The organism is Nitratireductor sp. OM-1 (assembly GCF_003296175.1).
GTDB lineage: Bacteria > Pseudomonadota > Alphaproteobacteria > Rhizobiales > Rhizobiaceae > Nitratireductor > Nitratireductor aquimarinus.
The window spans coordinates 3,786,935-3,839,761 of sequence record NZ_CP029208.1; the positions used below are offsets into that span (position 1 = coordinate 3,786,935).

The 52,827-nt window shown below is 61.4% G+C and carries 65 protein-coding genes and 1 pseudogene (2 of these 66 only partly in view); 36 read left to right on the forward strand and 30 right to left on the reverse strand.

Annotated features, from left to right (window positions below; translation table 11 throughout):
• The 3 genes from DEJ54_RS18040 to DEJ54_RS18050 form a co-directional block, all read left to right on the forward strand.
• Window positions 1–129: the end of a hypothetical protein gene (locus DEJ54_RS18040; protein ID WP_113155778.1), read on the forward strand. It extends 393 nt beyond the left edge of the window; only the last 129 of its 522 coding nucleotides appear in the window; its start codon lies beyond the left edge, outside the window; it ends in the stop codon at window positions 127–129.
• 8 nt (window positions 130–137) lie between these two features.
• Window positions 138–755 (forward strand): DUF6875 domain-containing protein, encoded by a 618-nt coding sequence (locus DEJ54_RS18045; protein WP_162742340.1) that lies wholly within the window; start codon window positions 138–140, stop codon window positions 753–755.
• 67 nt (window positions 756–822) lie between these two features.
• Window positions 823–1,209 (forward strand): GFA family protein, encoded by a 387-nt coding sequence (locus DEJ54_RS18050; RefSeq protein WP_113155780.1) that lies wholly within the window; start codon window positions 823–825, stop codon window positions 1,207–1,209.
• A 27-nt stretch (window positions 1,210–1,236) separates the two neighbouring features.
• Here the strand turns inward: DEJ54_RS18050 and DEJ54_RS18055 are convergent, their stop codons facing one another.
• The 3 genes from DEJ54_RS18055 to DEJ54_RS18065 form a co-directional block, all read right to left on the reverse strand.
• Window positions 1,237–1,758 carry a hypothetical protein gene (locus DEJ54_RS18055; protein ID WP_113155781.1) on the reverse strand — a complete coding sequence of 174 codons (522 nt, stop codon included), beginning with the start codon at window positions 1,756–1,758 and terminating at the stop codon, window positions 1,237–1,239.
• Between the two features lie 262 nt (window positions 1,759–2,020).
• Entirely contained in the window at window positions 2,021–4,846 is a 2,826-nt protein-coding gene (uvrB, locus tag DEJ54_RS18060) for an excinuclease ABC subunit UvrB (protein WP_113155782.1), read from the reverse strand.
• Between the two features lie 112 nt (window positions 4,847–4,958).
• Complete coding sequence (locus DEJ54_RS18065; protein WP_113155783.1) at window positions 4,959–5,387, reverse strand: GNAT family N-acetyltransferase; 429 nt, start codon at window positions 5,385–5,387, stop codon at window positions 4,959–4,961.
• A 283-nt stretch (window positions 5,388–5,670) separates the two neighbouring features.
• On the opposite strand from DEJ54_RS18065, the gene DEJ54_RS18070 reads away from it, so the two are divergent.
• Window positions 5,671–6,135: a GNAT family N-acetyltransferase gene (locus DEJ54_RS18070; RefSeq protein ID WP_204360830.1), complete on the forward strand. Its 465-nt coding sequence runs from the start codon at window positions 5,671–5,673 to the stop codon at window positions 6,133–6,135.
• Window positions 6,136–6,185: 50 nt separating this feature from the next.
• Here the strand turns inward: DEJ54_RS18070 and DEJ54_RS18075 are convergent, their stop codons facing one another.
• Window positions 6,186–6,749: a histidine phosphatase family protein gene (locus tag DEJ54_RS18075; protein ID WP_113155784.1), complete on the reverse strand. Its 564-nt coding sequence runs from the start codon at window positions 6,747–6,749 to the stop codon at window positions 6,186–6,188.
• Between the two features lie 157 nt (window positions 6,750–6,906).
• On the opposite strand from DEJ54_RS18075, the gene DEJ54_RS18080 reads away from it, so the two are divergent.
• On the forward strand, window positions 6,907–7,476 hold the full coding sequence (locus tag DEJ54_RS18080; protein ID WP_113155785.1) for a DUF2239 family protein: 570 nt from the start codon (window positions 6,907–6,909) through the stop codon (window positions 7,474–7,476).
• 3 nt (window positions 7,477–7,479) lie between these two features.
• Here the strand turns inward: DEJ54_RS18080 and DEJ54_RS18085 are convergent, their stop codons facing one another.
• Entirely contained in the window at window positions 7,480–8,142 is a 663-nt protein-coding gene (locus tag DEJ54_RS18085) for a metalloregulator ArsR/SmtB family transcription factor (protein WP_113155786.1), read from the reverse strand.
• 171 nt (window positions 8,143–8,313) lie between these two features.
• Between DEJ54_RS18085 and DEJ54_RS18090 the strand changes: the two genes are divergently transcribed.
• Window positions 8,314–8,820 (forward strand): DUF2938 domain-containing protein, encoded by a 507-nt coding sequence (locus tag DEJ54_RS18090; protein WP_113155787.1) that lies wholly within the window; start codon window positions 8,314–8,316, stop codon window positions 8,818–8,820.
• Between the two features lie 6 nt (window positions 8,821–8,826).
• Here the strand turns inward: DEJ54_RS18090 and DEJ54_RS18095 are convergent, their stop codons facing one another.
• The 4 genes from DEJ54_RS18095 to DEJ54_RS18110 form a co-directional block, all read right to left on the reverse strand.
• Window positions 8,827–10,413, reverse strand: coding sequence for a glucan biosynthesis protein (locus DEJ54_RS18095; protein ID WP_113155788.1), 1,587 nt, complete (start codon window positions 10,411–10,413; stop codon window positions 8,827–8,829).
• 67 nt (window positions 10,414–10,480) lie between these two features.
• Window positions 10,481–11,713: an OpgC family protein gene (locus tag DEJ54_RS18100; RefSeq protein WP_113155789.1), complete on the reverse strand. Its 1,233-nt coding sequence runs from the start codon at window positions 11,711–11,713 to the stop codon at window positions 10,481–10,483.
• Between the two features lie 146 nt (window positions 11,714–11,859).
• Entirely contained in the window at window positions 11,860–12,402 is a 543-nt protein-coding gene (locus DEJ54_RS18105; RefSeq protein WP_113156384.1) for a GNAT family N-acetyltransferase, read from the reverse strand.
• Window positions 12,403–12,404: 2 nt separating this feature from the next.
• Window positions 12,405–12,977 carry a helix-turn-helix domain-containing protein gene (locus tag DEJ54_RS18110; RefSeq protein ID WP_113155790.1) on the reverse strand — a complete coding sequence of 191 codons (573 nt, stop codon included), beginning with the start codon at window positions 12,975–12,977 and terminating at the stop codon, window positions 12,405–12,407.
• A 126-nt stretch (window positions 12,978–13,103) separates the two neighbouring features.
• Between DEJ54_RS18110 and DEJ54_RS18115 the strand changes: the two genes are divergently transcribed.
• The 7 genes from DEJ54_RS18115 (at window position 13,104) to DEJ54_RS18145 (ending at window position 17,552) form a co-directional block, all read left to right on the forward strand.
• Window positions 13,104–13,769 (forward strand): GntR family transcriptional regulator, encoded by a 666-nt coding sequence (locus DEJ54_RS18115; RefSeq protein ID WP_113155791.1) that lies wholly within the window; start codon window positions 13,104–13,106, stop codon window positions 13,767–13,769.
• A gap of 209 nt (window positions 13,770–13,978) precedes the next feature.
• Window positions 13,979–14,581 (forward strand): biotin transporter BioY, encoded by a 603-nt coding sequence (locus tag DEJ54_RS18120; RefSeq protein ID WP_113155792.1) that lies wholly within the window; start codon window positions 13,979–13,981, stop codon window positions 14,579–14,581.
• Complete coding sequence (locus DEJ54_RS18125) at window positions 14,581–15,018, forward strand: DUF1284 domain-containing protein (RefSeq protein WP_113155793.1); 438 nt, start codon at window positions 14,581–14,583, stop codon at window positions 15,016–15,018. The genes DEJ54_RS18120 and DEJ54_RS18125 overlap by 1 nt, the downstream gene beginning before the upstream one ends.
• Before the next feature lie 108 nt (window positions 15,019–15,126).
• Window positions 15,127–15,597 (forward strand): VOC family protein, encoded by a 471-nt coding sequence (locus tag DEJ54_RS18130; protein ID WP_113155794.1) that lies wholly within the window; start codon window positions 15,127–15,129, stop codon window positions 15,595–15,597.
• A gap of 229 nt (window positions 15,598–15,826) precedes the next feature.
• Window positions 15,827–16,039, forward strand: a complete 213-nt coding sequence (locus DEJ54_RS18135) for a cold-shock protein (protein ID WP_113155795.1) — start codon at window positions 15,827–15,829, stop codon at window positions 16,037–16,039.
• Window positions 16,040–16,456: 417 nt separating this feature from the next.
• Window positions 16,457–16,672, forward strand: coding sequence for a cold-shock protein (locus DEJ54_RS18140; protein WP_113155796.1), 216 nt, complete (start codon window positions 16,457–16,459; stop codon window positions 16,670–16,672).
• 424 nt (window positions 16,673–17,096) lie between these two features.
• Window positions 17,097–17,552 (forward strand): BA14K family protein, encoded by a 456-nt coding sequence (locus tag DEJ54_RS18145; protein ID WP_113155797.1) that lies wholly within the window; start codon window positions 17,097–17,099, stop codon window positions 17,550–17,552.
• Window positions 17,553–17,845: 293 nt separating this feature from the next.
• Here the strand turns inward: DEJ54_RS18145 and DEJ54_RS18150 are convergent, their stop codons facing one another.
• Entirely contained in the window at window positions 17,846–18,457 is a 612-nt protein-coding gene (locus DEJ54_RS18150; protein ID WP_113155798.1) for a TetR/AcrR family transcriptional regulator, read from the reverse strand.
• A gap of 90 nt (window positions 18,458–18,547) precedes the next feature.
• Here DEJ54_RS18150 and DEJ54_RS18155 point away from each other — a divergent pair, with 90 nt between their 5' ends.
• The gene (locus tag DEJ54_RS18155; protein WP_113156385.1) at window positions 18,548–19,051 is read left to right on the forward strand and encodes a DUF1772 domain-containing protein; all 504 of its coding nucleotides are present in this window, start codon (window positions 18,548–18,550) and stop codon (window positions 19,049–19,051) included.
• A 106-nt stretch (window positions 19,052–19,157) separates the two neighbouring features.
• Here the strand turns inward: DEJ54_RS18155 and DEJ54_RS18160 are convergent, their stop codons facing one another.
• The 3 genes from DEJ54_RS18160 to DEJ54_RS18170 form a co-directional block, all read right to left on the reverse strand.
• Entirely contained in the window at window positions 19,158–19,799 is a 642-nt protein-coding gene (locus tag DEJ54_RS18160) for an MBL fold metallo-hydrolase (RefSeq protein ID WP_113155799.1), read from the reverse strand.
• Window positions 19,800–19,887: 88 nt separating this feature from the next.
• Window positions 19,888–20,163 carry a hypothetical protein gene (locus DEJ54_RS18165; RefSeq protein ID WP_113155800.1) on the reverse strand — a complete coding sequence of 92 codons (276 nt, stop codon included), beginning with the start codon at window positions 20,161–20,163 and terminating at the stop codon, window positions 19,888–19,890.
• A 120-nt stretch (window positions 20,164–20,283) separates the two neighbouring features.
• Window positions 20,284–21,177, reverse strand: a complete 894-nt coding sequence (locus tag DEJ54_RS18170; RefSeq protein WP_113155801.1) for a branched-chain amino acid aminotransferase — start codon at window positions 21,175–21,177, stop codon at window positions 20,284–20,286.
• Window positions 21,178–21,431: 254 nt separating this feature from the next.
• Here DEJ54_RS18170 and DEJ54_RS18175 point away from each other — a divergent pair, with 254 nt between their 5' ends.
• Together DEJ54_RS18175 and DEJ54_RS18180 are read left to right on the forward strand one after the other, a co-directional pair.
• Window positions 21,432–21,938 (forward strand): MarR family winged helix-turn-helix transcriptional regulator, encoded by a 507-nt coding sequence (locus tag DEJ54_RS18175; protein ID WP_113155802.1) that lies wholly within the window; start codon window positions 21,432–21,434, stop codon window positions 21,936–21,938.
• A 40-nt stretch (window positions 21,939–21,978) separates the two neighbouring features.
• Complete coding sequence (locus DEJ54_RS18180) at window positions 21,979–22,701, forward strand: response regulator (RefSeq protein ID WP_113155803.1); 723 nt, start codon at window positions 21,979–21,981, stop codon at window positions 22,699–22,701.
• Between the two features lie 2 nt (window positions 22,702–22,703).
• On the opposite strand, the gene DEJ54_RS18185 is transcribed toward DEJ54_RS18180, so the two are convergent.
• A complete protein-coding gene (locus DEJ54_RS18185; protein ID WP_113155804.1) occupies window positions 22,704–23,048 on the reverse strand; it encodes an antibiotic biosynthesis monooxygenase in 345 nt (114 codons plus the stop codon).
• Window positions 23,049–23,330: 282 nt separating this feature from the next.
• On the opposite strand from DEJ54_RS18185, the gene DEJ54_RS18190 reads away from it, so the two are divergent.
• Window positions 23,331–24,671 (forward strand): ATP-binding protein, encoded by a 1,341-nt coding sequence (locus DEJ54_RS18190; protein ID WP_113156386.1) that lies wholly within the window; start codon window positions 23,331–23,333, stop codon window positions 24,669–24,671.
• A gap of 30 nt (window positions 24,672–24,701) precedes the next feature.
• Here the strand turns inward: DEJ54_RS18190 and DEJ54_RS18195 are convergent, their stop codons facing one another.
• Complete coding sequence (locus DEJ54_RS18195; RefSeq protein WP_113155805.1) at window positions 24,702–24,944, reverse strand: hypothetical protein; 243 nt, start codon at window positions 24,942–24,944, stop codon at window positions 24,702–24,704.
• Window positions 24,945–25,106: 162 nt separating this feature from the next.
• On the opposite strand from DEJ54_RS18195, the gene DEJ54_RS18200 reads away from it, so the two are divergent.
• Window positions 25,107–25,601, forward strand: coding sequence for a DUF2165 family protein (locus DEJ54_RS18200; RefSeq protein ID WP_113155806.1), 495 nt, complete (start codon window positions 25,107–25,109; stop codon window positions 25,599–25,601).
• A 284-nt stretch (window positions 25,602–25,885) separates the two neighbouring features.
• Here the strand turns inward: DEJ54_RS18200 and DEJ54_RS18205 are convergent, their stop codons facing one another.
• From DEJ54_RS18205 to DEJ54_RS18225, 5 genes are all read right to left on the reverse strand, one after another.
• Window positions 25,886–26,239, reverse strand: coding sequence for a tRNA-binding protein (locus DEJ54_RS18205; RefSeq protein ID WP_113155807.1), 354 nt, complete (start codon window positions 26,237–26,239; stop codon window positions 25,886–25,888).
• 22 nt (window positions 26,240–26,261) lie between these two features.
• Window positions 26,262–26,762, reverse strand: a complete 501-nt coding sequence (locus DEJ54_RS18210; RefSeq protein ID WP_113155808.1) for a YbjN domain-containing protein — start codon at window positions 26,760–26,762, stop codon at window positions 26,262–26,264.
• Window positions 26,763–27,098: 336 nt separating this feature from the next.
• Window positions 27,099–27,413 (reverse strand): accessory factor UbiK family protein, encoded by a 315-nt coding sequence (locus DEJ54_RS18215; protein ID WP_113155809.1) that lies wholly within the window; start codon window positions 27,411–27,413, stop codon window positions 27,099–27,101.
• Window positions 27,414–27,504: 91 nt separating this feature from the next.
• The gene (locus tag DEJ54_RS18220; protein WP_113155810.1) at window positions 27,505–28,356 is read right to left on the reverse strand and encodes a DUF2182 domain-containing protein; all 852 of its coding nucleotides are present in this window, start codon (window positions 28,354–28,356) and stop codon (window positions 27,505–27,507) included.
• Window positions 28,357–28,382: 26 nt separating this feature from the next.
• Window positions 28,383–29,018, reverse strand: coding sequence for a DUF1326 domain-containing protein (locus DEJ54_RS18225; protein WP_113156387.1), 636 nt, complete (start codon window positions 29,016–29,018; stop codon window positions 28,383–28,385).
• A 235-nt stretch (window positions 29,019–29,253) separates the two neighbouring features.
• On the opposite strand from DEJ54_RS18225, the gene lgt reads away from it, so the two are divergent.
• The 6 genes and pseudogenes from lgt to DEJ54_RS18255 all read left to right on the forward strand — a co-directional run bounded on the left by lgt (window position 29,254) and on the right by DEJ54_RS18255 (window position 34,978).
• Complete coding sequence (lgt, locus tag DEJ54_RS18230; RefSeq protein ID WP_113156388.1) at window positions 29,254–30,093, forward strand: prolipoprotein diacylglyceryl transferase; 840 nt, start codon at window positions 29,254–29,256, stop codon at window positions 30,091–30,093.
• On the forward strand, window positions 30,090–31,178 hold the full coding sequence (locus DEJ54_RS18235; RefSeq protein WP_113155811.1) for a class I SAM-dependent methyltransferase: 1,089 nt from the start codon (window positions 30,090–30,092) through the stop codon (window positions 31,176–31,178). Before lgt ends, DEJ54_RS18235 begins: the two co-directional genes overlap by 4 nt.
• Before the next feature lie 58 nt (window positions 31,179–31,236).
• Window positions 31,237–32,031 (forward strand): peptidoglycan editing factor PgeF, encoded by a 795-nt coding sequence (gene pgeF / locus DEJ54_RS18240; protein ID WP_113155812.1) that lies wholly within the window; start codon window positions 31,237–31,239, stop codon window positions 32,029–32,031.
• Window positions 32,031–33,181 (forward strand): annotated as a pseudogene (locus tag DEJ54_RS18245) (M24 family metallopeptidase). The gene pgeF and the pseudogene DEJ54_RS18245 overlap by 1 nt, the downstream one beginning before the upstream one ends.
• Window positions 33,182–33,188: 7 nt before the next feature.
• Window positions 33,189–33,827 carry a hypothetical protein gene (locus DEJ54_RS18250; RefSeq protein WP_245447624.1) on the forward strand — a complete coding sequence of 213 codons (639 nt, stop codon included), beginning with the start codon at window positions 33,189–33,191 and terminating at the stop codon, window positions 33,825–33,827.
• Between the two features lie 218 nt (window positions 33,828–34,045).
• Window positions 34,046–34,978, forward strand: coding sequence for a ribose-phosphate pyrophosphokinase (locus DEJ54_RS18255; RefSeq protein ID WP_113155814.1), 933 nt, complete (start codon window positions 34,046–34,048; stop codon window positions 34,976–34,978).
• Window positions 34,979–35,047: 69 nt separating this feature from the next.
• Here DEJ54_RS18255 and DEJ54_RS18260 read toward each other — a convergent pair whose 3' ends face one another.
• The gene (locus DEJ54_RS18260; RefSeq protein ID WP_113156389.1) at window positions 35,048–35,608 is read right to left on the reverse strand and encodes an NADPH-dependent FMN reductase; all 561 of its coding nucleotides are present in this window, start codon (window positions 35,606–35,608) and stop codon (window positions 35,048–35,050) included.
• A 100-nt stretch (window positions 35,609–35,708) separates the two neighbouring features.
• Here DEJ54_RS18260 and DEJ54_RS18265 point away from each other — a divergent pair, with 100 nt between their 5' ends.
• The 7 genes from DEJ54_RS18265 to DEJ54_RS18295 all read left to right on the forward strand — a co-directional run bounded on the left by DEJ54_RS18265 (window position 35,709) and on the right by DEJ54_RS18295 (window position 40,944).
• Window positions 35,709–36,131 carry a helix-turn-helix domain-containing protein gene (locus tag DEJ54_RS18265; protein ID WP_113155815.1) on the forward strand — a complete coding sequence of 141 codons (423 nt, stop codon included), beginning with the start codon at window positions 35,709–35,711 and terminating at the stop codon, window positions 36,129–36,131.
• 205 nt (window positions 36,132–36,336) lie between these two features.
• On the forward strand, window positions 36,337–36,975 hold the full coding sequence (locus DEJ54_RS18270) for a 50S ribosomal protein L25/general stress protein Ctc (protein ID WP_113156390.1): 639 nt from the start codon (window positions 36,337–36,339) through the stop codon (window positions 36,973–36,975).
• A 24-nt stretch (window positions 36,976–36,999) separates the two neighbouring features.
• Window positions 37,000–37,719: an aminoacyl-tRNA hydrolase gene (gene pth, locus DEJ54_RS18275; protein WP_113155816.1), complete on the forward strand. Its 720-nt coding sequence runs from the start codon at window positions 37,000–37,002 to the stop codon at window positions 37,717–37,719.
• 3 nt (window positions 37,720–37,722) lie between these two features.
• The gene (gene ychF, locus DEJ54_RS18280) at window positions 37,723–38,826 is read left to right on the forward strand and encodes a redox-regulated ATPase YchF (protein WP_113155817.1); all 1,104 of its coding nucleotides are present in this window, start codon (window positions 37,723–37,725) and stop codon (window positions 38,824–38,826) included.
• 138 nt (window positions 38,827–38,964) lie between these two features.
• Window positions 38,965–39,936, forward strand: a complete 972-nt coding sequence (gene corA, locus DEJ54_RS18285) for a magnesium/cobalt transporter CorA (protein WP_113155818.1) — start codon at window positions 38,965–38,967, stop codon at window positions 39,934–39,936.
• Between the two features lie 64 nt (window positions 39,937–40,000).
• Window positions 40,001–40,468, forward strand: a complete 468-nt coding sequence (locus DEJ54_RS18290) for a MaoC family dehydratase (RefSeq protein WP_113156391.1) — start codon at window positions 40,001–40,003, stop codon at window positions 40,466–40,468.
• Window positions 40,465–40,944, forward strand: coding sequence for a MaoC family dehydratase (locus DEJ54_RS18295; RefSeq protein ID WP_113155819.1), 480 nt, complete (start codon window positions 40,465–40,467; stop codon window positions 40,942–40,944). The genes DEJ54_RS18290 and DEJ54_RS18295 overlap by 4 nt, the downstream gene beginning before the upstream one ends.
• Here the strand turns inward: DEJ54_RS18295 and DEJ54_RS18300 are convergent.
• The 7 genes from DEJ54_RS18300 to DEJ54_RS18330 all read right to left on the reverse strand — a co-directional run bounded on the left by DEJ54_RS18300 (window position 40,934) and on the right by DEJ54_RS18330 (window position 47,929).
• Complete coding sequence (locus DEJ54_RS18300; RefSeq protein ID WP_113155820.1) at window positions 40,934–42,922, reverse strand: S8 family serine peptidase; 1,989 nt, start codon at window positions 42,920–42,922, stop codon at window positions 40,934–40,936. The two genes, DEJ54_RS18295 and DEJ54_RS18300, sit on opposite strands and share 11 nt — an antisense overlap.
• Window positions 42,923–43,006: 84 nt before the next feature.
• The gene (locus DEJ54_RS18305) at window positions 43,007–43,558 is read right to left on the reverse strand and encodes an adenine phosphoribosyltransferase (protein WP_113155821.1); all 552 of its coding nucleotides are present in this window, start codon (window positions 43,556–43,558) and stop codon (window positions 43,007–43,009) included.
• 185 nt (window positions 43,559–43,743) lie between these two features.
• Entirely contained in the window at window positions 43,744–44,568 is an 825-nt protein-coding gene (locus tag DEJ54_RS18310) for a cytochrome c1 (RefSeq protein WP_113156392.1), read from the reverse strand.
• A 29-nt stretch (window positions 44,569–44,597) separates the two neighbouring features.
• Window positions 44,598–45,884, reverse strand: a complete 1,287-nt coding sequence (locus DEJ54_RS18315) for a cytochrome b/b6 (protein ID WP_113155822.1) — start codon at window positions 45,882–45,884, stop codon at window positions 44,598–44,600.
• 23 nt (window positions 45,885–45,907) lie between these two features.
• Window positions 45,908–46,471, reverse strand: coding sequence for a ubiquinol-cytochrome c reductase iron-sulfur subunit (petA, locus tag DEJ54_RS18320; protein ID WP_113155823.1), 564 nt, complete (start codon window positions 46,469–46,471; stop codon window positions 45,908–45,910).
• 267 nt (window positions 46,472–46,738) lie between these two features.
• Window positions 46,739–47,494: a bifunctional 2-polyprenyl-6-hydroxyphenol methylase/3-demethylubiquinol 3-O-methyltransferase UbiG gene (locus DEJ54_RS18325; protein ID WP_113155824.1), complete on the reverse strand. Its 756-nt coding sequence runs from the start codon at window positions 47,492–47,494 to the stop codon at window positions 46,739–46,741.
• A 117-nt stretch (window positions 47,495–47,611) separates the two neighbouring features.
• Window positions 47,612–47,929: a DUF6665 family protein gene (locus DEJ54_RS18330; protein ID WP_113155825.1), complete on the reverse strand. Its 318-nt coding sequence runs from the start codon at window positions 47,927–47,929 to the stop codon at window positions 47,612–47,614.
• Window positions 47,930–48,024: 95 nt separating this feature from the next.
• On the opposite strand from DEJ54_RS18330, the gene DEJ54_RS18335 reads away from it, so the two are divergent.
• Window positions 48,025–48,657 carry a LysE family translocator gene (locus tag DEJ54_RS18335; protein ID WP_113155826.1) on the forward strand — a complete coding sequence of 211 codons (633 nt, stop codon included), beginning with the start codon at window positions 48,025–48,027 and terminating at the stop codon, window positions 48,655–48,657.
• 102 nt (window positions 48,658–48,759) lie between these two features.
• Here DEJ54_RS18335 and hemF read toward each other — a convergent pair whose 3' ends face one another.
• A complete protein-coding gene (gene hemF / locus DEJ54_RS18340) occupies window positions 48,760–49,674 on the reverse strand; it encodes an oxygen-dependent coproporphyrinogen oxidase (protein ID WP_113156393.1) in 915 nt (304 codons plus the stop codon).
• 119 nt (window positions 49,675–49,793) lie between these two features.
• On the opposite strand from hemF, the gene DEJ54_RS18345 reads away from it, so the two are divergent.
• A complete protein-coding gene (locus DEJ54_RS18345) occupies window positions 49,794–50,051 on the forward strand; it encodes a hypothetical protein (RefSeq protein WP_113155827.1) in 258 nt (85 codons plus the stop codon).
• A gap of 180 nt (window positions 50,052–50,231) precedes the next feature.
• On the opposite strand, the gene DEJ54_RS18350 is transcribed toward DEJ54_RS18345, so the two are convergent.
• Window positions 50,232–50,678 carry a tRNA (cytidine(34)-2'-O)-methyltransferase gene (locus DEJ54_RS18350; RefSeq protein WP_113155828.1) on the reverse strand — a complete coding sequence of 149 codons (447 nt, stop codon included), beginning with the start codon at window positions 50,676–50,678 and terminating at the stop codon, window positions 50,232–50,234.
• A gap of 297 nt (window positions 50,679–50,975) precedes the next feature.
• Between DEJ54_RS18350 and DEJ54_RS18355 the strand changes: the two genes are divergently transcribed.
• From DEJ54_RS18355 to DEJ54_RS18360, 3 genes are all read left to right on the forward strand, one after another.
• Window positions 50,976–51,233, forward strand: coding sequence for a hypothetical protein (locus tag DEJ54_RS18355; RefSeq protein WP_113155829.1), 258 nt, complete (start codon window positions 50,976–50,978; stop codon window positions 51,231–51,233).
• Between the two features lie 89 nt (window positions 51,234–51,322).
• The gene (locus tag DEJ54_RS23270; RefSeq protein WP_162742341.1) at window positions 51,323–51,868 is read left to right on the forward strand and encodes a hypothetical protein; all 546 of its coding nucleotides are present in this window, start codon (window positions 51,323–51,325) and stop codon (window positions 51,866–51,868) included.
• 125 nt (window positions 51,869–51,993) lie between these two features.
• Window positions 51,994–52,827 carry the start of an ABC transporter ATP-binding protein gene (locus tag DEJ54_RS18360; RefSeq protein ID WP_113155830.1) on the forward strand. Its footprint extends 1,014 nt past the window's final position, so only the first 834 of its 1,848 coding nucleotides appear in the window; its start codon is at window positions 51,994–51,996; its stop codon lies beyond the right edge, outside the window.

Here is a 52,827-nt window from a genome sequence, read left to right on the forward strand (position 1 = left end):
AGCCCGCTTCAGCCCGATCCGATGGAACGCAGGCCAAAGGACGACGGCAAGGACAGCGGGAAGACAGCACCTCCCAAGCCGATACGCGACAGCGACAAGGACAAGAAAACCTCCTCGCGCGGCGGGTAGGCCTGGCAATGCGCAAAGTCCGGGCACGGATGCGTCTTGCGGAGACGGGAGGAGCCGAGATTGACGGCTTCCTCACCGCCTCCGCCCGCTATTGCCCCTTCATCCAGCAGGCACGGGCTGCGGGCACGATCAGAACGTTCAAGCTGGCGCAGCGCGACGCCGCATGCGCCCCCACATACGACCCCACATGCGCCGCCGGCACGGCGCATCTGGAGCTCTTTCGTGATGCTCTCCACGGTCTGACCCACGCTTTCCTTGCCGAGCGCAGAAGGCTTGACCGCGTTCCGGGACGCCTGCTCTGCTACAATGTTCTGCTTGCCGGCCTGCCGGAAAACACCGATCACGCATCCTTTCTCGGCGCGCTGCACTGGCCACTGAAGCGGGACTACACGAAAGCCGGCCTCATGTTCGGCAAGTTCTGGCCCGGCGAAGACAGTCATTCCCCAAAACACCGGCAGGTAATGCCAAATGCCCCTTTCCCGCTGATCTCGATACGCAGCGCGCAAAGGCGCGGTGACGGGCGGTTTTTCAGCCGTTCAGCCGATCTGCTTCAGGATTACATAAGCTGGCGGGCAAGCGCTGAGACAGACCAGCCCCTCTCCCCCCCTGCCTCACAGCCCCCGTGAACGCTTGCAGCCTTTCTGATCAGGCGTCAGAGTTCGCGCAACGTATCGACAGCGAAGGAAAGGCGGCATGGATCATTTTGCAGGAGGGTGCCTGTGTGGCGCCGTGCGCGTCGAAGCGAAGGGCCAGCCCGACAGGGTCGGGATCTGCCACTGCCTTGACTGCCGCAAGCACCATGGCGCGCTGTTCTATGCTGCGGCGGTCTTCCCGCAGGACAGGGTGACCATCACCGGCGAGACACGCGAGTATGAGGGGCGGCATTTTTGCCCGCGCTGCGGTTCATCCGTTTTCGCCAAGACCGGCGACGAAACCGAAGTGCATCTCGGCACGCTGGACGAACCCAGCCAGTTGAGCCCCTCCTATGAGTTGTGGAGCATCAGGCGCGAGGCCTGGCTCCCGCCCTTTCCGGTTGAAGAACGATACGAGCGGAACCGGGAAGACGACCAGCCACACTGAACCGGCCCCGCATCCGGCGCCCGTCCCTCATCGGACAGGCAGACCAGCTTCCCTGCGCCTCTTGCGGATAAGATCGCGGTTTTCGTCCACCTGCACGATCAGGTCGCGCAGTCCCAAGCGGATCGCGGCGAGATCGGAGGCATGGGTCGTTTTCGAGGTCAGGGCATTACCATGGGCGGCGTCCCAGTCCAGCGCCCACTTCATCGCCTCGATCCACTCATCAGGATCGGCGGCGATATATTCGTTCACCGGACGCCCGACGGATTCCGTCAGTGCGGAAAGCAGGATGTTTTCATCCTGCCCGGCATCGCCGAGCGCCGTTACAAGAAACCGGTAGCGCAACTGGCCGGCATACATCCACTTTGCCGCATCCAGTCCGCGCCCCTGCGCCATGAGGCGCGAAGAAAGAACGTAGAGTGCAGCCGGATGTGCCTCCGGCGCGACGTCAATCAGCTCCGGCGTGGACAGTGAATCAAAATCATCAATCGGCTGCGCCACCACCGCGCCCGACAGAAGAAGCGCGAAGGCGCAGGCAAGAATAGGTTTCATGATGCACTCGATTTCAGTCGCTTTAGGATGCCCGTCCGTACTGGATAGAGCCAGGCACCCTCGCCCTTCGACAGGCTCAGGATGAGGGTTACTTCTACGCTGGCGGAGGCCCCGAAGAGGGACGCTTCACATCTCAAGACCCCTCATCCTGAGCCTCATCTCAACAGCCCTCATCCTGAGCCTGTCGAAGGGCGGGGGCGCTTGGCACCGACCACAGATGAAACGTCCGTCCCCTGACGCACCACCGTGAAAACCCAGCTCCCTACCGTCCCGGCCGCCCAGTCTTGCCTGGCCGGCGCTTGCGGGCGCGGTCGTCGGCCGGGTCCTCATAAGAGCCAAGGCCGATCTTGTGGCGTCGAACGGGCTTGGCGTCATCCTCCGGCTTCTGCGGAACCGGCTTGCGGACCGGCTTTTCCGTGCGCCCGACCGTCATCTCATCCAGATCGTTCTTGCGGAAGAGCCCCTTGCCAGCCGGCACGGCATGCGCGCCGGACGTGCCCATCTCATCAAGATCCGGCTTGTGGAAGAGAGAGGAAGCGGAGGCCGCTCCCCCCTCACCCTGCGCCTGCTTCTGCGGTGCCTTCCTGCTGCGCGCCTTGTCGCGGCGGGACTTCTGCGTGTTCTCCACACCGGCGTCGCGGGCCAGCGGGTCGTCCATGATGGCGAGCTCAGTCTCCTTGAGGCGCTTGATCTCGTCGCGAAGGCGCGCGGCCTCCTCGAAGTCGAGATCGGCAGCCGCATCGCGCATCGCCTTCTCCAGATGCTCCAGATGTGCGGCAAGATTGTTGCCCACGAGGTTGTTGAGGTCCTCGCCCTTGCCGCGACCGCCGATATCGGCGCGGACATGGTCGCGCTCATAGACGGAGTCGAGAATGTCGGCGATGTTCTTCTTGACGGAAGCCGGCGTGATGCCGTGCTCCTCATTATAGGCGAGCTGCTTGTCGCGGCGGCGGTTGGTCTCCTCCATCGCGCGCTCCATGGAACCGGTGATGCGGTCGGCATAGAGCATGACCCGGCCATCAACATTACGCGCCGCACGGCCGATGGTCTGGATGAGCGATGTTTCGGAGCGGAGAAAGCCCTCCTTGTCGGCATCAAGGATGGCGACAAGTCCGCATTCGGGAATGTCGAGGCCCTCGCGCAGAAGGTTGATGCCGACCAGAACGTCGAACGCGCCAAGACGCAGATCGCGAATGATCTCGATGCGCTCCAGCGTGTCGATGTCGGAGTGCATGTAGCGCACGCGCACGCCCTGCTCGTGAAGATATTCCGTGAGATCCTCCGCCATGCGCTTGGTCAGCACGGTCACCAGCGTGCGATAGCCCTTGGCTGCGGTCTCGCGGATTTCGCCCAGAACATCGTCCACCTGGGTCTTGGCGGGACGCACCTCGACGGGCGGATCGATGAGACCAGTGGGGCGAATGACCTGCTCGGCGAACACGCCGCCAGACTGCTCCATCTCCCAGTTTCCAGGCGTGGCCGAAACGGCGACGCTGGCGGGGCGCATCGCGTCCCATTCCTCGAAGCGCAGCGGACGGTTGTCCATGCAGGAGGGCAGACGAAAACCGTATTCGGCAAGCGTCGCCTTGCGGCGGAAGTCGCCGCGATACATGCCACCGATCTGCGGAATGGTGACGTGGCTCTCGTCGATGAAGACCAGCGCATTGTCGGGAATGTACTCGAACAGGGTCGGCGGCGGCTCGCCCGGCGCACGGCCGGTCAGATAGCGCGAATAGTTCTCGATGCCGGCACAGGAGCCGGTGGCCTCCAGCATTTCCAGATCAAAGCGGGTGCGCTGTTCGAGGCGCTGCGCCTCCAGCAGACGGCCGGCGCGCTCAAGCTCCGCCAGACGCTGTTTCAGCTCGGCATTGATGCCCTTCACGGCCTGATTCAGCGTGGGGCGCGGCGTGACATAGTGCGAGTTGGCGTAGATCTTGACCGACTCCAGGTCGCCGGTCTTCTTGCCGGTAAGCGGATCGAACTCGGTGATGGTCTCGATTTCATCGCCAAAGAGGGAAATGCGCCAGGCGCGATCCTCAAGGTGGGCAGGAAAGATTTCAATCGTGTCGCCGCGCACCCGGAAGGAGCCGCGCACGAAATTGATGTCCTGACGCTTGTATTGCTGGGCAACCAGATCGGCCAGAAGCTGTCGCTGGTCCAGCCGGTCGCCAATCTGCATCTGGAAGGTCATGGCCGTGTAGGTTTCGACAGAGCCGATACCGTAGATACAGGACACGGAAGCGACGATGATCACGTCATCGCGCTCGAGCAGCGCGCGCGTGGCCGAGTGGCGCATGCGGTCGATCTGCTCGTTGATCGAGGATTCCTTCTCAATGAATGTGTCGGAACGCGGAACGTAGGCCTCCGGCTGATAGTAATCGTAGTAGGAAACGAAATACTCGACCGCATTGTCGGGGAAGAAGGACCTGAACTCGCCATAGAGCTGGGCGGCCAGCGTTTTGTTCGGCGCGAGGATGATGGCCGGGCGCTGCGTCTCCTCGATCACCTTGGCCATGGTGAAAGTCTTGCCCGAGCCGGTAACACCGAGCAGCACCTGGGTGCGCTCGTTCTCGTTCGCGCCCGCGACCAGATCGGCAATGGCCGTCGGCTGGTCGCCGGAGGGCGTAAACTCCGTGACCATCTTGATCGGCACGCCGCCTTCCGACTTTGCTGGCCGGGAGGGGCGGTGCGGGGTCCAGTTGGACTGAAGGTTGGGATCGCCCCCCTCGATCAGCCGCGAAAGAGCGGCGACCGTAGCGGTAACGCCCGAGGAAGACAGCCCCTCGGCCTCCTCCAGCGTGACGTCGAGACCGGCGACGGGCATCATGCCGGCAGCCGCGCGCTCTCGCGCAGAGGCCGCGCCGCCCATGGAGGTGCCGCGCGCGGTCTTCGAGCCGCCGGCGGAACGCTCAGCCGTTTTCTTCGGTTTCTTCGCCTTGTCCCTGGCCTTCGCCGGCGCGGGCTTCTCTGCTTCCTGCGCAATCTCGCTTGCCCAGTCCGCGATGGAACCGGTCAGCGGCGTGCCCGAAAGCTCGGGCTGCGGGGCTTCGGCGAAGCCGCCATTCTTCTTCTCGGATGATTTGGCCATGCCCTGAATATGGAATCGCTGCCCCCAAATGGAAAGGGGTGACGCATGGGGAAAGCATCACCCCGCACAGCTCCTGACACAAGGGTGTCAGGAGCCCCCGCCTGTCCGGATATCAGGCCGGGTAGCGCAGATGCAGAACCGGCTCGCCCGTGGGTTCGTCGATGCGCTGCTCCACTTCGGCAAAGCCGTAGCGTTCATAGAAGCGCCTGCCGATGTCATTCTTCACGAAGACATCGAGTTCCAGCGCGCCCATGCGCGCAACCGCATCGTCCACCATCGCCCGGCCCAGCCCCCGACCGTGACAATCCGGGTCGAGAAAGAGGCCACCCACCTGGTTGCCCAGAAGCGAGATGAAGCCGACAAGCCGGTCATCCGCCCAAACGGTGCGGGTGTCAGCCATGGGCAGATAGACATTGCGGATGTTGTCGGCTTCGCGCGTCAGGAAATCATCATCCAGAAACGCGTGGGCGAGCCGGCTCGCCTTGAGCCAGATGTCGACAATGGCGTCGTCATCGACGCCGGGTTGATAGGTCTTGATCATTTTCGTTTATGTCCAGCTATGCAGCATCAAGCGCGTCGACAACGACACGCGCACTGCAGAATAATTTGGTTTGAAAGCGAAACGGATGCGCGGGACGGAACTGCGCCATCCATCATCCATTTCCGGGGCGAGACCCGCCCCCGCTTCACCGGGACATAAAACCTCCACACATTTTGGCGCGATCTAGCGCGATCATGTAGGAAAGGCAAGCTTGCAGAAGCCACGCGCGGACACGTGAGGGTGATATGCTGTGCGCCACAAAAACAGTCGAGCGCCACTTCTCATGCAACTGATCCTCGCAAAAAACACCGACAGGCCGATGATCGACCGGATGCTGCGGGAATACCTTGAAGAACTCTCGCCCCATGGCGGCGTCGATGACGATTATCCCTATCTGGACCTCTACTGGCAGGAGACCGACAGGCGCTGGCCCTATCTCTTCCGCGACGGCAAGACCGTTACCGGTTTCGCATTCGTGCGGGCGCTGGAGGAAGATGGCGTCACCTTCTCCATGGCGGAGTTCGCGGTTCTGTCGAACGCACGCCGCAGAGGACTTGGCCGGTCGATGGCCGTGAGCACCATGCACCGGCACCCCGGCGCGTGGGAGGTCAGCATGATGGCCGGCAATCAGGCAGCACACATCTTCTGGCCAAAAGCGATCATTGCCGCCGGTGCGGAGAACATCGAGAAAAGCAGCGACACGGACGAAACGATCTATCGTTTTTCGATTGCGCCGGCTGTCAGCTAGAGCGCCGTGCGTCCATTCGGACGCACAAAGGACGCTCTAACCTGTTGAACCTACGCACCGTGCTTTCCGAAAATCGATTCCGATTTTCGGGCCGATGCGCTGAAATCTTTCGGCTTCATGAAATGGAGCAGTCGCGCACCGCCAAAGGCCAGAGCGTCCCACCGTCCATCAAAGGCGAACCGGGCAAGCGCAGCGGTGGGGAATTTCTCGCGCATGCGCTCCAGCGCGTCTTCCCCGGAGCCGTTTCCGGCCAAAAGGCTGGCGAAGTCCTCCATGCCCGGATTGTGCCCGACGACGAGCACACGCCCCGCCTCTTCCGGCACTTTGTGGAGAGCAGCCAGCAATTGCCCGGGCGTTGCCATGTAAAGCCCGCTTCCATCGCCAATCGCCGGAGCAGGCCCCTTCAGCGCCGACGAGACCAGTCGCCATGTCTGCTGCGCCCTGCGCGCCGGCGACACCAGCACCAGATCCGGGAACCAGCCACGCTGCGCGAGTTCTCGCCCCATGCGTGGCGCGGCGCGTCGTCCACGCGGCGCAAGCGGACGCTCGGCATCGCTCAGGCCGGGCTCTTCCCAGCTCGATTTCGCATGCCGCAAAAGCAGAAGCTCTTTCATTCGCCCTCCAAGAAACGCACTGAATTAACTTTCAAGCGCGCCAGAACGCTAGGCACAGATGCTCAGCCAGCGTCAAGGTTGCATTTTATCCGGGTATATTGATAGAAATATTATACCCGGGTAAAAGCCATCCCACATTCAACGGAGCCCCACCCCGATGTCCAGCTTCACAGGTTTTCATGGCGAGAAGTTTCTCGCCAGCGGCACCGCAACGGAGGTTGCCCTGGCAGCCAAAGCATTGCTCAGCGACTATCCCGGCGCGGATGTGTTTATCTTCAATGATGCGACTGGCCGGCAGACCGACTTCAACCTGACGGGCAGCGAGGCCGAGGTTCTGGAGCGGCTGGCCCCGAAACCGCAGGAGGCAGCGCCCGAGAAACGCGCGCCGGGGCGCCCGAGGCTCGGCGTGGTGGCCCGTGAGATCACCTTGCTGCCGCGCCAGTGGGAATGGCTCAGTGAACAGCCCGGCGGCGCGTCGGCAACCCTGCGCAAACTGGTGGACGCGGCCCGCACAGCCGATATGCCGCGCGAGCAGATCCGCAGGGCGAAGACCGCGGCTGACAGGTTCATGATGGCGATGCTCGGCGACAAACCCGGCTACGAGGAAGCGGCGCGCGCGCTCTATGCAGGCGATGCAAAAACCTTCAAGAGCCGGATCAGCGGCTGGCCGAAAGATCTCAGAACACATCTGGAGCGCCTGGCGGCGCCAGCCTTCGACACGAACTGAAACTCAGTTCAGTCGTTCAACAGGCAGGCCAGCCGCTTTCCAGTCCGGGAAACCATCGGAAAGACGGCTGGCCGCCACCCCTTCACGCTGGAGCAGAAGGGCGGCGTCCAGCGACAGCATGCAATAAGGACCGCGACAATAGGCGATGACCTCGCGGTCGCGCGGCAATTCGGCAAGGCGCTTCTCCAGCGCATCGAGCGGCACATTCACCGCACCGGGCAGATGCCCCTGCGCAAACTCCTCCTCCGGGCGGACATCGAGCAAAAGAACCGTCTCGTCGCGCAGGCGCGAAAGAAGCTCGTCACGCGAGACGGTTTCCACCGCCCCCTTGCCGTTTTCGCCCCCGGTGACCAGCGCCATAACCTCGGCATGGGTGTGCGCCACCTGCGCACGCAGGGCTGCCAGAAGCGGCACCACCGGCCCCTCCCCCAGACGATAAAGCACATTCTTGCCCTCGCGCCGGGCCCGAACGAGGCCGGCACGCCGAAGATGCTGCAAATGCTGCGAGGCATTGGCCATGGAAAGCCCTGTCAGCGCGGCGAGCCGCTCCACCGGGCGCTCACCCTGAGCAACATGCTCCAAGAGCGCAATGCGGTGCGGGCTTGCGAGCGCGCGGGCAAGCTCCGCCGCCTGGGCATAAAGCTGCTGCCCGGTTCGATCCGCCATTGACAAGTCCTCCTTCATTACGCAATCAATCAATAAAACAATTGAATGTTTATGTGAAGTGCTTTCACCAAGTGAAATGTGCTGCTGCGTGCGCCCTCCCAAACGCGGGACACGGCCATGTGCGGCAAAAAAAGCAACGCCCGGTCAGGGCAACGAGAAAACGGAACAAGCATGACGGCCGAAGCAATCGAGTTCAGCGTACGCGCATTTCTGATCGGCGTGGGCGCTACCGCCTTCATGGATCTATGGGCGCTGTTTCAGAAACGGGCCTTCGGCATTCCCGCCCTCAACTACGCAATGGTGGGACGCTGGATCGGACATCTCGGCTCAGGAACCTTTTGCCATCAGGCTATCGGCGCTGCCCGACCCATCCCCGGCGAGCGCACCATCGGCTGGGCCGCACACTATGCCATCGGCGTGATCTTCGCCGGTATTCTGATCGCAATGGCGGGGCTGGGCTGGGCGCGCCAGCCGAGCTTTCTGCCCGCACTCGCCATGGGCATCATAACCGTGCTTGCGCCCTTTCTCATCCTGCAGCCCGGCATGGGCGCGGGCATCGCCGCAGCGAAGACACCAGCGCCCAACACGGCAAGACTGCGCAGCCTCATCGCCCACACCTCCTTCGGTGTCGGGCTTTATCTGGCCGCACTTGGCGCGAACTGGCTCACCGGAGGATGAGCCGGATCAGGCCCCGCCTCTGACATCATCCCGGTTCGGGAAATACTGATAGAGCCATGTCTCGGTCAGCGCGCGGTCATCCCCGCCCTTCACATACATGCGCATATCGACGGGGTCCGTACCCTCAATCCGCGCATCGAAGAAAGCGCGGTAGAGGCCCGGCTGACCGACAACGGGATGGGCGTCCGCCAGCGTCACCTTGCCGCGTGAGAGATCGACCACCGGCTCGGCATCGCCGCGCTCCAGCGCGCCCACCTCTCCACCGCGATAGTCAACCACGAAGCGGGTCGTGTTTTCCGGACGCGGCTGGCCGGGAATGCCGCCAGTGCCGGTATAGGTCGCCATGACGCGCCCGAGCTCTGCCGGGAAAGGCTCGTCGGCCGTCCAGTAAAGACGATAATCGAACTGGAGCGGCTTGCCCGGCTCGACCGGGGCATCCGGCACCCAATACATGACAATGTTGTCGTGGATCTCGTCATCGGTGGGAATTTCGACAAGCTGCACCTGACCGGAAGCCCACTCATTGACCGGCTCGATCCAGGCAGAGGGACGTCGCTCGTAGAAGACGCCGTCATCCTGATAGTGGTCGAAATCACGATCGCGCTGCAGCAGGCCGAAACCGCGCGGGCGCTCATCCATGAACGCATTGGTGACGGTTTCGGGCGGATTGTTGAGCGGCCGCCAGAGGCGCTCGCCATTGCCCATCCAGATGGCAAGCCCGTCGGAATCGTGAATTTCCGGACGCCAGTCGACGGCCTGTTTTCGGTTCGTTTCGGAATACCAGTACATGGAGGTGAGCGGCGCAACGCCCAGCCGCTCGACGGTTTTGCGCGGATAGAGCCAGGACGAGACATCCATCACCGGGCCGTCGCCCCGCGCACAGTCAAAACGATATGCGCCGGTGATGCCGGGACTGTCGAGCAGCGCGTAGACCAGAACACGGTCCGGCTCTCCCTCCACGCGCTCAAGCCAGATGCGGCTGAACCGGGGAAACTCCTCCGGCTTCGGCAGGGCCGTGTCGATGGCAAGACCACGCGCGGAGAGGCCATACTGGTTCAGCGCGCCTGAAGACCGGAAATAGGATGCGCCGAGGAATGCCAGCCAGTCGGTCTTCTGCGACGGCTCATGCAGGCGGAAGCCGGAGAAACCGATATTGTCGGGCAGTCCGCGGGCGGGATGATCTTCGGGCAGATCGAAATAATCCGGCCGGTAAAGCACTTCCCGCGCCTCGCCATTCTCCACGACATGCATGAGAACCGGTTCCTGAAAGTAGCGCCCCAGATGGAAGAACTGCACCGGCGCACCGCCTTTCCCATCCGCCCAGAGCGCATGATCCTTGCGAAAACGGATCTTCTGAAAGGCGTCGTAATCGATCTGCTCAAGGATCTCGCCATGGGGCGAGCGGCCATCCTGCCACGGGGCCGCAGCCAGCGCCCCGGCCTCTTCTTTCAGTGCATCGAAGCTGAAGGTCTTTGCGGGACCGAAGGTCAGCCCCGGCGCTTCGGCTGCGGCAAACGCGCTGCCCGACAGTCCTGCGACCACAGAAGACGACAGCGCGAACGAAAGAAAATCCCGTCGGTTAAGATCGGTCATGGATGTACAGTCCCTTGCTCATTCATGAAATGCTGGAGTGAAATTGCGTGAACCGCCGGACGGCGGATCACCTGGCGGGTGCGGCCCGGGCTTTCACGTCATCAGACGAGGCCCGGTCACGCAGAAAAGGAACCCTGCTGAAATAGGTTGCGCGCTCGCGATAAAGCGCCGGCACGGCAAGCGAGGCGATGGCCGAGAGCGCAATCGCCGTCTTGGTCCACTCCGAGAACGGACCATAGTGATGCTCGAACCCTTTCAGGAGGTAGATCACGATCACGTGCCAGGCATAGACCTGTAGTGAATGGCGACCGATCAGCCGCAGGAAGGAAAGGCTGAAGATCCAGCGCAGACCATTGCCGAGCGCCCGCACGATCCGGTTGTCCGCGAGTGACCCCGCCATGACCATCCAGGCCACGAGGTAACCGGTGGCCATGAAGTTCACCAGATAGACGAAGCTGAACTCGGTTCGATTGTCGAGGCTCCTGAAGCGCTCCATCATCGGCTCGGGCAGAAGCTTGAAGGTGAAACCGAAGCGGAAACCCATGAAGACCAGCACCAGAGCGAAGGCCAGCCAGACGAGCGCCGTGCGTTTCGGGTTCATCACCTTTTCCCAGTCGACCCTGCCGGTGGCGGTGAGCGCACCGAGAACGAGGCCCGACATGAAGACCGCCTGCCAGGCAAGCACATTAAAGGCCGTGCGAAACATCTCGCCCTCATGCACCTCATCAAGCAGCGCGCGAATGCCGCCTGCAACCGGGAAATGAAGGCCCAGCTGAACGGCCGCCCAGAGAAACGCGGACAGTGCCGCAACCCACATCCAGCGCCCTGTGACGCAAAGCCAGATCAGCGGCGGCGACACCAGCATGTAGACGATGTATTGCGGCAGGATATCCATATAGGTGGGCTGGTAGAGCAGAAGCAGCGAGGCTAGCGCATAGAACGGATTGTGGTCGGCGAGATCCCAGAGCCACGGCTCCCAATAGGTGGAAGAGGCGCTGAGCACGAAGCCGAGCAGAAAGACGATGGCGAGGCAGGCCACCGCATAGCGATAGATCTCGAAAGCGCGCTTTCTTACCTTCGCCGCACCCGCAGCATAACCATCGCGGAGCATGCGGCGCGCATAGACCATGCCGACAAGTAGGCCGGACAGGAACACGAAGCCCTGCGCATCCTGCACATATCCCAGTTCGCCGTGATTGAATTTGACCAGCAGATATCCGCCGGCAAAGGTCAGGTGGTTCAACACCATGAAGACGAGGAAATATCCTCGCATGCCGTCCAGTATTTCCAGGCGTCGCATATTCTCTTCCGCAGACTTGGAACCACCCCCGTGGACAAGCGCGGGTACCATGTGCGGGTTCCATCAACGCCATCACGATCTGTTCGCAACGGTATCAGGCGCGTGAGGTGGAGCACCGTCCGCCTACGGAAAACAGGGCCCTGACCCTAGACCTCCAACCGCTTGTACATCACCGTCGTTGGATCGAGACGATCATCAAAGGGATCGCGGCAAAAATCCGGAATGACGCCCGAAACCGCGTAACCAAGTGCTGCGTAAAGCGGCTCGGCGCTGTCGCCCGTGCGGGTGTCGAGCGTGATGAGGCTGCGGCCACGCATGCGGGCTTCGGCCTCGAGCGCGAGCATCAAAGACCGGGCGAGCCCGCGACGACGGAACGCCGGACCGACCAGAAGCTTGGAGACTTCTGCCCGATGCGGCTGATTGGGCGGCATGTCCACCACAAGCTGAACCGTTCCCGCGAGCACCGCCCCCTGTCGCGCCACGAACAGCACGCGATCACCGGATCTGACCGCAGGCAGGATCTTTTCACGCCAGAAGCCCTCCGCCTCGTGCACAGCAAAGGGCAGGACAAAGCCGACGCTTGCCCCGCCATGCACGCATGCATGAAGAAGGGACGCCAGTTCGGGCAGCATGCCTTCAGCCTGCGAAGCGTCGAGGCGATCAATCGAAAAGGCGGCGGCATCCTGCATGGTCACACCGTAAAGAGGAGATAGCGCGCGCCGCCCTCTCTCCCGGCCTCGAAACGGCTGGGACCGCGCAGCTGATAGCGAAGGCAATCGCCCGGATGAACCATATGAACAGCACCATCGACCGTGATGCGGAGCGCACCTTCAAGCATGACGAGATGATGCTCCAGGCCCGGGCGCGGCGGACCATCATATGAGACGGAAGCGCCCGGACGCAGGCACCCCTCCATCACCTCTCCGGCAAGCGCACGGGCCGGTGGCGAGACGACGCGGCGAACGAACCCGGACTGCGCATCTTCCCAAAGCGCCTGCGCCGCGCGTGGCGCCAGCGGCGGGAAATCATCTTCCACGAGATGCATCAGCCGCGAGAGCGTCATGCCATAGGCAGCGCAGAGCCTGCCCAGCACATTGGCCGTGGCGCTCACCTCCGCATTTTCAAGCCGCGAAAGCGTGGCGCGACTGACACCACTGCGACCGGCAAGATCGTCAAGCGACCAGCCACGCTCCTGACGCAGCGCCCGCAGGCGCTCGGCAATGCGCTGATCAATCGTGGGATCGGGTATCGAGACAGAATCCATATTTGAGAAATTATCCCATATATGAAATCCGTCAAGCGTCGGGCGAGCCGCCCATCCATCCGAATCCGAACGGGGAAGCGAGAAAGATGGCTCGACAAATCAGCGCGAAGCAAATTATCTATAATCATGAGTGATCGCAAAGAGACCAAAGCCGCACAGATCGCGCGCACGCTTGCCGACCGCATCGTCTCCGGCGCGCTGGAGCCGGGTGCACGCCTGCGGCAGGACCACATCGCCGAAGAATTTGGCGCAAGCCATGTGCCCGTGCGCGAGGCCTTTCGGCTGCTCGAAGCGCAGGGGCTGGCCAAGAGCGAACCGCGCCGCGGCGTGAGGGTGGCGGCGTTCGATCTGAACCAGGTGCGCGAAGTGGCCGAGATGCGCGCCGCGCTCGAAGTTCTCGCCCTGCGCAACGCAGCACAGCACCTGACACCGGCAATCCTCAAGGCTGCGGAAGAGGCAATCCTTGAAGGCGATCAGGCGCGCGACGTGATCGCGTGGGAGACCGCAAACCGGCGCTTTCACAGGCTTCTGCTCACGCCGTGCAGCATGCCCCGCCTGCTGGCGGCGATCGACGATCTGCATGCGGCAAGCGCGCGCTTTCTTTTTTCGGCCTGGCGCTCTAACTGGGAAACCCGCACGGACCGCGACCATCGCGCGATCCTTGAGCACCTGCGGCGCGGCGAAGTGGATGCGGCCTCGGCCGTGCTCGCGCGGCATGTGCAATGGATCGGACGCAGGCCAGTTGAAACCGCATCCGGCAAGCGACGCGAAGCCTTCGTGATCGAAGGCTAATTAGGGCTAACTCCGGTCCAACGGCCACCACAAAATCGCGTCCAACCTGCTCCCCGAGCGTCACACTGCCCTGCGGTGACACAATCGCGCCTGGACGTAGCGCAAAAGACGCAATGCGTGAGATTTTGCACACCCCCTTGCCAAGCCGACGCGAATATGGACTCAATAATAGATGAAGACTCATAATTATCTATAATTTGAGAGAGACCATGCCTCACAGCTTAGCTTCACAGCAGACCACCGGCCTCATCGGCCATGCCGGCGCACTCCGGCTCAACGAGAAGTCGCTCGCCTTCAAGGCCGGGGCAGTCGTGCTTGGCACGCTCTTCCTGGCAGTGGCGTCACGCATCGAAGTTCCAATGGTGCCCGTCCCCGTGACCATGCAGACATTCGCCGTCGCCATGATCGGCGCACTCTACGGCGCAAGGCTCGGCACCCTGACGGTGCTCGCATGGCTCGGCGAAGCCATGATCGGCATGCCGGTTCTGGCCGGCGGCGCAGGCGGCCTTGCGCATTTCGCAGGCCCGACGGGCGGCTATCTCGCCTCATTCCCGCTCATGGCGCTGCTCGTCGGCGCACTCACGGAACGCGGCTGGAATGCGCAGCGCCCGCTCCTTGCCTTCACCTCCATGCTGGCCGCGAACGCCCTCTGCCTCGCCATGGGCGGTCTGTGGCTTGCCGGCATGATCGGCCTCGAAAAGGCAATCATGCTTGGCGTCACCCCCTTTATTGTCGGCGCAATCCTGAAATCGGCACTGGGCGCAGCGTCGCTGGTGGCGCTCTCGCGCACCGCAAAACGGGGCGATGCGTAATGACGGTACGGCTGCGTGCACATCATCTCCTGTGCATTCTGACCTATGTCGGGCGGGGCTACAGCCCCGCCTTCACCGCCAATTACGACCGGATCATCGAACACCTCAACGCAGGTGAGCAGATCCTGATCGTCGACGGTCCGGACGACATCTGCCAACCCCTCATCGCCGAAGAGGCAACGCCGCATTGCCTGAATGGCAGCGTCCGCGAACGCGACCGGCGCGCCGCAGGGGCGCTGACACGCTGGCTGGGACAACCAGTCGAAATCGGCCATTTGCTGACGCCCGACCGAAAGCTTCTCGCCCGGATGCGGACCAGCTTCGCCAGAGGCGCGACACGCCAGGCGTGCCTTGGCTGCGAATGGACTTCGCTCTGCTCATCGGTTGCCGGCAACGGTTATGCCGAAAGCCTGCTGACACTCACTGCCAGCGACTGAAACGATATCCGCTACAACCGGCAGCGCATCCTTCTGTCGGAAAACCGCCCTCTCCTTCGTCCTTGGGACTCACACCCCCAAGGCAAACCAGAAGGAAAGGACGTGGCCATGAACATCACACAACACTTCTGGTTCGAGAAGGACATGGAGGCCGCAATCGGCCTCTACAGGTCACTGATACCCAATTCCCGGATCGACAGCGTCACCACGCCGCCGACAGAGACGCCAGCCGGACCTCCAGGCAGCGTGAAAATCGCAGAACTCACACTTGCGGGCCAGCGCTATCGGGCGCTGGAAGCCGGGCCACTCGACAGTTTTAACCACAGTTTCTCCATCGTTGCCGAGTGCGAAACGCAAGCCGAGATTGACAGGCGTTGGGAGGCGCTGAGCGAAGGCGGCGCGACAGAGCAATGCGGCTGGCTGAGGGATCGCTGGGGACTGAGCTGGCAGATCGTTCCCGCAATGCTCAACGCCCTCATCAGTGATCCCGACCGCGCCAAAGCGAGACGGGCGACGGAGGCAATGCTGGAAATGGTGAAGCTCGACATCGCGCTGCTGGAGGCCGCAGCCCGCGATTGAAGCCGGTTCAGCATGCGTAAATCATAGACAATTAGCTAGTACACGCAGTCTTGTAGCCATTTCCCTTTCGTGTCATAGATTCCCCGCGCTCGGGTGATTGCAGACCCGGAGACTGGAAGCTTTATGATTTGGACGGCCCCTTTCCCCGATTTTCTTCAAACTCTCGAACCACCGCTAATCTGTGCACGTTGCGCAGGCGCGAACTCTCAAAGGGAAAAGGAGTTTCCCAATGGCCCAGACAGGCACCGTTAAATTTTTCAATGCGAGCAAAGGCTTCGGCTTCATCACCCCGGACGATGGCGCGAAAGACGTTTTCGTACACATCTCCGCAGTTGAGCGCTCCGGCATGACCACGCTCACCGACGGCCAGAAGGTTTCCTTCGAGGTCGAGCCCGATCGCATGGGCAAAGGCCCGAAGGCAGTCAACCTTTCGGCTGCCTAATACCGGGTTATCTCGGTTGTAGAGTTTGAGCGCGGCGTGCAAACGCCGCGCTTTTTCTTTGCTCGCTGGAATTGCAGACGCAGACACCTTCGCAATTCGTATTATTCATAAAACTTTCTCTTGATACCCTTGAAAAAATCGGGGAAGCTCCCTGCCATTCGGGCATTTGCGGGCCCGGAGACTGGAATGGCATGCCCCAGTAGCGGGTCCATTTAGGCCCGTCTGGGAAGTCGCACCGATAGTAAGAGGACAATATGCTTGTGCGGGCGAAGAGCCCACAATCACGGGTCCCCACTGCGAGGCGCGAAGCTGACTGTTTCTTCTCCCCCAGTAAACGACCGATGACGCCATGGGCCTAAAACCCTTCAAGAGGTTGGCCCGCCGAAACCAGCATAAAGGGAGAAAGGACTCCTTCCTATGTCGCAGAGTGGTACAGTAAAGTTCTTCAACCAAGCCAAGGGATACGGGTTCATTACCCCGGATGATGGCGAGAAGGACGTTTTCGTTCACATTTCAGCAGTTCAGGCTTCCGGTCTGGCGGGACTGGAAGACGGGCAGAAGGTCACATTCGAGACCGAGCCCGACAAGCGTGGCAAAGGCCCCAAGGCCGTCAACCTGATGGTTGCCTCCTGACCAGGGCCTGCGGCGCCTGAGGCGCCGTATCGCCTGCCCTCCGCGGCAGGCCCACCTGCACCCGGACAGGATGAAGACGCACGACCGCCAAATGGTCGCGCGATATGTCTGTTCGGCCTGAATTAAGCCTCTTCTCCAAAACACCGAACCCGCGCGCAACCGGATTGCTCATCACTGCGATGAACACTCCCTTCTGCCTGTACAATTTTGCGCGCCCTCCAGGCAAAGGCAGACAGCCGGACCGCACCGACCGCCCCCGTAAAGCCACCCTCGCGGCAACACGGAATATGTGGCCCCTTCATAACGGTTGAACACAAGATGGCAGCCTTATTCAGGCAGCATTCAGGTGCCAGTGAATAAACCCTCTGTGACAGCTGCCCCCCCTCCCCCTGAACACGGCAGCGACACTTGAAGAGGTAAGGTCATGAAACGCATCCTGAAGACGGGCATTCTTTCGCTTGCCGTGGCTGCAACAACGCTTGGGGCGATCTCGACGGCCGACGCCGGCCACCGCAATCGCCACCGGCACAACAACAACAATGACGCCATCGCTGCTGGCGTGCTCGGCCTGGCTGCGGGCGCCATTGTCGGCGGCCTGCTCTCGGACTCGCGTCGCGGCGACGAGCGCGTCTATATCGATCCGCCGCGTCGCCCGCGCTACCCGGATTACCAGCCGGTCTACCGCGATTACTATCCGAGCGCGCCCGCCTACCGCGAACGCCCGGCCTATCGCGAACGTCCCGTTCAGTACCGGGCGAGCATGGAGCCCTGGTCGCGTGAATGGTTCCGCTACTGCTCAAACCGCTACCGCAGCTTCGATGGCCGGACCGGCACCTTCATGGGGTATGATGGAAACCGGCATTTCTGCCAGCCGCGCTAGACACCCGGAGTTTCCCTGCTCCAGAAAAAGAGGCCGGGCTTTGCCCGGCCTTTCTTCATGAAAAAGCTGGTCAGGGCGTCAAGACACAGCCCGGATAACACGCATGAGTAAAACGAGATCAGAACACGAGAGACTGACGCGGGACAGATTACGCGTCGCCATCCGGAAATCGCCAACACGGACAAATGCGATTTTCGGGACAAATGCAACCCTCGAGACAAATGCGATCCTCGGAACAAATTCTGCATTCTCAGGATGCAGAATTTACCTATAGATGATTCTTAATAAAAAATTCAACCCTGAGACGCATTGACGCATAGCACCCTGAAAGCAGCCAAAGCGCCAGCCACCCTGTCCGCAACAAAGTCCGCACCGGGTTCTGGCAGCACCCCGATGACCCGCCTGATCTGCAGATCACCGATGAGAAGCCCGAGAAACCACTCGGCCGCCGTCGCAGCGGAAGGGGCCCGGATCGCACCGCTTTCCATAGATTGGCGAAGCAGCGCCTCGATCAGCGGCGCAACCGCATTGCGCCCTCCCTCTGCCAGCGCCGCTCCAAGCTCGCCGGTTTCATCGGCAGCGGCCGCGCGGTTGAGCAAAACCGCCTTCTCTCCAAGAAGCATGGTGAGGAGAACCGGCGCGACTTCCTCAAGACTGGCCAGAGGATCAGCCCCGCTGTCGATTGCATCGCGGAGCGCGGCCCGGATATCACGCGCATTGGTCTCGACCATCGATTTGAAGAGCCCGCGCTTGTCGCCATACCAGCGATAGAGCGTTTCATTCGAGGCCCGCGCCACTCTGGCGACACTGAGCATCGATGTTGCGCCATACCCCTTCTCGCCAAGCAGCGCATAGGCAGCCTCTTCTATCTGGAGCTGTCTCTGCGCCCGCGTTTCGTCCCGCATCCGAATCTCCGGTCTCGTTGACTCAAATCGTACATCAATGTACGGAATTACAAAACCGTACATATGTGTACGAAAACAGAGGAGATGATGATGCGCGCATTGACCACTGCCGTTTCGATAACCGCGATCCTGTTTGCGGGGGCGATTTTCGGCTTCTTCTATGCCTGGGTCTGCTCGACCATGTGGGGGCTCGATCAGGCAGATCCCCGCGTGGCAATCCAGGCCATGCAGGCGATGAACGCCTCCGTGCGCAACGCGGTTTTCTTCCCGGCATTCTTTCTGACGCCGGTGGTGATGGGGCTTGCCGCGTTCCTGATCCTGCGCAGCGGGCAGAAGACGTCCGCAGCCTTTTTCGGCTTCGGAGCGCTTGTCTATCTCGCACTGGGGCTGTTGCTGACAGCGGCAATCAACGTGCCGATGAACGAAGCGCTGGCTCTTGTCGTCGTGCCCAAGGAGCTGGATGCGGCGCAGGAAATCTGGACCGACTATTCTTCGCGCTGGCAGTTCTGGAACCAGACGAGAACGATTGCATCAGGCATCGCCCTTGCCCTGGCGGGATATGGCCTCGCACGACTGAACCCGAACCGGGCCTGACGTACGAAGCAACCCGCAAGTCAGCCAGATAACCGGCCCTCGCGGGAATGCGCGAGCAGTAAGGAGAGATGGCGTAAGCAGCGTTTCCACGAAACGCTGCCTGGAACTAGACGAGGAAGGGATTGCTGCGGCGCTCGTCGCCAAACCTTCCGCCGGGACCATGCCCGCACAGAAAGCCGATATCATCGCCCAGCGGCAGGAGCTTGTCCTTGATCGACCGGATCAGAGCGTCGTGATCGCCGCCCGGAAGGTCGGTGCGGCCGATGGAGCCATTGAAGAGCACATCGCCGACATGGGCAAAGCGCGCATCGCGATTGAAGAACACCACATGGCCCGGCGCATGCCCCGGGCAGTGAAACACTTCGAAGACATGATCGCCGAAGGAAACCGTCTCGCCTTCGTTCAGGTAGCGATCCGGCGTGACGTTGCGCGCACTTTGATCCAGCCCGAACATGCGCGCCTGATTTTCCAGATTGGAGAGGAGTTCGCGGTCATCCTCATGCGGCCCGATCAGCGGCACGCCAAGCGCCTCTTTCAGGTCCATCGCGCCGCCCGCATGATCGATATGACCATGGGTAAGCCAGATGGCCTCGACGGCAATGCCGTTTTCCTCAATCGCGGCACGGATGCGATCCACCTCGCCACCGGGATCGACAACGACACCAGCCTTCGTCTCTTCATCGAAGAGGATCGTGCAGTTTTGCTGAAATGGCGTCACGGGAATGACACCGGCGCGAAGATTTCCCATGAAGCCCTCCAGGTTACAGATGCCGCAATGCGGCAAAAATGCAAAACGGGCAACCGCAAGGCTGCCCGCTTCGAGAATTCGACAGAACTCAGCTCTTGTTCATGGCGCCCATAACGACACCGACAAGGCCCGTCAACACACCGCCACCGACAGCGCCGCCAACGGCATCGCCGAGCAGACCGCTCAGCGCGCCGGCGTCACCGCCCATGCCCGACAGCAGAGCACCGCCGCCAACACCGCCAATGATGCCGCTCAAAATCTTGGCGCCATGGCCCATCGCGGCTTTCTTCACAACTGTTCCGATGGCTTCGCCACCGAGCACACCCGTTACCGCCTGAATGATAATCGGAAGTAGAGCTTCCATATTCGGTCCCTCATGTAGAGCCGACCGTTCGTGGCCGGCGCGCCCATGAAAACGCGAATCCGGCCCATGTCAAATAAAGGGTGTATAGAATCAGAGGATAAACCCCTGATTGCATCCCTTCTACTCCGCAGCGACGCGCAGGCTCGGACGAACCTCGCTGGCGTAGTCGTTCATCAGAAGACGCGTGATTTCACCGACTTCGAAACGGTACGGCCCGATCTCTGCAACCGGCGTAACTTCGGCGGCCGTGCCACATAAGAAGCACTGCTCGAAGCCTTCCAGCTCTTCGGGCATGATCGCACGCTCGACAACCTCGATGCCGCGACGGCGCGCGAGCTCGATCACCGTGCGCCGGGTGATGCCATCCAGGAAACAGTCCGGGGTCGGCGTGTGGAGAACGCCGTCCTTGACGAAGAAGATGTTCGCACCGGTCGCCTCGGCAACCTGACCGCGCCAGTCGAGCATCATCGCGTCGGCATAACCCTTGGCCTCTGCGGCGTGCTTGGACAGGGTGCAGATCATGTAGAGACCGGCAGCCTTGGACCGGGACGGCGCAGTGCGCGGATCCGGACGGCAATATTCTGCGATATCGAGACGGATGCCCTTCAGGCGCTGCTCCGGATCGAAATAGCTCGGCCACTGCCAGATGGCGATGGCGAGGTTGATGCGGTTCTGCTGGGCCGAAACGCCCATCAGCTCACTGCCGCGCCAGGCAATCGGGCGCACATAGGCATCGGAGAAGCCCTGACGCGCCAGAAGCTCGCGGCACGCATCGTCGATTTCTTCCACCGACCAGGGAATGGTGAAGCCGAGAATCCGCGCCGATTCATGCAGACGCTCTGTGTGCTCGGTGAGCTTGAAGATCTCGCCATCATAGGCGCGCTCGCCCTCGAACACCGCGCTTGCATAATGCAAGCCATGGGTCAGTACGTGAATCTTGGCGTCTGCCCATTTGACGAATTCACCATTGAGCCAGATAAAGCCCTCGAGCTGATCAAAAGGAACCGCTGCCATGTAACCTCTCCTGCCGGTCCGTATTCCAACGACCGGACAAACCGAAATGCCGCCCCTCGGGCGGCGCCTTCAATCGTCTTAGCCTACCTGTGGCGGACAGGAATTTGAAGGAAGTTCCGTAAAAGCTTCTTCCAGATACCAATTTGTGCGCTACAGACCTAAAACGTTGTCAAAAATTATCAACGCGCCGAAATTATGTCAATAAGGCTGACATAATTTCTTCGCCAACAAATGAAATCGACTGCAAGCAGCCCATGAGCACAATCGACGATGAGCCGATCAAAACCCCGCTGACGCTGGACGATGGCGTGGATTTTGCCGTTATCGAGCATCTCTTCTTCGCCTATCGCGACTTCACCGCCGATCCGGACGCCATCCTTGCCGAGTATGGTTTCGGGCGCGCGCACCACCGGGTGCTGCACTTTGTGAACCGGTTGCCCGGCCTGACCGTGGCGGAATTGCTGGATGTTCTGAGGATCACCAAGCAGAGCCTGGCGCGCGTTCTGAAACAGCTGATCGATGATGGCTACATCGTGCAGGTTCCCGGCCCGCGCGACCGCCGCCAACGCGAGCTCTATCCCACGCAGAAGGGGCGTGACCTGGCGATGGAACTCGCCCTGCCACAGTCCCGCCGCATCCGTGCGGCACTTGAAGAGGCGGAGCCGGGCGACGTCGCCGCAGTGGAGCGCTTCCTGCGCGCCATGGTGAACCCGGAACTGCGCCCCCAGATGGACAAACTGCCAAACGGGCGTTCTAAGTAAGGCACCGATTCAGGCGCCACGAGTTCAGGAGGTCATCACGATGAGCGAAACCGGCAATCTCGAAAAGGACAAGACGGTCCTGAGCGATGATGCGCCGCATTTGCTGGTCGTGGACGATGACACACGCATTCGCAGCCTTCTCAACCGCTTCCTGCGCGAAAACGGTTTCCGCGTCACCATCGCCAGCAATGCCGCCGAAGCGCGACGCAAGCTCGTCGGGCTCGACTTCGATCTGGTGGTTCTCGATGTGATGATGCCGGGCGAAGACGGCGTCTCGCTGACCAAATCTCTCCGCGAGGAAAAGGAAACCCCTATCCTGATGCTGACGGCGCTCTCGGAGACCGACAGCCGCGTATCGGGGCTGGAAGCCGGCGCGGACGACTATCTGCCAAAGCCTTTCGACCCGCGCGAACTGGTTTTGCGCATCAACAACATCCTGCGCCGCAGCAGCCCGCAAACCACGCCAAAGGTGGAACAGGTCGTTTTCGGCCCCTACTCGTTCCAGATTGCCAAGCGCGAACTGAAGCACACGGGCAAGCTCGTGAAGCTGACAGATCGCGAACGCGACATCATGGTCATCTTTGCCGAACGCGCCGGAGAGACCGTGCCCCGGCACGAGCTTGTGGGCGAGGATTCGGAAGTGGGCGAGCGCACCATCGACGTGCAGATCAATCGCCTGCGCCGCAAGATCGAGCGCGACCCCTCCAACCCCGTCTATCTCCAGACCGTGCGCGGCATCGGCTACCGGCTGAGCGTGGAATAGTCTTAGACCGGCAACGCCCGATAATTGGCGATGTCCGCCCGGATACCCAGACGCTCCATCATTTCATGACGGTCGAACCCGGTTTCCCGGTGCATGCTGGTGACAGCCTGTGAGGCTCCGGCAAAGGCTGCTTCATCGCGCCATTCCACCAGCGTGACAAAGTTGAAGTCGCCCGGCCCCGAGGCCTGTTCCAGCACAACATCGCGCACAAAACCGTCCTGCCTGCGCAGGGTGTCGTGGGTCACTGACACACGTTCCAGAAACTCCTCGCGACCGGAAGCGGGAACAGCGAACTTGTCGACCCGGTAGACCGGTGCGAATGCGGCGTCTGTCGAAATCGTCGACATGCATCTTTCCTTCTGAAATGCCGGCAGCCCATCCACCGACAGGCCGAGTGTCGGAGTTCAAGTCGACTTGAAGTCAAGCGCAGAAATTACCCTCTGCCAGAGAGACACTGTTTCGGGCACCTGATGTGGCAAGACCGGATTCCACTTTTCGGCCTGATGCTCTACGATCAAACCGAAATCGCATCTCGGGAATGGGCACCCACAGGGCGGAAGGCGAACTTGCAGGTTAACTCGAACGAAAAGATCACGCCGCTGGCGCGCCTGAAGCAGGCACTGGGGGCGATGCGCAGACCATGGCGGCGCTTCTGGCGCGTCATCTCGCGCTATATGCCAAAACAGCTTTATGCGCGCTCGCTGATCATCGTGATTGCGCCGATGCTGCTTTTGCAGTCGGTCATCGCCTTCGTGTTCATGGAACGTCACTGGCAGACCGTCACGCAGCGCCTCAGCCAGGCGGTGACACGCGACATCTCCGCGATCATCGACATGATAGAGACCTATCCCGACGATGACGGCTACGCCCAGGTGATCCGCATTGCGCAGGAGCGGCTGGCCCTGAAGATCGACCTCCTGCCGCCCGACCCCCTGCCCGCCCCCGGGCCCAAGCCCTTTTTCTCCATCCTGGATCAGACGCTGGGCGAAGAGATCACACGGCAGATCAACCGCCCCTTCTGGTTGGACACAGTGGGCAATTCGAACATTGTCGAGATCCGCATCCAGCTCGACAACAGGGTTCTGCGCGTCTTTGCGCGGCGCAGCCAGGCCTATGCCTCGAACACGCACATCTTCCTGTTGTGGATGGTGGGCACATCGCTTGTCCTGATCGCCATCGCCGTCGCCTTTCTGCGCAACCAGATCCGTCCGATCCTGCAACTGGCAGAGGCTGCCGACAGTTTCGGCAAGGGAAGGCCGACGCCAAGCGGCTTCCACCCGCGCGGCGCGGAGGAAGTGCGCCGCGCCGGCAGCGCCTTCCTGCTGATGCGCGAACGCATCGAAAGACAGATCGAACAGCGCACGGCCATGCTGACCGGCGTGAGCCACGATCTGCGCACCATCCTGACCCGCTTCAAGCTGCAACTGGCCGTGGCCAGCAGCAAGGAAGACATTGAGGCGATGAATCAGGACATCGAGGACATGCGCTCAATGCTGGAGGGCTATCTTGCCTTCGCCCGTGGCGAGGCTGCGGAAGATCCGGGCGAATTCAATCTCGCCGCCTTCTTCGAGCGCGCGCAGGAAGAAGCAGGCCTGCGCGACTGCGAGCTGAAGATCGTGACAACGGGCGACACGCTTTTGCATGTGCGGCCCAATGCCTTCAGCCGCCTGCTCAACAATGTCATCGGCAATGCGTTCCGCTATGCCGACAAGGTGGAGATCACGGCGCGCAATGCAAACGGCATTCTGACCATCACCGTGGACGATGACGGGCCGGGCATTCCGCAGGACATGCGTGAAAGCGTGTTCAAGCCGTTCGTGCGGCTGGACGAGGCGCGCAATCAGGATGAGAGCGGCACCGGGCTTGGCCTGTCCATCGCGCGCGACATTGCGCGCAGCCATGGCGGCGACGTGTCGCTGGATGACAGTCCGCTTGGCGGTCTGCGGGCGGTGATCCGGGTCCCGGCCTGAGGCCGGGCCGCAGAACCCGCCCCGTCCGGTTCAGCGCGTGACCGGCCGCGCCGGATGATCCAGCTTGAAGACAAGCGTCTGACGGCCATCAGCCTCAATGCGGATGCGGCGCGCGTGGATGATGAAGATCAGAGCCTCGCCATCGCCTGCGAGTTCCACGAAGTCTCCCGTCTGCGCCCATTCGCCAAGCACCAGCCCGGCGACACGGTCACCGAGGCCTTCAGCGTCCACCTTCCGGCGCGCGGTTTGGGTCAGTTCAATAGCCGTTTTCAAGAATTCCGCTCCAGACTGTCGAAACTTTTGTCGAAAAATACGCGCGCGCTTGACGTTTTGCTTACAAAAGATTGCACCTACGCCTTTCGTCTAACACACTGAGTCGCGCCCGGGCCACAGACGAATGGTTTTGCCCGGTCGCTTATCGGAGGGAAGGGGCAAATGACCTCACGTTACGCAAAAATCGCCATGACGCTGGCCCTCGCGGCTTTCGCGTTCATGGTTACGTTCAACAACATCACCGACTACGGCTCGAACTTCGCGTTCGTGCAGCACGTGTTCAGCATGGACACGACGTTCGAAGGCAACTCGGCCATGTACCGCGCGATCACGACGCCCGCGTTCTGGCATGCCGGCTACTGGCTCATCATCGCAGGTGAAGGCCTGACCTTCGTCCTGTTCCTGCTCGGCGGCCTGAAGATGCTCGGCGCCCGCAACGGCTCCGCTGCAGAATTCAACGCTTCGAAGAAGCTGATGATCGCGGGTGCAACCATCGGCTTCCTCGTATGGTTCTTCGGCTTCATGGTCGTTGGCGGCGAGTGGTTCCTGATGTGGCAGTCCAAGATCTGGAACGGCCAGGACGCTGCCTTCAAGTTCTACGTCGCGATCCTCGGCGTTCTGATTTTCGTCAACCAGCGCGACGAAGAACTCGCCTGACGCAAATCACTGCATTCGGCCCATAAGGTCGTCTGGGGCCGTGCGGAATGGGACCTCCGCACGGCCTTTTTCATGCGCGAAGAACAATCGGTCAGCAAGGAGTTGGCGGATCAGAAAACCGGCTTCGCCAGCATCAGCCAGACACCGGTGATCGGCTGAGCGCTCAGGGCGCCGCAATGAAGAGAAAATCGGCGACTACGACCGTTGACGCCAGATGCGCAGGCAGCAGTCTGGATCGTCCTTCATGCACCCGGATGGACGCAGGGCGATCCAGGGTCCTGACCCTAGTGCAGGCGGCTGCCGTTCGGCACCTTCTTGTCGGAGCCTGCCAGAACGATCGCGCCGTCTTCATCCGAAAAACCCATGACTAGGATTTCGGACATGAACTTGCCGATCTGGCGCGGAGGGAAGTTGACCACGGCCACAACCTGGCGACCGACGAGCGCCTCCGGCGTGTAGTGAGCAGTGATCTGCGCCGACGATTTCTTGATGCCGATCTCGGGACCGAAATCGACCTTCAGCTTGATCGCCGGCTTGCGGGCTTCGGGATAGGGCTCTGCCTCGACGACCGTGCCGATGCGAATATCGACCTTCAGGAAATCGTCAAAGGTGATTTCCGGTGTCTTGTCGGAGGACATGCCCGCTCCCCTGCCCTGCAGCTTATGCGTTGCCGTGCGTTTCGAACAGGACGCTGTTGAGCGCTTCCTGTGCGGTGCTGCCGGACCAGATGACATACTGGAATGCCTGATAATAGCATTCGCATGCCTCAAGGGCGCTGTTCAGCATGGTCTCGACCTGCTGGCCCGTGGGCTCGACGCCACCGGACAGAACGAGCGCCTGGCGGAACATGACGACGTTCTCGCGCTCCCAGAGATCGAAATGACCGAACAGCATCTGTTCATTGATGAGCGAAAGGAGCCGCATGACCTCGAGCGTGCGCTTCGCGGGCACCTTCAGATCGAATGCGCATGCCACATGCAGCGCCTCGAACTCCTCCATCCAGGAGAAGGACACGTTGTAGTCGGTCCAGGTGCCGGCCACGGCGATGGCGATCTCGTCGTCGCCATTGCGCTCGAAGCTCCAGTCATTGGTGTTCGCGACATGTTCGATGACATCCACGGGATGCGCATCACGGGTCATGTCGAGTTCAAGAAGGCTCATTAATCTGCTTTCCCGTATCTGGAGGCACCGAAGCACCCCGCAAGAATCCACGGCGGGAGGGTTCCCCCGCAAGACGTTTCAAACTTGAAACACATTGTGGAGCGACAACGACAACGCATGGAACTACTACGGGCCCGCCCCTGCCCAACTGCATGACCAGTTACGAATCACGCTGTAAATTCAGTCTATTGATGCAGAGTCGCGTGACCAGACCTTTTTTGCCGAAAGGACCGGGGGCGTGTGGATAGAAACGCCGCGCTGCCAAGGGCAACGCGGCGTAAGCGACTCTCGAACAAGGATTTTTCGACGCCATACACAGGCGACGGTAATAAAAAATTATTTTTTCGTCCGGGTGGATGACGCCGGCTTAGAATCAGTTTTCGCAGCCTTGGACGCTCCGGCGTCAGCAAGCTGAGCCTCAAGTGCTTCGATACGCGCTGTCAGGGCAGCGTTTTCTTCGCGCGCCTTGAGCGCCATTTCGCGCACCATCTCGAATTCTTCACGCTGGACGACGTCCATCGCGTTCAGGGCCCGCTCGGCCTGCGCCTGAAATGCGGTCTCCACCTCGCGGCGCACGCCCTGGGCCGCGCCTGCGGCATCGGTCATCAGCTTGGCGAATTCGTCGAGGATCCGGTTGCTTCCGTTGGTCATGGCGCGCCTTTCAGGTTGATCCATTTGAGGTAGTGGCCCAGCGCGCCGAATGCAAGGTCATTTGCTGTCGCAGCGCCATCAAGAACGCAGCCTAAAGCGTGCCGCCGGCAAGCACCCAGATGCCGAGCGCAATCAGAACGCCACCGGCCACGCGCGACACCGGCCAGCGCGGCGGCAACAGTTTTTCGGCGAGCACAAAGATCGCAATGGCGGCAATCCAGAGAACGTTCATCACGCCGCCGACAAACAGAAGCGCCATCAGCGCCCAGCAACAGCCGATGCAGTAAAGCCCGTGGTGGAAGCCAAGCGCCAGCGCACCCAGAGGCTCGCGCCGGAAACCGCCATGGGCATGAACAAAGGCAAGCGGCGCCTGGCAATGGCTCAGACAGGCATCCTTCTGCGGGGTCCACTGGAACAGACCGGCGGCAATGAGCACAAGTCCACTGAAGAGCGCGCTCGCGCTCGCCATCATGGGTGTCAAAAGAAGCGCCTGCTCCAGCGCCCATTGGCCGAGGGTCGCGATAAGGGAGAATGCGGTCCAGGCAAGAAGATAGCCACTGGCAAAGAAACCGGTCGCCGCAAGCGGCCTGCCCTTTTCTTCAGCGGCGCGACCGACACGGGCATAGATGAGGATCATGGGCGCGGCGGATGGCGTCATCATCCCGACCATCATCACCGCCCACATGACGAACATGAAGACGAAATAGGTGAAGCTCCACGGATGCAGGCCCGCCATCACCGTCTCGCCCATCGCCATGTCGCTCATCGGCGCAGCGTCCTGCATGGACGAGGTCATGTCGCCTGCAGGCATGGTCATGCCCATATCCATGGTCGCAACCAGCCACAGTATGTAGAGCCAGGAAACGACCGTCAGCGCGGCAAGGGCCGCGCCAACAATCAGGCGATCACGCCGCAGAGTGATTTCCAGTGCGGTGGAAGCCATGCCTTTGTCCTCCTCGAAGGATCAGGTCAGTGAACAACGCCCTCGCCGGTCATGTGGACCCTGGAAAAGTGGGCGTGCGAGTCGGGTATCGACATTGCAATCGGCCCCTGCGTGTCCGCCCAGCCGCGTCCGACCTCGCAGACATCATATTCAAAGCCGTTCGGCAGGTTGATGCGTGCGTTGTGTGGCTGGCCGCTAACCGGATTGATGATCGGCTCACCGCGCGCCTCGATCAAGCCGGGCACGTTCAGCGTCGCCGAGCGGCCAGTGACGTCCACATCGGAATCGATCTTTGCGAAAACCGGATCATGCACTTTCTCATAGGTGGTTGAGAAAACCTGGAAGAACGTTGCGCCGGGCTCCGTGTCCTCACCGCTCATGATCCGCAGCATTGCCTCGCGCTGCTTTTCATCCGCGCGCTCATCTATGATGGGCACGACACTCCCATGGCCTTCGTGAATGGCGCCCGGCCATGACACGATCATGGCCATGCTCAGACCGTCGAGTTTGACGTCGCCATGCCGGCCTTCATCGATATGCACCACCCCGACAGCGTGACAGCCTCCATGTGTGGGCCGGGCATTGAACTGGCATGGACATCCATAAGCGCAGTTGCAGTGAATAAATTCACGTCCCCTGATCATCCACTTGGTATCGGTCATCATTACCTCCCGGGGTTGATACTGCTCCTTATCGAGAAATCGTGTTGCCGAGACTGGGGAGCCGGAATTCTACGCCTCGGGACTTGAGGTAGCGACTAGGCTGAAAGCCTTAGCGCCTTCTCCAGATTGAAGATGAGAAGCCGCGGCACTGCGCGCCTTGACCTCGCCCCGATGCTCCGCAATACCTGCCGCGTCTGAATTCACGCGCCGGGAGGCCCGATTGACCGACTATCTGATGACGCCGCTGGCCGCCCTGCCCTTCCCCAACATAGACCCGGTGGCGCTACAGGTGGGACCGCTTGCCATTCACTGGTACGGGCTTGGCTATGTGGTCGGCATTCTGCTCGGCTGGTGGTATGCGCGCCGGCTGGTTTCGAACGAGCGTCTCTGGGCCGGCGGCAAGCCGGCGATGACGGTCACGGATCTCGACGATTTCGTTCTGTGGGCCGCCATCGGCATCGTGGCCGGCGGACGCATTGGCTACATTCTCTTCTACGATCTCCCCCGCTACATCGCGAACCCGCTCGACATACTCGCCGTGTGGGAAGGCGGCATGTCGTTTCACGGCGGGCTGCTCGGCGTCACGCTCGCCATGCTTCTCTTTGCGAAAAAGCGCGGCATCAATGCATGGAGCCTGTTCGACACGATTTCCGCCGTTGTGCCCATCGGGCTCGGCCTCGTGCGGGTCGCCAACTTCATCAATTCGGAACTGTGGGGCCGGGTGACGGACGCGCCCTGGGCCTTCGTCTTCCCCAATGGCGGACCGGAGCCGCGCCACCCAAGCCAGCTTTACGAGGCAGCACTCGAAGGGCTGGTGCTGTTCGTGGTTCTGCGCCTTCTCACCCATAAGGGGCTGAAGCTCAAGATGCCGGGCTTCGTCGCCGGCGCGTTTGTGTGCGGCTACGGCCTGTCGCGCATCATTGTCGAATTCTTCCGCGAGCCGGACGCGCATATCGGTTATCTGGCGGGCGACTGGCTCACCATGGGCATGGTGCTCTCGACACCGATGGTGCTGGTGGGCGTCTGGGCAATGTTGCGGGCACGGGCCAAGGCCGCTCCGGCGACAGCCCTATGAAAACACTGGAAGAGCGCATCAGGGCGCAGATCGCGACGACGGGGCCGATGAGCGTCGCGGATTACATGGCGCTTTGCCTGTTCGACCCCGAACAGGGCTACTACACGACGCGCGAGCCTTTTGGCGCGGCAGGCGACTTCACCACCGCGCCCGAGATCAGCCAGATGTTCGGCGAACTGTGCGCCGTCTGGCTCTACACCGCCTGGAAGGCCAGCGGCGCGCCGGGCAATCCCATCCTTGCAGAGATCGGCCCCGGCCGGGGCACGCTCATGAAGGACATGCTGCGAACCTGGGCAAAGATCGACCCGGCGTTCAGCCGGCAGATGCGCCTCTACATGATCGAAGCGAGCCCAAGGCTGAGCGAGGTGCAGCGCAAGACGCTCGCGGCATCCGGCGCTTCTCCCCGGTGGATCACCGATATCGACGCGCTGCCGGACGGCCCGCTCTTCATCATCGGCAATGAGCTCTTCGACGCCATTCCGGTGCGCCAGTACGTAAAGACCGATTCGGGCTGGCGCGAACGCACGGTCGGCCTCGACGCCAATGACCGGCTTTCATTCATGGCCGGCGCAGGCGCAGCCGATGAGACGCTTCTGCCGCCCGGTGCAAAAGAAGCGCCCCCTGGAGCCATTGTCGAGCTCGCACCGGCACGCAACGCGCTGATGACACGCATGGCGGAACGCATTCGCACTGAGGGCGGCGCGGCCCTCTTCATCGATTACGGCTATGCGACGCCCGCCCCCGGCGACACGCTTCAGGCCATGCGCAGCCATGCCTACACGAATATCCTGAAGGACCAGGGCAAGGCGGACCTGACGGCGCATGTGGACTTTTCCGCCCTTGCACGCGCCGCAAGGGATGAAGGGCTCGCCGCAGCGCTGATGGATCAGGGCGACTTCCTCATCGGGCTCGGCATTCTGGAGCGCGCCGGGCGACTGGGCGCCAACAAGAACGGCACGGAACAGCAGGCAATCCGCAACGCCGTGGAGCGGCTGGCCGGGCCTGAGCAAATGGGCACGCTGTTCAAGGTTCTGGCCGTAACGTCATCCACAGTGACGGTTCCACCATTCGTTTCGCCGCATTGACTTGGTTTCGCCCCTGCCTCACGATCCGCCCGCTTGAGACTATCTGAGAAGGCGGCGCATGCACGAGAATACGAGACCGGAGCCCCTGCGGTCGCCGCTTTTGGACCGCGCCGGGGAAAATGGCGTGGCGCACGGGTTCTTCACCCGTGCAGGCGGCGTCTCGACCGGACTTTATGACGGGCTGAATGTCGGCTACGGGTCCAGCGACGAGCGCGAAACGGTGACGGAAAACCGCCGCCGCGTGGCCGAATGGCTGGGCGTTGCGCCCGACAATCTCCTCACAGTCCATCAGGTTCACTCGCCGCATGCGATCATCGTCGACGAAGCTTTCGGTTCCGAACGCCCGCAGGCCGATGCGCTGGTGACAAACCGGCCGGGCCTTGCGCTTGGCGCGCTGGCCGCCGATTGCGGGCCGATCCTGTTTGCTGACGACACGGCGCGGGTCATCGCCGCCGCCCATGCCGGCTGGAAAGGCGCGCTGACCGGCATTCTGGAAAACACGATTGCGGCGATGGAGCTGCTTGGCGCGGAGCGGGAGAATATCACCGCCGTGCTCGGCCCCTCCATCAGCCAGGCAAATTATGAAGTGGGGCCGGAGTTCGTCGAGCGGTTCGTGAACCACAATCCGGCCAATCAGATCTGGTTTCGCGCGTCGGACAAGCCGGGCCACGCGCTGTTCGACCTCAACGGCTACACGGTGGCGCGGCTGACGGCGGCGGGCGTGAACGCCGCACAGCTTGGCCGCTGCACCTATGAAGAAGAAGAGCATTTCTATTCCTATCGCCGCGCCACGCATCGCGGTGAAGCCGATTACGGACGCCAGATTTCAGCGATCGTCTTGGAGGACATTTGATGGCGCTTCATTTTGAACAGGCAGAATTCGATTCCCGACGCGATCGCCTCGTCATCGAAATGGCCGAGCGCAAGCTCGATGCGATGCTGCTTTTCGCTCAGGAGAGCATGTACTGGCTGACCGGATACGACACGTTCGGCTTCTGCTTCTTCCAGTGCCTTGTGGCGAAGGCCGATGGCTCGATGGTGCTTCTCACGCGTTCGGCCGATCTGCGGCAGGCGCGGCACACCTCCACCATCGAGAACATCGTTCTGTGGACCGACCGGCACGACGCCAACCCGGCCGCCGACCTGCGCAATCTCCTCAATGATCTCGATCTTCTGGGCGCGCGCATCGGCGTGGAATATGACACGCATGGCCTGACCGGCCGCAACACGCGCCTGCTGGACGAGCAACTCCAGACCTTCGGCAAGATCGAAGACGCTTCCGACCTCGTGAGCCGCCTCAGGCTCTTCAAGAGCGAGGCCGAGATCAAAAAGGTGAAGCGGGCCGCCAAACTCGGTGACGAGGCGCTGGACGCCGCCCTCCCCCTGATCAAGCAGGGAGGCGACGAGGCCGCCATTCTCGCCGCCATGCAGGGCGCGGTTCTGGCCGGTGGCGGCGATTACCCGGCCAATGAGTTCATCATCGGTTCGGGCGAAGATGCGCTTCTGTGCCGCTACAAGGCCGGCCGCCGCAAGCTCAACAAGAACGACCAGCTCACGCTCGAATGGGCCGGCGTCTATCACCATTACCACGCGGCAATGATGCAGACCGTGCTGACCGGCAAGGTCTCCAAGCGCCATCAGGAACTGTTCGACGCCGCGCGCGATGCGCTGACCGCCGTGCAGAAGGCGATGATGCCGGGCAACACATTCGGTGACGTGTTTGACGCGCACGCCCGCGTGATGGAGGCTCACGGCCTGACCAAGCACCGCCTGAACGCCTGCGGCTATTCCCTTGGTGCCCGCTTTGCGCCCTCATGGATGGACCCGCAGATGTTCTATGCCGGCAACAGCGAACCCATCGCGCCGGGCATGACGCTGTTCGCGCACATGATCATCATGGATTCGGAAACCGGCAACGCCATGTGCCTTGGCCGCACCTACCTGACAACGGATGAAGCCCCGAGCCGCTTTCGCGCTACGGGCTGGACCTGATCACCCGGTAGAGGCAATATGACGATGTACAACCAAGAGTATTCGGGGGACCGTCGCATTCACGCAAAGCGCATCATAACGGGCCTTGCCCTTTTGGGTGCTGCAAGCCTTGCCGGCTGCAACACGGGCTCCGTGCTCGACATGAATTCGGGGCCGACGCCGGAAGCCTCCGTTCCCGGCGCGGCTACACAGCAGGCGGCGACACCACAGGAAGCGCCATTGGCGACTGCACTTGCGGCCACGACCGATCCCGCCACACAGGCTGCGGCAGCGCCCATTCAGGCCGTCACGGGCAACCAGCGGATCCAGTTCGCCCCGGTTGTCGGCGCGACCGCGCAGGCCGTACCGGCGCTCTCGCGCCGTCTGGAAGCGCGTGCGCGCCAGAGCGGCATAGCAATCGTGCCGCAGGGCGCCAGTGCACCGATGGTAATGAAGGGCTATTTCTCGGCGATCGCCGATGGCGGCAAGACCACGGTGATCTATGTCTGGGATGTGCTCGATCCGTCCGGCAACCGGCTCCATCGCATTCAGGGCCAGCAGGCAGCTCCCGGCGGCAGCGGCGATGGCTGGTCTTCCGTTACCAGCACGACGATGGAAGCTGTGGCCGACTCCACGATGAGCCAGCTCTCCGCCTGGCTCGCGCAGCGGCAGGGCTAGCCGCAGGCCCCCGAGGGGCCTAAACTGCCTTTGCAACTCGATAGCCGACAAAAACTGGTTCGGGAAGAAAACCGGATAACAGACGCGAAGAACAGCAGGTGGGACATTTCCACACAGTTCTGGCTTAAAATGCGTTTTTTTCCGTCACTCCCTTTGCAATACAGTCTCACCCCGTTAAAAGCGCGGGCAAGCGTCAAGGCGTTCTCCGAGGACATTCCATGAAGCTCTTTGCGGGCAATTCCAACCGGGTTTTGGCAGAGGCCGTCTCCCGCTATCTCAACATTTCTCTTGGCAAAGCGACGGTCAAACGTTTCGCGGACCAGGAAATTTTCGTCGAAATCCAGGAAAATGTGCGCGGCGAGGACGTCTTCGTCCTGCAGTCGACCGCATATCCGGCCAACGATCACCTGATGGAACTTCTCATCATGATCGATGCCTTCCGCCGTTCTTCGGCCCGCCGCATCACTGCGGTGCTGCCCTATTTCGGCTATGCAAGGCAGGACCGGCGCACATCGGGCCGTACGCCGATCTCGGCAAAGCTGGTCTCGAACCTGATCACCCAGGCAGGCGCTGACCGCGTTCTGACGCTGGACCTGCATGCAGGCCAGATCCAGGGCTTCTTCGACATCCCCACCGACAACCTTTTCGCCGTGCCCGTGATGGCGCGCGACGTGAAGGCCAACTACACGCCCTCCAACGTCATGGTGGTTTCGCCGGACGTGGGCGGTGTGGTGCGGGCGCGCTCGCTGGCAAAGCGCATCGATGCGCCGCTTGCCATCGTGGACAAGCGCCGCGATCGGCCGGGCGAGTCTGAAGTCATGAACGTGATCGGTGATGTCAGTGGCAAGGACTGTCTGCTGATCGACGATATCGTCGACTCGGGCGGCACGCTGTGCAACGCGGCTGACGCACTGCTCAACAATGGCGCAACCAGCGTCACCGCCTACATCACCCATGGTGTGCTTTCGGGCGGCGCAGCAGCGCGCATCAGTGGCTCGCGGCTCAAGGAGCTGGTCATCACGGACTCCATTCAGCCGAGCTCTGCGGTGGAAGCAGCACCAAACATTCGCACGATCACCATTGCCGACCTGATCGGTGAGGCGATCTCGCGCACGGCATCGGAAGAATCGGTTTCGAGCCTGTTCGACTGAACCGCTACCATCGACACAAAAAAGCCGGCCCCTGTGGCCGGCTTTTTTTATGGCTCTTGTCTGATGAAGTCAGGCGGCGGCGCGCTCCGCATCAGCGCCGACCCACGCAGAGAACCTGTCGACGAACCCGGCCAGGAAGGCCCTGGTGTCCTCATTGGTGATGTCGTTGTTCCCGTCGATGAGGTCGGGCTTCATCTGCAGATAGACCTCGGGGCTGGTCATCAGCGTTGCGCCAAGGCTTACCAGAATGGAGCGCAGGTGGATCTGCGCGGCGATGGCGCCCATTGCGCCCGGGCTGGCGCCCACAACGGCCGTCGGCCGACCGGTCCAGCTGTTCATGCCCCAGGGACGCGAACCCCAGTCGATGGCATTCTTCAGAATGGCGGGAATGGAACGGTTGTGCTCCGGCGTGACGATCAGAAGACCATCATTTGCGCCGATTCGATCCTTGAGGTGCTGAGCAGCCGCAGGATAATCCGCAGCGTCGTCATCATTGTACATCGGCAGCGTGGACAGGTCGAAATACTCGAATTCGAGCTGCCCCTCCGCAAGCTTCTCAAGCGCCTGCGCGAATTTGAGATTGATCGACTCCCTGCGATTGGAGCCGACGAGAACCAAAACTTTCTTCATTTTCATTCCTCTGTCCGGCCGGGGTCAAAATCCCGGTGGTATCCTTTGGTAACCAAGCCTATATCTGACAGCAGGAAACCCGTTGCAAGAAGGCACCTTTATGAAACCGCGTCATGGGCACATATCCGAGAGCTGCCGCCCGATCAGCGAAATCCTGTCCCTCATCGGCGACAAGTGGACATCGCTCATCATCGGACGCCTGCGCGGGGAACCGCTACGCTTCAACGAGCTAAAACGGCGCGTGGACGGCATCTCCCAGAAGGTTCTGACCGCATCGCTGCGCGCGCTGGTGCGTGACGGGTTCGTGGAGCGCATCGAATATCCGACGGTGCCGCCCAGCGTGGAATACCGACTCACCCCGTTCGGTCACGAGCTCGCCGAACCGCTTTCCGTGCTGCAACAGTTCGCACTCGACAATGCGGGCCGGATGGAGGCCGCACGCGCTGCATATGATGCACGTACGGGCGGTGAGAAGCCGGGCCGGCAGAAAACACAGCCGATACAGCCCGCCGCCGTGCCGTAAAAGGCGTTGCGCCCTTGCGCACGCCCCCTCCATCGGCTATAGACCCGCCGTCCGCGTAGACACCCTTGGAGGCACCGCGGATGGAAGTTCGCCCGATACAATTCGGTCTTCAGGCAGCGCTTGTAGCGCCGTCCGGTTCCGTTTCGGACAGCTTTCACGTTTTCAGGTTCGCCTGAAAGCGCTCCACAACATGAAAGGACAGGCCATGAGCCAGAGCTATGAGCTGAAGGCCGAGGCGCGCGAACGGGTCGGTAAGGGGTCCGCCCGGGCTATTCGGCGCAACGGAAAGATTCCCGCCGTGATCTACGGCGACAAGGATGCCCCCATCTCCATCACGCTTCCCTACAAGGAAGTGTTCATGAAGATCCACGCCGGTGGCTTCCTCACCACGATCGCGACGATCGACGTCGACGGCAAGAAGATCAAGGTCCTCCCGAAGGATTACCAGCTTGATCCCGTCCGCGACTTCCTGATGCATGTGGACTTCCTGCGCATCGGCAAGGGCACCGTCGTGACCGTCAACGTGCCGGTTCACTTCATCAACGAAGAAACCGCACCCGGCATCAAGCGCGGCGGCGTTCTCAACGTCGTTCGTCACGAAGTCGAGTTCACCTGCCCGGCTACGGCGATCCCCGAGTACATCGAGGTTGATCTGGCTGGCATGGATATCGGCGATTCCGCACATATCTCCGCAGTCAAGCTGCCGGCAGGTGTGGAACCCACCATCACCGACCGCGACTTCACCATCGCAACCGTCGCAGCACCGGCCGGCCTCAAGTCGGAAGAAGCTGCCGAGGGCGAAGAAGCCGGTTCGGAAGAGAAGGAGGGCGAGGGCGAGGAGTAATCCTCCCCTTTCCTGCAAGATCTCATGCTGCTTATTGCAGGGCTCGGCAATCCCGGCCAGCAATACGAACGGCACCGGCACAATGTCGGTTTTATGGCGGCGGACGCGATTGCGCGCCGCCATAATTTTTCGTCATGGTCAAAGAAATTCAACGCGCTGGTGGCCGAAGGGCGCATCGGCGGCGAGAAGGTGCTGCTGATCAAACCGCAGACCTTCATGAACCTTTCCGGCCAGGCGATCGGCGAAGCCATGCGGTTCTACAAGGTCGGTCTTGAAGACCTGATCGTCTTTTATGACGAGCTGGACCTTGCCCCCGGCAAGCTGCGCCTGAAGACCGGTGGCGGTTCGGGCGGACACAACGGCATCAAGTCCATCGACGCCCATTGCGGCAAGGACTATCGCCGCGTGCGCATCGGCATTGGCCATCCCGGCGACAAGGCGCGCGTGAATGCGCATGTGCTGGGCGATTTCGCCAAGGCGGACCAGGCCTGGCTCGAACCGCTTCTCGACACGGTGGCAGACAACATCGCCATGCTGGCCGAGGGTGACGAGTCGGGTTTCATGAACCGCGTCAGCCTCGCGGTGAAAGGGTCCGGCGCTGAGCCGGCCGCCAAACAGGAAAAGAAGCCCGCCCGGAAGCAGAGCCACATCCGCCAGGCGCGGCAACAGGGGCCATCGGCCTCAATACCGGAAAATGGCCCCATGGCGGCCATGCTGAAGAAACTCCTCGGCCAGAAGGAATAGGAAATGGGTTTCAAATGCGGCATCGTCGGTCTGCCCAATGTCGGCAAATCGACGCTCTTCAACGCGCTCACCAAGACGGCAGCCGCACAGGCCGCCAACTACCCCTTCTGCACCATCGAGCCCAATACGGGCGAGGTGGCGGTGCCCGACCCGCGCCTGAAGAAGATCTCCGCCGTGACCGGCTCCAAGGAGGTCATCCCGACCCGCATTTCCTTTGTCGACATCGCCGGCCTGGTGCGTGGCGCGTCCAAGGGTGAAGGGCTCGGCAACCAGTTCCTCGCCAACATTCGCGAAGTGGACGCCATCGTTCATGTGCTGCGCTGCTTCGAGGATGACGACATCACCCATGTGGAAGGCCGGATCGACCCGGTCGCCGATGCGGAGACGGTCGAGACCGAGCTGATGCTTGCCGACCTGGAGAGCCTTGAGCGCCGCACGCAGCAGATGCAGAAGCGCGCAACCGGCAAGGACAAGGAAGCCCAGACGCTTCTGCCGATGATGGAGCAGTCGCTTGCACTGCTGCAGGACGGCAAGCCGGTGCGCGTGCTGCTCGACGGCATTGCAGCCGAAGATCTGAAGATCCTGCGCAGCCTGAACCTTCTCACCTCCAAGCCCGTTCTCTATGTGTGCAACGTGGCGGAAGGCGATGCAGCCGAGGGCAATGCCCAGACCAAGCGCGTGGAAGAAATGGCTGCTGCGCAGGGCGCCGGCACCGTCGTCATCTCCGCCGCCATCGAGGCCGAAGTCGCCCAGCTTTCCGATGAAGAAGCCGTCGAGTATCTGGACGCCATGGGACTGGAAGAGCCGGGCCTCGACCGCCTGATCCGGGCCGGCTACGAACTTCTCGACCTGATCACCTTCTTCACGTCCGGCCCGAAGGAAACCCGCGCCTGGACCGTGCACAAGGGTGCCAAGGCCCCGCAGGCTGCCGGTGTGATCCACACGGATTTCGAGCGTGGTTTCATCCGCGCCCAGACCATCGGCTATGATGATTTCGTGACCCTTGGCGGTGAAGTCGCCGCCCGCGACGCCGGCAAGGCGCGCGACGAGGGCAAGGAATATGTCGTGGTTGACGGCGACGTGATGCTGTTCAAGTTCAACACCTGAAGCACCACGGACCACAATGAATAACGGGGGTGTCGCCGACAGGCTGCACCCCCTGTCTTCTGCACATCCCGGCATCATGTCTTGACGGCGTCACAATAGCCGGAAATGGTCGCCCCGGGATTTTGCAGGAGAGTAGATGTGATTAAGACTTTTATTTTTGAGAACCAACGCCTTAAGCCTGTCGAATTTGCAGACGCCGAGCGTGAAAAGATCGTCTGGTTAGACCTGCTCGCCCCGACCGACGAAGAAGAAAAAACCGTCGAGGACTGGCTCGGAATCGACGTGCCAAACCGCAAGGACATGGAGGAGATCGAGGTCTCCAGCCGCCTCTACAGCGAAGACGGCGCGCACTTCATGACCACCACCCTGCCCGCACAGAGCGAGAAGGATCAGCCCGAGATGGGGCCGGTGACGTTCATCCTGTCGCCGGGCAAGCCGCTGGTCACCGTACGCTTTCACGAGCCCCGTGCGTTCCAGACATTTCCGCAGCGGGCGGAAAAGAGCGCCCTTGGCTGCGCCACCGGCGAGGCGGTTCTGATCAACCTGCTCGACGCCGTGGTGGAACGGCTCGCTGATATTCTCGAACGCGCCGGCCGCGAAGTTCAGGAACTCTCCAAGGGCATTTTCCATCCGTCGGAAAAGAAAGCCTCCAGCCGCGACCGCAGCTTTCAGATCATTCTGCGCAGGATCGGCGGCAAGGAAGACCTGCTCGCCAACCTGCAGGAAAGCCTGCTCACGATGCAGCGTCTTGCCACCTTCTTCAGCGCCGTATCGGCAAAGAACAGCAAGGAGCTGCGCGCCCATATCAAAACGCTGTCGCGCGATGTTGAAGCGCTTTCCGTTCACGCTTCCAGCCTCTCCCACAAGATCAACTTCCTGCTCGACGCCACGCTTGGCATGATCAGCATCGAACAGAGCGCCATCATCAAGATCTTCTCGGTGGTGGCGGTGGTGTTCCTGCCGCCCACCCTCGTCGCGTCGATCTACGGCATGAACTTCGAGTTCATGCCCGAGCTGCAATGGACCTATGGCTACCCTCTGGCCCTTGTCGTGATGGTCCTCTCGGCAGTGCTTCCCTTCTGGTATTTCAAGGGGCGCGGCTGGCTCTAGGGCCAGGACCTTGAAGAAGGCCGCGCTTGCGGCCATAAGGTTCAAGCCTGAACAGGAAGCAATAATGACAGACAAGAAGTGGGCGTTCGAGGATCTTGAGCCGGGACTGACAATCCCGTTCGGCGAGAAGACCGTGAGCGCAGAAGAGATCATCGCGTTTGCAAGACAGTTCGACGCGCAACCCATGCATCTGGACGAAGAAGCTGGCAAGGCCAGCATACTGGGCGGTCTGGCGGCCTCCGGCTGGCACAGCTGCGCCATGTTCATGCGGATGCTCTATGACGCGTTTCTGGTCGATTCCACGTCTCAGGGCTCGCCCGGCATCACCGATGCGCGCTGGAAGCGCCCCGTCATCGCCGGAGATACGCTCAGCGGCCAGACAACGGTGCTGGAGCGCCGTCCGCTCAAATCGCGCCCGGGCATCGGCCTGGTGACGTTTCGCCATCTGGTGACCAACCAGCGCGGTGAGACGGTGATGGAGATGGAGAACCCGATCATGTTCAGGATGCGTGCGACGGGAGCGGCAGCATGAGTATCGACCGCTTCCTGAGGCTTGGCGAAACCGTGACGCTGGGCACGCACACATTCAGCGCCGAAGAGATCATCGCCTTCGCCCGCGCCTATGATCCGCAGCCTTTCCACACGGACCCGGAAGCCGCACGCGACAGCGTGTTCGGACGCCTGTGCGCCTCTGGCTGGCACACCTGCTCCATGTGGATGCGCTACAATCTGGAAGCCATTGAGCGCGACGCCCATGGCGCATGGGACGGCCCCGGCGAGAAACCCGAATTCGGCCCCTCCCCCGGCTTCTCCAACCTGAAATGGCTAAAGCCCGTCTTTGAAGGCGACACGATCACCTTCACCCGGACGGCAACGGCGCATCGTCCGCTCGCCTCACGCCCCGGCTGGCATCTGGTGACGCTGATGGCCGCCGCCTGCAATGGCGACGGCGAAACGGTGATGCAGTTCGACAACGGCGTTCTGATGAAGGCCGCAGTCAATAGCTGACCGACAGGCCGAGCGAAACCTGGTGCTGATTGCCGGTCCCGTAAAACGCGCCGGCATAGCCAATTCTGGCGGACGCACCGGTTTCCGGCAAATTCAGATCCAGCTTCGCCGCGATATCAAGCCTGTCACGCCCCACCCCTTCGGCCCGCGCTTCCAGCACACGGCCCAGAAGCGTGGTATCGACGGCGAAAGCGCCCGGCTTGAGAACACGCGTGTAAGCAAGTTCCAGTCCCGGCTCGACCTCCCAGCCCGCCAGACCGAACCTGCCGGACAGGCGGATGCCCGGGCCGGTTTCAACCGTGGTGGTGCGGCCGGCGCTCACATTCTGACCGAGCAGTTCCAGCCCCGTTTCATGTGCCGGCCCAAAGCGCTGGGTGATCCCCGACAAATGAGCAAAGAGCGTTGCGTCTCCCCAACCGGAAGTCTGACGATACCCGGCCTCGATCGTTCCGAAACCACCATGGGCGACATTGTGTGACTGCGCCACCGGTTGGCGCAGCGCGGTCACCGTGCCGGCAAGGCCCGGGATGGTGCGCCGCGTGTGGGTCTGGCGGAAACGACTGACGCCCGCGCTGGCCCGCAGGCGCCAGTCGCCAATATCCCAGGTCCCATAGGCGAAACCATGCACGCCTTTCGCATGCGCGGTGTTGGCAGTGGCACGCTCACTGGTGCCCACCTCAGCGTAGCCAACGCCAATGCCGGCGGTAACATTGACCTGATCGATCAGATCGACCCCCGTGTAGAGCGTCCTGATGCTCGCTCGCGCCTCTGGAAAACCGGGTGAGACGGAAGTTCTGGAATGCAGGAAACTGCCACTCACCCAGAGCCGGTCGTTCAACGGTGCGCGCCGCCGCATGGTGTCAAAAGGCGCGCGTGCCGCCTGCGCCATCGCCATGTGCCTGCTTCGGGAAGCAGCGGCAAAGATACTGCGCCCGGCCGGGGAAATGGTTTCCGTCAGATTGCCCAGGTCAAGCAGGCCCCAGCCGAAAACCGGATCGACGCCCGGATCACCGATATCTAGCGCGGTGCGAAGGATCAGCTTGCGTATGTCGCGCGTATCAGCCTGCGGAAACATCTGACGCGCGATTGCGAGCCCGCCGGTGACATGCGGTGCAGCCAGCGAAGTGCCCATGCCGGAGAGATAACCTCCCCCTGTCCGGGCCGCATAGATGCCATTTGATGCACCGGCCTCTCCGCCAGGCGCGGCCAGACACCAACGGGCGGCGAAGCCGCATTTGTTGGCATAGTAAGCGAGCCGCCCATCCGCATTGACTGCGGTGACAGCAAGCGTGGTGCTTTCCAGTTCAGGAAAGACAAGCGGGAGGCTCGGAAGAAGCGCAACAGATTCGCGGCCATGATTGCCCGCCGCCCAGACTGTCAGGATCCCCGCACGGGCGGCTTCATGCACCGCGAACAGAGTGTAAGGCAGAGGGCTGAGAACCCGGGGATCATCGCCGGGGTACAGAGGCACATAAGTCTCCAGCCCGAACGAAGCATTGATGAGGTCGACATTCATCTCCAGCGCATACATGAAGGAGAAAGCGAATGTGAGGTCGAGAGGGTCGGACTGCGACAACTGAACGGATACGAGAGTGGCGTGATAAGCCACACCATGCATACCGTTTCCGTCCCTGTTACCGGCCAGAACACTCCCCACCATCGTGCCATGTCCAACAGGGTCACCGCTGACATACATGGGGCCACGAAGATCAAACGACCCCCATGAAACCCGCCCGAAAAGCTCTTGGTGAAGAGCGTCGGCTCCGGTGTCGAGCAAGCCGACCAGGATGCCCCTGCCCGTGAACCCGGCCCTGTGAGCCGTGTGGGCATTGATCCGGGCAAGCCCCCACTGAGCATCGGTTTCCGCGTCACCCGTCGAGCCGACCGGGAAATGAATGACAGCCCCCTCCTGCGCCAAACACGCAGTGGAGAGCTCTCCGCCAATAGCGAAGAGCACCAACAAAAAAGACAATCTCATCTATATATATCTAAATTATAATATAATTAAATAAAAACAACTCCTTATGACGATATACTGAAAAACTTCAAGGAACAACAGTATTCAATCGCCTTCGAAGGCGATCAGGGTATGGACGTCGACCCCAAGCGCTTCGAGCTTGGCGCGGCCGCCCAGGTCCGGCAGATCGATCACGAAGCAGGCTGCGACGATTTCCGCACCCATCTGGGTCAGAAGCTTCACCGCGCCTTCGGCGGTGCCACCGGTGGCGATCAAGTCATCGACCAGAAGAACCTTCTCGCCCGGCTTCACCGCGTCCTTGTGCATCTCCATCTCATCGATGCCGTATTCGAGGCTGTAGGCCACGCGCACGGTGTCGTGCGGCAGCTTTCCCTTCTTGCGGATCGGAACAAAGCCCGACGACAGCTGGTGCGCCATGGCGCCGCCCAGAATGAAGCCACGCGCCTCAATGCCGGCGATCTTGTCGATCTTGGTGCCGGCATAGGGGTGCACCAGCTCATCTACCGCACGGCGGAAGGCGCGCGCATTGCCCAGAAGCGTGGTGATGTCGCGGAACATCACGCCGGGTTTCGGATAGTCCGGGATCGTGCGGATTGCGGAAAGAAGGGTTTCCTGAAGTGTCTGCGAAGCTGCCATGTGCCCTGCCCTGTTTCGCCTGATTGTCCGCTTCACCTTCAGACAGAACGGTGAAACGATAGGTGGTCTGCTGTTGCCCTGTCTGCGCGAGATCAGGCCTTTTCACCTGACTGTAAACTGCATCATCGCGCAAAAGAAAAGGGCGCCGGCGGCGCCCTTTCAAATCTCTTTATGTGGCCGGCGCGTCAGTGTGCGTCAGACCAGATCTTGCGCTTGGTCAGGTAGACCAGACCGCCGAAGAGCAGCAGGAAGATCATGACCACGAAGCCCGTGGACTTGCGTGCTTCCATGTGCGGCTCGGCTGCCCACATCAGGAATGCGGAGATGTCGCGCGCATACTGATCGACCGTCTCGGGCGCACCGTCATCATAGGTCACCATGCCCTCGGAGAGCGGCGGCGCCATGGCCAGCGAAGCCGAGGAGAGGAAGTACGGGTTGTAGTAGGTGCCAGCCGGAACTTCGTGCCCTTCGGTATCGTCACTGTAACCGGTCAGCAGGGCGTGGATGTAATCCGGGCCTGCCTCGGCATACTGGGTGAAGATGTCGAAGACGAAGGTCGGGAAACCACGCTCGACAGCGCGCGCCTTGGCAATCAGCGAGAAGTCCGGGGGGACTGCACCGCTGTTGGAGGCGGCCGCCTGCTGCGGGTTGGCGAACGGAGCCGGGAAGCGGTCCGACGGCTTTGCCGGGCGCATGAACATGTCGCCGGCATCGTCCGGGCCGTCCTCGACCTCATACTCGGCTGCAATCGCACGCACCTGGGCGTCGGAGTAGCCGAGATCGGTGAGGTTGCGGAACGCCACAAGATTCATCGAGTGACACGCCGCGCAGACCTCGCGGTAGACCTTGAAGCCGCGCTGCAGCTGGCCCTTGTCGTAGGTGCCGAACGGGCCGGCAAACGACCAGTCCTGCTCGACCGGCTTCTTGATCGGGAACTCGGCGGCATCGGCTGCCGTAGCGACAGCCAGACCGAGACCGAGCGCGGCCAATCCGTTGAGGACGTTCTTCATTTCGAAAATCCCTTTGCGCATTCTCTCGCTCAGCCCTTTGCCTGTTCGGTGGCCGGCGCGCCGGCGGAGGACTTCTTCTCAAGCACCGCTTCCGTGATGGAATTGGGCAAACGGCGGGGCGTCTCGACCAGACCGAGAACCGGCATGATCACGATGAAGAAGGCGAAGTAGTACAGCGTCGCACCCTGTGCCATCGCCACGTAGATGCCTTCTGCCGGACGCGAGCCGAGCCAGCCGAGGAAGACGGCGTTCACGACGAAAAGCCAGAAGAAGAGCTTGAACCACGGACGGTAGACAGCCGAACGAACCTTCGAGGTGTCGAGCCAGGGCACGACAAACAGGACTGCGATGGCGCCGAACATGGCCAGAACGCCGCCCAGCTTGGAGTCGATCGGTCCGATGTTGAAGGTGATCGCACGCAGGATCGCGTAGAACGGCAGGAAGTACCATTCGGGAACGATGTGCGCCGGGGTCTTCAGAGCGTCAGCCTCGATGTAGTTGTCGGGGTGCCCCATGTAGTTCGGAATGTAGAAGACGAAGTAGGCGAACAGGAGCATGAACACGACCATGGCGAACGCGTCCTTGACGGTCGCATAGGGCGTGAAGGCCACGGTGTCGGTCTTCTGCTTCACTTCGATGCCGGTTGGGTTGGTCTGACCGGTCACATGCAGCGCCCACACGTGCAGGACGACAACGCCGGCGATCATGAAGGGCAGCAGGTAGTGCAGCGAGAAGAAGCGGTTCAGCGTCGGGTTGTCGACGGCGAAGCCACCCAGAAGCAGCTGCTGGATCCACTCACCCACCAATGGAATGGCGGTGAAGAAGCCGGTGATGACCGTTGCGCCCCAGAAGCTCATCTGGCCCCACGGAAGCACGTAGCCCATGAAGGCGGTCGCCATCATCAGCAGGTAGATGATGCAGCCGAGGATCCACAGCATCTCGCGCGGCGCCTTGTAGGAACCGTAGTAGAGGCCGCGGAAGATGTGCACATAGACGGCGATGAAGAACATCGACGCGCCGTTGGAGTGCAGGTAGCGCAGCAGCCAACCGGAGTTGACGTCGCGCATGATCTTCTCGACGGAAACAAAGGCAACTTCGGTGTTGGCCGCATAATGCATGGCCAGCACGATGCCGGTCACGATCTGCGCCACCAGCATCAGCGAAAGGATGCCGCCGAAGGTGTATGCATAGTTGAGGTTGCGTGGCACCGGATAGGCCACGAAAGAATCATAGACCAGACGCGGAAGCGGCAAACGCGCATCCATCCAGCGGCCGAGGCCGGTCTTGGGCGTATAGGTCGAATGTCCAGCGCTCATTGAAAATCCCCTCTCGCCAAGCCTTAGCCGACCTGGATGACGGTGTCGGACACGAATTCAAAAGTCGGAACCGCCAGGTTTTCTGGAGCCGGACCTTTGCGGATGCGGCCAGCGGTGTCGTAGTGCGAACCATGGCACGGGCAGAACCAGCCGCCGAAATCACCGGCCTGGCCGAGCGGCACGCAGCCCAGATGGGTGCAGACGCCAACCATGACGAGCCAGTTTTCCTTGCCCTCGCCCGCCGAGCGGTCGATGTCCGTCGCCGGTGCATCGGCAGCAATGTTGGCATTGCGTGCGATCGGGTCCTTGAGGTCGGCCAGAGCAACAGCCTTGGCTTCCTCAATTTCCTTCTCAGTCCGGTTGCGGATGAACACAGGCCGGCCGCGCCATTTCACGGTCAGGGACATGCCGGGCTCAACGCCGGACACGTCTACCTGAATAGACGCCAGCGCCCGGGTGGACGCATCTGGCCGCATCTGGTCGATGAACGGCCATGCGACGCCGGCGATGCCAACGGCACCGGCAACGCCTGTGGCGACATAAAGAAAGTCACGCCTTGTATGTTCGGTCGAATCGGTAGCGCTCACGGGACTGCGATCCTTTCACCTCAGTTCGGCCGGTCGGGAAGCCTCATTGCACCTCAAACACGGGCATTTCACCACGCATGGCAAAACTGCCCGGTTCTACCCCCGGCATTTTTCGATGGTTTCTATGCGCCACGCAGGAACTTGTCCAGACGGGGGCGGCTTTAGATGGCAGATTGTCGCGGGTAAAACACAATGAATAAAGGTGAGTAAAAAACTCTTATTTTTCAACGAACGCGCTTCCCACCATCCTGACACCTGCCGACCAGATCACGCGCCGGCGACCGCCTCGAAGGTGAAGCTGACTGCCTCAGGCCCCGGCTTCTCATCGGTGCAATAGTCGCCATGGACGCGAATTTCCTTGAAACCCGCGGCTTTCAGGGCGAGTTCCATCTCCAGAACACCCCATAGGCGCAGATGGAAGAGCTGCAGCTCACTCGCCACGAGAACGTCATCGCGCCACTGCTCGTAACGCAGGTGGGAAAGCATGGTCTGGCGCTGAAAGCAGGTTTCCACACGCTGTTCTGACAGTGTCAGAAGACTGTCCCCGTCGCGCCAGTGACGGGCTGTGCGTGAGGTATCGGCAAGCGAAGCAAGCGGATCGAGATCGAGCAGCAGGCGTCCGCCGGGACAAAGAGCCTCATGGAATCGCCGAAGGACGCCAAGTGCTGCCTCCGGCTCCGTGACAAGCTGGAACGAACCGGCGGGAATGATGATGGCCTCAAATCGCTCAGGGTAGGAGAACGTCTCGAAGCGCTGGATATCAACCGGCGCCGACAGCCCTCTCTTCGCGCACTCCGCCCGGCAATGGGCGACCATCTCGTCCGACGCGTCGAAACCACGGATATCGAAGCCAGCTTCAAGAAGCGGAATCAGCACCCGGCCATTGCCGGCCGCAGGCTCAAGGACGGGACCGCTGCAACCTGCCAGACGATCACGATAAAACTCGATATCGCCGAAGGAGCGGCCAATGGGCTTGTCGAGGTGATAGACCCAGGAGGCCAGCGTGCCGTACCGGTTTTCCATTGCGCAATCTCTTCTGCCTGCATCTGTTTGCAGACCGGGACTGCCATCGCAACGCGGCAACGGCAAGCGGGCCAGAATGCGGGATTCGGCAGGCCAGAGGCGGATGCGGCCTGGTTGTCAGGTCGCGCCCAATCGGGCCAGAACCCTGCCCGGGATGGCCATGTCCTTGATGACATCGTCATGCCTGCGCAATCCGCACAATTCGCGCTGAATGAAATAGCCATGAACCGCATCGGCAGCCGCGTGAAGCAGGCGGTCGAGCGCCTCCACATCACTCTCATCCGCCTCGGAAAGCCGCGCCAGCGCCTTCTCGACCCGCCGGCTTGCATGCCCCAGAGACGACGCCTGCTCTGCGGCGATCTCGTGCTGCAAGACCGTGTCGCCACTCAACGGGTGAGGCACGAGGCCGGTGATGGAACTGGGCATCTTCAGCATGGGGCAGCGCGGCTCCACCGTTGATGGACAAAACGAAGGACTGCCTTCTATATAGCATCACACCCAGTCCCGCATGAACCGACAAGGTGACCCTGATGACACTGTTTGAGCTTGGAACCTTCACTCTCGTAGCAGCGCTTCTCGTCGTGTCACCCGGCCCCAACGGGGTGCTGATCGCCAAAACCGTGCCGACTTCCGGCAAGGCGGCGGGCTTTGCCAATGTCGCGGGCTTCTTCGCCGCGTTCTATGTGCACGGCCTTCTTTCCATTCTGGGCATATCGATCATTCTGGTGCAGTCGGCCCAGCTCTTCTTCATCGTAAAAATGCTGGGCGCGGCCTATCTCTGCTATATCGGGATCAAGGCCCTGTGGCAGGCATGGCGCGGTCTTGCGGCACCGCACTCCATCACCCCGGCCAAGAGGCGGCGCACGCTCGCCAAGGCGGGGCTCGAAGGGTTCCTGACCAACGCGCTGAACCCCAAGGTTTCAATGTTCTATCTCGCCGCCTTTCCGCAGTTCATTCCGGCAAGCGCGGATGCAACGTCCTGGGCGTTTGCGCTGGTGGCGATCCATTCGCTGCTGAACGTGCTCTGGTTCTCGGCGCTCGTGCTCCTGTTCTCGAGCATGAAGTCGCTTGGCGGCAGCGCCAGCATGCAGCGCTGGCTGAAAGCCGTGACCGGAACGGTGTTCGTCGGGTTCGGGCTGAAACTCGCCACCATGCGCCCCTGAAGAAAACGGACGGGCCGGCTCCCGTCAGGAACCCCACCCGCCCCATATTCTTGGCGAAAGATCACGCCAGCCCGCATCGCATGACTGAGCGGCCAGCTACGGCTAGGGCCACTTCACCTCTGGCGGCATGCTGGACAGGATGGAGTTCACATTGCCGCCGGTCTTCAGTCCGAAGATCGTGCCACGGTCATAAAGCAGGTTGAACTCGACATAACGGCCCCGGCGCACGAGCTGCTCTTCGCGGTCGGCCTCAGTCCAGTTGGTGTTGAAGTTCTTGCGCACCAGATGCGGATAGGCGACGGCAAAGGCGCGTCCCACATCGCGGGTGAAATCAAAGTCGGCCTGCCAGCCGCCCTTCTCGTCCGGCGTCTTGAGCCAGTCATAGAAGATGCCGCCCACGCCGCGCGGTTCCTTGCGATGCGACAGGTAGAAATACTCGTCGCACCAGGCCTTGTATTTCTCGTAGTCGACAATCCCGGCATGACGTTCACACACGAACCGCATGGCCTTGTGAAAGGCCACGGTGTCGGGGTCTTCCTGCGAACGACGACGGTCAAGCACCGGGGTCAGATCTGCGCCGCCGCCAAACCACTGGCTGGTGGTCACCACCATGCGGGTGTTCATGTGAACGGCCGGCACATGGGGGTTCTGGGGATGGGCGATCAGCGAAATGCCGGAGGCCCAGAAGCGGGGATCCTGCTCCGCGCCCGGTATCTGCTTGCGGAACTCGGGAGAGAACTCGCCATGAACCGTCGAGACATGGATACCGACCTTCTCGAAAACGCGGCCATGCATCATCGACATGACGCCCCCGCCGCCTTCACCGCCGTCGCGCTCCCAGGGCGTGCGCTCGAAGCGGCCCGGCATGCGCGTGGACAAAGGCCCGGTCAGCTCATCTTCAAGATTTTCAAAGGCTGAACACAGCTTGTCGCGCAGTTCTTCGAACCAGGCGCGCGCGGCTGCTTTTTTTTCTTCGATATCGTCCGGCAATCCGGTAGGGAGTTCTGGTCTTTCCATCATCATTCCTTTCGCCCGATCCTACGCAACGCCGCAGGAAACGGACAGCCCCACAAATGACTCGCATTTTTCAACAGCGTTGCCTAAGCTTCTTATCAATCGGGTCAAGGAGTTCTTTCGTGCGTGTGCCCGCAAAACCACCCCTGGAAGGGCTGAAACGCAGCCTCGACAAACATCGCGCAAGGACGGGTCGTCTGCCACGCGACGGATTTCTACGGGAGAGTTTTGCACTGCCGCGCGCGCAGGCCCGCGACAAAGCGCGCGAATGGCTGGAGCGCTGGCCCAAGCAGGCTTACTGGACAGAGATCGAAAGCTGGTGTGAACGCCCCGGCGACATGATCGAGTTCACGATGCGCCGATTACCAAGCGCCGACTGACCTCCCGCCTCTTCCATCCAAGATTTCAGATATACGTGACGGCCTGTTTCAGACTGCGTTTCTGAACAGCATATGCGCGCCTCGCGGCTATTGACTTAAAGTCGGCTTGAACCCGTAGGCAGCTCTTTCCGAAGCCAAGGAAAGAGCCCGATGCAGCGTGAAACGCCCCAGGATGATGACCTATCGCAGCTGCCTGAGCGCCTCGCCGGCGGCCATCGCGGCCGTCATCGCAAGGTTGAGGCTGCGCGCGCCCTCTTTCATGGGAATGGTCAGCCGCACATCGGCGGCGGCGTGGACGGCTTCCGGCGCACCGGAAGATTCCCGACCGAACAGAAGAATGTCGCCATCGGCATAGGAAAAGTCCGTGTAACCCGCCTCGGCCCGGGTGGTGAACAGGATAAGACGCCGGCCCTCGCGCTTGCGCCAGAGCTCGAACGTTTCCCAGGACGGATGGCGGGCGAGCGCGGCGCGCTCAAGATAATCCATCCCCGCGCGCTTCAGATTCCGGTCGGAGAGATCAAAGCCGGCAGGCTCGATCAAATCGACCGTGAAGCCAAGGCAGGCGGCGAGACGGAGAATGGCGCCGGTGTTTCCGGGAATGTCTGGCTGGTAAAGCGCGATACGCATGCGGCTGTGTCTCTCGACATGGCTGAGTGTTGCCTTCCGGACACAGCTGAGGACGTGTCGACCGAAAGGCGTAATTACGGGTGGCGGGTCGCTGCAACTGTGGGTATAAGCCCGCCATTGTCAACGCGAACCGAAGGAGAAAGGCATGACAATGTATCGACATCACATGATCTGGCTCCTCGCCGGTGGCCACAAGGCCTGACGGCGGACTCGGTCCGGCACGCTCCTACAACATTTCAAGGCAGCTACCCATCGCAGTCCGTCGGGATTTCCTCCCGCTCCCCAAGGACGTTCGCGATGCACAACCGCTTCCCCCGGCGGCCAAACGGCCGCAATGACGATTTTTTCGTTCCACAACTGGACCCCACACGCCCTACCCTGCAGGACCGCAGGCTTGAAGCGTGGGCGCTGACCCTTGGTGTGAAAACGCCCCTCATCCATGAGGACCGGACGCAACGGCCGCATCGCGGCCAATTGCCGGATATCGACCTCGGACAGGTCGCGCCGGCAGCGCGTATCGGCCTGATGGCGAAACTGAAACGGCTGTTGCGATGAGGAGCGCCTGCCCCTCTTCGCACCCCTCATTTCCCGCTTCGCACACCTGCGGAGCGGGCACGATCACGCATGCGCCGACACAACCGCAGATGGCAGCAGAGAAAACGCGTCCTCTGGTCAAGCCCGAACAACACGGTTATAAGGTGCATCCCATCAACGAAAACCGCTGGAGGCGGCAATGGACAACAAGATGCTTACCTCCTTCGCTGGCCTGCGCCCGTACATCGCGGCGCCATGCCAGGCCTGACGGCGGCTTTCGTTCTTCAGCTTTTCTAAGATTACCAAAGCAGTTCACGAGCGAATCCGCCGACCGTTTCTTCCGGTTGACACATGGGATTTGCATCATGACTGCACGCTTTCCAAACGGACGCACCGCGTCTCAAGATAACAAGATTTCAGGCACCGATCCGGCCGCCACCGCGCTTTTGCGCGGACATGACAGCGCTCCTGCCACGTCTCTTTCAGGAGCCTTCAAGGCCGCTCTCGGAACCCAGGCGCAGCCACCGCGCACAAAACCGCACGACCAAAGCGGCGGCACGCCTCCGCCCATCCTGAATACCGGCTCCATGAAGGAGCCAGGCAATAAACGCGCAAACCGGCCTGCGGCATCCATGCCGCGCAAGGGCCACATCTAGTCGAACGCATTTGCTTTTCCGCCAGCCGCCGCCCGCGGAAAAGAGCACGAAAACAGACGATTACACCGCAAACACGACTCAACGCGTCGCGTTTGCGGGCACGAGAATGAAAGACGCCAAAGACAATGTATCAATGGTTCGAACGACGACTTGAGCCCTTCCCCGCCGAAGAACCGCAGGAGCCGCCGCGCACCTTCTTCGCCTTCTGCCTGCACTTCACCAAAGGGGCATGGCCCTATATCGCCATTTCGGCGGTCCTGATGATGATCATCGCCATTGCAGAGGTCTGGATGTTCTCCTTCCTCGGCAACATCGTCGACTGGCTGGCCGAGAAGGATCGCGCAACCTTTCTGGATGAGGAAGGCGCAAAGCTGATCGGCATGGCTGCAATCGTCGGCATCGTCCTGCCGGTGGTGGTGTTCCTTTATGGCCTGGTCACCCATCAGGTTCTGATGGGCAACTATCCCATGCGCATCCGCTGGCAGGTGCATCGCTATCTGCTCAAACAGTCGATGAGCTTCTATCAAGACGAGTTTGCCGGCCGCATCGCCACCAAGCTGATGCAGACGGCGCTTGCCGTGCGCGAATGCGTGATCAAGATGACCGACGTGATGAACTATGTGACGGTGTACTTCACCGGCATGCTGGTTCTCGCGGCCTCGGCCGACTGGAAGCTGGCAGCACCGCTGGTGGGCTGGCTGGTGGGGTACATCCTGCTCATGCGCCATTACGTACCCAGGCTCGGAAAGATCGCGCAGCGGCAGGCTGACGCGCGCTCGGTGATGACCGGCCGCGTGGTCGACAGCTACACCAACATTCAGACCGTAAAACTCTTCTCGCATGGCCGACGCGAAGCGTCTTACGCCCGCGAGGGCATGGGCGGCTTCCTCGACACGGTGCATGAGCAGTTCCGCAACATCACCGGTCTCTACGGCCTGCTCTACCTGCTCAACGCCCTG

Excerpts from the sequence above, each read along its gene's own strand:
- DEJ54_RS18045 (WP_162742340.1), top strand. The coding sequence starts at position 138 with ATGCGCAAAGTCCGGGCACGGATGCGTCTTGCGGAGACGGGAGGAGCC.
- DEJ54_RS18050 (WP_113155780.1), top strand. The coding sequence starts at position 823 with ATGGATCATTTTGCAGGAGGGTGCCTGTGTGGCGCCGTGCGCGTCGAA.
- DEJ54_RS18055 (WP_113155781.1), bottom strand. The coding sequence starts at position 1,758 with ATGAAACCTATTCTTGCCTGCGCCTTCGCGCTTCTTCTGTCGGGCGCG.
- uvrB (WP_113155782.1), bottom strand. The coding sequence starts at position 4,846 with ATGGCCAAATCATCCGAGAAGAAGAATGGCGGCTTCGCCGAAGCCCCG.
- DEJ54_RS18065 (WP_113155783.1), bottom strand. The coding sequence starts at position 5,387 with ATGATCAAGACCTATCAACCCGGCGTCGATGACGACGCCATTGTCGAC.
- DEJ54_RS18070 (WP_204360830.1), top strand. The coding sequence starts at position 5,671 with ATGCAACTGATCCTCGCAAAAAACACCGACAGGCCGATGATCGACCGG.
- DEJ54_RS18075 (WP_113155784.1), bottom strand. The coding sequence starts at position 6,749 with ATGAAAGAGCTTCTGCTTTTGCGGCATGCGAAATCGAGCTGGGAAGAG.
- DEJ54_RS18080 (WP_113155785.1), top strand. The coding sequence starts at position 6,907 with ATGTCCAGCTTCACAGGTTTTCATGGCGAGAAGTTTCTCGCCAGCGGC.
- DEJ54_RS18085 (WP_113155786.1), bottom strand. The coding sequence starts at position 8,142 with ATGGCGGATCGAACCGGGCAGCAGCTTTATGCCCAGGCGGCGGAGCTT.
- DEJ54_RS18090 (WP_113155787.1), top strand. The coding sequence starts at position 8,314 with ATGACGGCCGAAGCAATCGAGTTCAGCGTACGCGCATTTCTGATCGGC.
- DEJ54_RS18095 (WP_113155788.1), bottom strand. The coding sequence starts at position 10,413 with ATGACCGATCTTAACCGACGGGATTTTCTTTCGTTCGCGCTGTCGTCT.
- DEJ54_RS18100 (WP_113155789.1), bottom strand. The coding sequence starts at position 11,713 with ATGCGACGCCTGGAAATACTGGACGGCATGCGAGGATATTTCCTCGTC.
- DEJ54_RS18105 (WP_113156384.1), bottom strand. The coding sequence starts at position 12,402 with ATGCAGGATGCCGCCGCCTTTTCGATTGATCGCCTCGACGCTTCGCAG.
- DEJ54_RS18110 (WP_113155790.1), bottom strand. The coding sequence starts at position 12,977 with ATGGATTCTGTCTCGATACCCGATCCCACGATTGATCAGCGCATTGCC.
- DEJ54_RS18115 (WP_113155791.1), top strand. The coding sequence starts at position 13,104 with ATGAGTGATCGCAAAGAGACCAAAGCCGCACAGATCGCGCGCACGCTT.
- DEJ54_RS18120 (WP_113155792.1), top strand. The coding sequence starts at position 13,979 with ATGCCTCACAGCTTAGCTTCACAGCAGACCACCGGCCTCATCGGCCAT.
- DEJ54_RS18125 (WP_113155793.1), top strand. The coding sequence starts at position 14,581 with ATGACGGTACGGCTGCGTGCACATCATCTCCTGTGCATTCTGACCTAT.
- DEJ54_RS18130 (WP_113155794.1), top strand. The coding sequence starts at position 15,127 with ATGAACATCACACAACACTTCTGGTTCGAGAAGGACATGGAGGCCGCA.
- DEJ54_RS18135 (WP_113155795.1), top strand. The coding sequence starts at position 15,827 with ATGGCCCAGACAGGCACCGTTAAATTTTTCAATGCGAGCAAAGGCTTC.
- DEJ54_RS18140 (WP_113155796.1), top strand. The coding sequence starts at position 16,457 with ATGTCGCAGAGTGGTACAGTAAAGTTCTTCAACCAAGCCAAGGGATAC.
- DEJ54_RS18145 (WP_113155797.1), top strand. The coding sequence starts at position 17,097 with ATGAAACGCATCCTGAAGACGGGCATTCTTTCGCTTGCCGTGGCTGCA.
- DEJ54_RS18150 (WP_113155798.1), bottom strand. The coding sequence starts at position 18,457 with ATGCGGGACGAAACGCGGGCGCAGAGACAGCTCCAGATAGAAGAGGCT.
- DEJ54_RS18155 (WP_113156385.1), top strand. The coding sequence starts at position 18,548 with ATGCGCGCATTGACCACTGCCGTTTCGATAACCGCGATCCTGTTTGCG.
- DEJ54_RS18160 (WP_113155799.1), bottom strand. The coding sequence starts at position 19,799 with ATGGGAAATCTTCGCGCCGGTGTCATTCCCGTGACGCCATTTCAGCAA.
- DEJ54_RS18165 (WP_113155800.1), bottom strand. The coding sequence starts at position 20,163 with ATGGAAGCTCTACTTCCGATTATCATTCAGGCGGTAACGGGTGTGCTC.
- DEJ54_RS18170 (WP_113155801.1), bottom strand. The coding sequence starts at position 21,177 with ATGGCAGCGGTTCCTTTTGATCAGCTCGAGGGCTTTATCTGGCTCAAT.
- DEJ54_RS18175 (WP_113155802.1), top strand. The coding sequence starts at position 21,432 with ATGAGCACAATCGACGATGAGCCGATCAAAACCCCGCTGACGCTGGAC.
- DEJ54_RS18180 (WP_113155803.1), top strand. The coding sequence starts at position 21,979 with ATGAGCGAAACCGGCAATCTCGAAAAGGACAAGACGGTCCTGAGCGAT.
- DEJ54_RS18185 (WP_113155804.1), bottom strand. The coding sequence starts at position 23,048 with ATGTCGACGATTTCGACAGACGCCGCATTCGCACCGGTCTACCGGGTC.
- DEJ54_RS18190 (WP_113156386.1), top strand. The coding sequence starts at position 23,331 with ATGCGCAGACCATGGCGGCGCTTCTGGCGCGTCATCTCGCGCTATATG.
- DEJ54_RS18200 (WP_113155806.1), top strand. The coding sequence starts at position 25,107 with ATGACCTCACGTTACGCAAAAATCGCCATGACGCTGGCCCTCGCGGCT.
- DEJ54_RS18205 (WP_113155807.1), bottom strand. The coding sequence starts at position 26,239 with ATGTCCTCCGACAAGACACCGGAAATCACCTTTGACGATTTCCTGAAG.
- DEJ54_RS18210 (WP_113155808.1), bottom strand. The coding sequence starts at position 26,762 with ATGAGCCTTCTTGAACTCGACATGACCCGTGATGCGCATCCCGTGGAT.
- DEJ54_RS18215 (WP_113155809.1), bottom strand. The coding sequence starts at position 27,413 with ATGACCAACGGAAGCAACCGGATCCTCGACGAATTCGCCAAGCTGATG.
- DEJ54_RS18220 (WP_113155810.1), bottom strand. The coding sequence starts at position 28,356 with ATGGCTTCCACCGCACTGGAAATCACTCTGCGGCGTGATCGCCTGATT.
- DEJ54_RS18225 (WP_113156387.1), bottom strand. The coding sequence starts at position 29,018 with ATGACCGATACCAAGTGGATGATCAGGGGACGTGAATTTATTCACTGC.
- lgt (WP_113156388.1), top strand. The coding sequence starts at position 29,254 with ATGACGCCGCTGGCCGCCCTGCCCTTCCCCAACATAGACCCGGTGGCG.
- DEJ54_RS18235 (WP_113155811.1), top strand. The coding sequence starts at position 30,090 with ATGAAAACACTGGAAGAGCGCATCAGGGCGCAGATCGCGACGACGGGG.
- pgeF (WP_113155812.1), top strand. The coding sequence starts at position 31,237 with ATGCACGAGAATACGAGACCGGAGCCCCTGCGGTCGCCGCTTTTGGAC.
- DEJ54_RS18250 (WP_245447624.1), top strand. The coding sequence starts at position 33,189 with ATGACGATGTACAACCAAGAGTATTCGGGGGACCGTCGCATTCACGCA.
- DEJ54_RS18255 (WP_113155814.1), top strand. The coding sequence starts at position 34,046 with ATGAAGCTCTTTGCGGGCAATTCCAACCGGGTTTTGGCAGAGGCCGTC.
- DEJ54_RS18260 (WP_113156389.1), bottom strand. The coding sequence starts at position 35,608 with ATGAAGAAAGTTTTGGTTCTCGTCGGCTCCAATCGCAGGGAGTCGATC.
- DEJ54_RS18265 (WP_113155815.1), top strand. The coding sequence starts at position 35,709 with ATGAAACCGCGTCATGGGCACATATCCGAGAGCTGCCGCCCGATCAGC.
- DEJ54_RS18270 (WP_113156390.1), top strand. The coding sequence starts at position 36,337 with ATGAGCCAGAGCTATGAGCTGAAGGCCGAGGCGCGCGAACGGGTCGGT.
- pth (WP_113155816.1), top strand. The coding sequence starts at position 37,000 with ATGCTGCTTATTGCAGGGCTCGGCAATCCCGGCCAGCAATACGAACGG.
- ychF (WP_113155817.1), top strand. The coding sequence starts at position 37,723 with ATGGGTTTCAAATGCGGCATCGTCGGTCTGCCCAATGTCGGCAAATCG.
- DEJ54_RS18290 (WP_113156391.1), top strand. The coding sequence starts at position 40,001 with ATGACAGACAAGAAGTGGGCGTTCGAGGATCTTGAGCCGGGACTGACA.
- DEJ54_RS18295 (WP_113155819.1), top strand. The coding sequence starts at position 40,465 with ATGAGTATCGACCGCTTCCTGAGGCTTGGCGAAACCGTGACGCTGGGC.
- DEJ54_RS18300 (WP_113155820.1), bottom strand. The coding sequence starts at position 42,922 with ATGAGATTGTCTTTTTTGTTGGTGCTCTTCGCTATTGGCGGAGAGCTC.
- DEJ54_RS18305 (WP_113155821.1), bottom strand. The coding sequence starts at position 43,558 with ATGGCAGCTTCGCAGACACTTCAGGAAACCCTTCTTTCCGCAATCCGC.
- DEJ54_RS18310 (WP_113156392.1), bottom strand. The coding sequence starts at position 44,568 with ATGAAGAACGTCCTCAACGGATTGGCCGCGCTCGGTCTCGGTCTGGCT.
- DEJ54_RS18315 (WP_113155822.1), bottom strand. The coding sequence starts at position 45,884 with ATGAGCGCTGGACATTCGACCTATACGCCCAAGACCGGCCTCGGCCGC.
- DEJ54_RS18325 (WP_113155824.1), bottom strand. The coding sequence starts at position 47,494 with ATGGAAAACCGGTACGGCACGCTGGCCTCCTGGGTCTATCACCTCGAC.
- DEJ54_RS18330 (WP_113155825.1), bottom strand. The coding sequence starts at position 47,929 with ATGCTGAAGATGCCCAGTTCCATCACCGGCCTCGTGCCTCACCCGTTG.
- DEJ54_RS18335 (WP_113155826.1), top strand. The coding sequence starts at position 48,025 with ATGACACTGTTTGAGCTTGGAACCTTCACTCTCGTAGCAGCGCTTCTC.
- hemF (WP_113156393.1), bottom strand. The coding sequence starts at position 49,674 with ATGGAAAGACCAGAACTCCCTACCGGATTGCCGGACGATATCGAAGAA.
- DEJ54_RS18350 (WP_113155828.1), bottom strand. The coding sequence starts at position 50,678 with ATGCGTATCGCGCTTTACCAGCCAGACATTCCCGGAAACACCGGCGCC.
- DEJ54_RS18355 (WP_113155829.1), top strand. The coding sequence starts at position 50,976 with ATGCACAACCGCTTCCCCCGGCGGCCAAACGGCCGCAATGACGATTTT.
- DEJ54_RS23270 (WP_162742341.1), top strand. The coding sequence starts at position 51,323 with ATGGCAGCAGAGAAAACGCGTCCTCTGGTCAAGCCCGAACAACACGGT.